Genomic DNA, 57,671 nt, shown 5'->3' on the forward strand with positions numbered 1-57,671 from the left:
GATTACGTCATCGTCATGAGAAACGGAAAGATTGTCGAGGAGGGAGAGACAAACGCCATCTTCAACCGGCCTTCGGCTGAGTACACCAGAACACTGATCAAATCCGCTTTTTCGCCCGCCGTCGTGCCGTAGATAAAAAATGGAGCGCACGCAGATCGCAGCGCCGTAGTACCGCCCGTGCGAAACCAGTTGCTTTTGGGCAGGTGCTCATCAGGCTGTGACGTCCGGGACGCGGGCGGCTGGTGCAACATATCGGGGTTAACACCTCCTTCGTGGCTCGATAGTGAGGCACAAGGCTCGCGACTTGTCGGAGCCTGCCGACCGTTGAGAGGTCAATTCGCTCGTTGCGCGCGTAATTGCAACCCCGGTATTGAACGCCGGGCACTATCGAAGGTGCTGATTTCGCAAAAACGTCAGGGCGCCTCGCCATTGCGGACGTGCGAGCTGACGACCACGCGTCATTCCTTAGGAGCACAGGAGCCCGTTATTACCCGCCTGTCGCTGGTCGTCATTTGTTTACTCGCTCTTCGAATGTTCGATGACGTGGAAACGCCAGGAAAGACCGGCAATCGGACCAAGCAAACTTCCGCCCTCATCAGCCGTTGAGCGCCACTCGACCGATCAGAGGCGATCGTCCTCCTCACTCGAGTGATCGATCGCAAGTACGTTGCCTGACATAAACCGGCTTCACCCAAGCGCCGGATTGATCTATCCTGTTAGCAGACATGACAGTCGATGTGCATCCGAACGGCGAGGGTCGCCAAGGCAATGTCCGGCCGCGACGATCTCGCCAAGCGGGCGCGAAAGGTCGATGATCCGCTGAAACTGGTCATCGTGTGCGACACGTGGCTTACGGGGTTCGATGCGCCCTGCATGCACATGATGTATATCGACAAGCCGATGCGGGTCATGGGTTGATGCAGGCAATTGCCCGCGTCAACCGTGTCTTCAAGGAGAAGCCAGGCGGCCTCCTGGTCGATTACATCGGCATCGCCACCAACCTGAAGAAGGCGCTCGCGCAGTATTCCCAGTCCGATCGAGACAAGACGGGGATTGATGAAGAGGAAGCCGTCGCCGTCCTCCTGGAGAAATACGAGATCGTCCGGGGCATGTTCACCGGGCATGACTACAGCCTGGGTGTCACGGGCAAGCCTATCGAGCGGCTGAAGGCGCTGGCGGACGGCATCGACTGGATCTTGAAGTGGCAGCAGGCGGAAGCAGCAAAAGTCGAAAGCCCAGAGATCAAGAATCAGGCGCATCGCCGATATCAGGATGCGGTTTTGGAGCTGAGCAAGGCCTATGCCCTTGCCTCCGCCAGCGATGCGGCAACGGAAATTCGTGATGAGGTGTGCTTCTTCCAGGCCTTTCGCGCCGCTCTGGTGAAAACCACGGCTACCGGCAAGATGTCCGACAAGGCCAAATCAATGGCGGTGGAGCAGCTTCTCAACCAGGCCGTAGCCAATGCCGAGATCGTAGACATCCTGAAGGCTGCGGGGCTGCAGTCGCCCGACATCTCTGTTCTCTCTGACCAGTTCCTGATGGACGTCCAGAAGATGGAAAAGAAGAACCTCGCGCTGGAAGCTCTGAAGAAGCTTCTGAACGGGGAGATCAAGAGCCGGTCCAAAACCAACGTCGTTCAGTCCAAGACCTTCTCTCGACGCCTTGAGGAGGCGGTGGCCCGGTATCATGCCAATGCGATTTCGACGGTCGAAATGATTCAGGAACTGATCGCGCTGGCGAAGGAAATCCAAACGGCGACCGCACGTGGTGATGAGCTTGGTCTCTCTCCGGAGGAGATCGCCTTTTATGACGCGCTTGCTGGCAATGAGACGGCCGTCGAGGTCATGGGTAGCGAACAGTTGCGTGTGATCGCCCACGAACTGGTCGAGAACATGCGGGGCTCAGTCACCGTTGATTGGCAACACAAGGCAAGTGCCCGCGCCAGGATGCGCATCCTAGTGAAACGCATCCTCAAGAAGTTTGGATATCCGCCAGACCTGGAGCAGGAGGCCATACAAATGGTGCGAGCTACTTTTGCATGAGATAAGTCGAGGCTGAAGAAAACGCCACTGCACTCTTTGGTCAACCAAGAGCGCAAAGCGAACTTTTTCGGGGCCTAGGCACGAAGACTTTACCCACGGTGCGACGTTCGCGACACTTATCTAACAGCCAAGCCAACGATGATGATCCTCACACAACAATTATGTGGGTCATTTTGTGGGGCGAAGGCGCAAATTAATTACAACACATTGATAAAATTACGCTTTTTTGCATCAATGGCGGAGAGGGTGGGATTCGAACCCACGATACCCTTGCAGGTATGCCGCATTTCGAGTGCGGTGCATTCGACCACTCTGCCACCTCTCCGCATGCGCGAACGCTTGCGTTGCGCGCTCCTCTTAAACATCAATGGCCGGGCTGACAAGCGGAATTTCGCGTTTGTGTCACAAATTATTCGTCTTGAACGAGCTCACGGAATGGGGTTGGAGTTTGATTGTTTTTGCCGATATTTACTGATGACACGCCTCGGATTTTGCCAGGCGGGTGTGATTGATCGATCAGGTCTACAGTCGCTGATAGCGCCGGAGGATGTCAATGATCCGGTCATCCTGATCAGGATCCGGCAGGAGCGCCGGCTGGCGGCTGGCGCCGACGGAAGGGTCCTGGAGATAAAGCGAACGTTTCACCATGGCCGGCGCGAAACCGAGGGCATAAAGATCTGTGCGGAAAGCCGCATAAATGGCCTGCTGGCGTTCGGCTTCGGCGATGTCGCCGGCGTTGAAAGCATCGAGAATGCCGGCGAGCACATCCGGAAGCGCGTTGCCGAGACCGGAAATGCAGCCTGCCGCACCGTTCTGCAGCGACCACAGAACGAGATGGTCCGGGCCGGAATAGACCTCGAAGCCGGGCACATCCTTCGCCACCCGAAGATAGGCTTCGAGCGTCTGCTGTGCACCGCCGGAATCCTTGATGCCGGCGATATTGCCGTGAGTGGCGAGCTTGCGGGCGGTTTCCGGTTCTATGTGGTTCTGGGTGCGGGCGGGAATGTCATAGAGATAGACCGGCGTGTCGACAGCGTCGGCCACCGTCGAGAAATGGCGGATCAGGCCATCCTGCGTACAGGCGATGAAGAAGGGCGTGATGACGGCGATGCCGTCGACACCAATACGGTCGAAGGATCTCGCGAGCTGCAGGGTTTCGAAGGTGGCCGGCATGCCAGCATTCACGATGACCCTGGCGCGGCCGGCCACCTCATCCACCACCTCCTCCGTCAGCCGGATCTTTTCATCATGCGTCAGCGCGGTAAAATCGCCGTTGGTACCGGCGCACATGATGTTGTTGCCGGCGGCTACCTGGCGGCGCACCTGCGCACGCGTCGCCTCATAATTGATGGTTTCGTCTTCATTAAAACAGGTGACGAGCGCAACGAAGGCTTGTTTGCTCATGAAAGAACTCCGCTTGAATTTCCGGTGGCCTGGACAGGCGATGCAGCGTTATGTCCGGCCTCCCTATCGGGGTCGGGGTCGAGACTGGCTGAAAGGAGCGCGCGCGTGTAAGCCTCGCCCGGCGCTTCGAAAATCTGGCGGACGGTGCCGAATTCCACCACCTCCCCGCGCTGCATGACCATGACGTGATCGGCAAAATCCCGCACCACCGGCAGGTCGTGAGCGATGAAGATAAAAGAGAGGCCCATTTCGCGGCGCAGCTTGTCCAGCAGCGCAATAACCTGCGCCTGAACCGAAACGTCGAGTGCAGAAACCGCTTCGTCGCAGATGATCAGCTTCGGCTCCAGCGCCAGCGCCCGGGCAATGGCGATGCGCTGCCGCTGGCCGCCGGAAAACTGATGCGGATACCGGCGCATATGATCCGGTGAAAGACCGACCTGCTGCAGCAATTCGGCAACCCGTTCGCGCCATTTCGCCCTCGGCACTATGTCCGGATGGATGACCCAGGCTTCGGAAATCAGCTGGAACACCGTCATGCGGGGATTGAGCGACTGGGTAGGGTCCTGAAACACCATCTGCAGATCGCGCCGAAGCGCATAAAGCTCCGCTGGCGACAGCCTGAACAAGTCACGCCCCTTCCAGACGGCGCTGCCGGCATCCGGCTCATCGAGCCGCAGCAGGATGCGGGCGAGCGTCGACTTGCCGGAACCGCTTTCGCCGACGACGGCGATGGTTTCTCCGGCCATCAGGTCGAAAGAGACACCTTTCAACGCCTCGAAGGCGCCGTAACGCTTGCGCACATTCCGCACGCTGAGCAATGGCTCACCCGTTGCTTTCGGCTCATGCATCTCGCCCCGGCCGGGGGCGGCGTTGATCAGCTTGCGGGTGTAGGGGTGCTGCGGATTGCTGTAAACCTCGCGAACGGTGCCGGCCTCTACCAGAACGCCCTTCTCCATCACCACGACCCGGTCGGCAATTTCGGCGACTACGCCGAGATCATGGGTAATGATGAGCACTGCCATGCCCGTTTCCCGCTGCAGTTCCCTGAGCAGCGAAAGCACTTCCGCCTGCACCGTCACGTCGAGCGCGGTGGTGGGTTCGTCGGCGATCAGAAGATCGGGGCGCAACGCCAGCGCCATGGCGATCATCACGCGCTGGCGCTGGCCGCCGGAAAATTCATGCGGGTATTTCGTCAGCGCCCTGTCAGGATCGGGAATGCCCACACGCGCTATAAGCCGCCTCGCTTCCGCTTCTGCCTCGGCCTTGCCCATGCCATGCGTGGTCATTGCCTCGCGGATCTGCCAGCCAACAGTATAAACCGGGTTGAGATGGCTGAGCGGATCCTGAAAGATCATGGCGATGCGCCGGCCGTTGATCTCGCGGCGCGCCTCGGTCGGCATGGTCAGCAGGTCCTTGCCGTCGAGCAATATTTCTCCACCGCCGATGCGGCCGGGCGGCATGTCGATGAGGTTCATGATGGCCGACGAGGATACCGACTTGCCGGAACCGCTTTCGCCAAGGATCGCCAGCGTCTCACCTCGGTCGATATGGTAGGAGACATCCTTCACCGCATGCACGACACCGCTTACGGTGTGGAATTCCACGGAAAGATTGCGCACCTCGAGAAGATGATCAGCCATTTTTACGGCCCTTCATTTCCAGCCGCCAGCGCTGCACCGGGTCGAGCGCGATGCGCAGCCAGTTGGACAGCAGGTTGAGCGACAGGGTGGTGAGAATGATGGCGAGCCCCGGCCAGAAGGACAGCCACCAGGCATTGGTGAGATATTGCCGCCCCTGCGAAATCATCAGGCCCCAGGTGATTTCCGGAGGCTGAATGCCGATGCCGAGGAAGGACAGCGCGCTTTCCGCGAGCATGACATAAGCGAAATCAAGCGTTGCCAAGGTCGTCAGTGTCGGCAGCACCACGGGCAGGATGTGGCGGAAGAGGATGCGTTTTCCCGAAGCGCCCATGACCCTCGCCGCCTGCACGAACATCCGTTCGCGCACCTCCAGCACCTCCGCCCGGGTGGTGCGAATATAAACGGGAATCCGTGTGATGGCGAGTACCAGCATCAGGTTGAGGATGGAGGAGCCCAGCAGATAAAGCACGATGACCGCAATCAGCAGCGATGGAAAGGACATGATCACATCCGCAAGCCGCATGATGATCTGACCGGTGCGGCTGGAGGAAAAACCGGCGATGAGGCCGAGTACAGTTCCGGTGACGGCGGAGAGAAAAACCGCGCCGGCGGCGATCATCATCGTGTTTTGTGTGGCGGCGACGATGCGCGCGAGAAGCGGGCGGCCGAGTGCATCCGCCCCCAGCCAGAAATACCACTCGCGCTGCCAGTCGAACGGTGCAAGGTTGCGCCCGCGCAGGTTCTGTTTTGTCGCGAGATCGCCGAGCCAGGCCGGGCCGACAAAGGCGAGAATGACGACAATGACGAGAAAGATGGCCGCGCAGAGCGCAAACTTGTCCGCCCACAACATGCGCAGCATGCGGGTTGCGAAAGACGGTTCATCGATGATCTCAGTATCGGCGTTCATAAGGCTCATGGCTGGACGACCTCCTCAGTGCCGGATGCGCGGATCGAGCAGCGCATAGGCGATATCGATCAGAAGGCTCATCAGGAAGATGGCCAACGCCGTGACGAGGATGGCGGCCAGAACGACATTGAAATCCCGCTGAAGGATGGAATCGATCATCAGCTTGCCGACACCAGGGAAACCAAAGATGGTTTCAACCACGACGGCGCCGTTGAGAAGGCTCGCCGCCTGATCGCCGATAACGGTGATCACGGGCAACATGGCATTGCGCAAGGCGTGGATGAAGATGATCGGACCCGATTTCACACCCTTGGCGCGCGCCGTTTTGACATAGGCCGAGGACAGCGCGCCGATCATCGAGCCGCGCACCACCTGCACGATAATGCCGAAGGGGCGTACAAACAGAACCGCGATAGGCAATATCCAGTGCAGCACGGACCCTGTGCCCGACGTGGGAAGCCAGGCCAGGTTGACGGAAAAAACCACGATCGCAACGATCGCCAGCCAGAAATCCGGCACGGATGCCCCGATGAGTGAGATACTCGAAGCGACGCGGTCAAAAAAGCCGCCGGAACGGAACGCCGCGAGCGAGCCGATGATGATGGCCGCCGTGGTGACCAGCGACATGGTGATAACGGCAAGCCAAAGCGTCCAGACGAAAGCCTCCAGCACCACATCCAGCGCCGGGCGCGCCTTTCGGAGAGATTCACCCAGATCACCCGTCATCACATCGCCGGCATAGCGCAGAAACTGCACCATCAGCGGGTCGTTCAAACCGTGCAAGGCGCGAAACTGCTGCTTCAATTCCTCGGACGCTTCCACCGGCAGAAACAGCGCCGCAGGGTCGCCCGTCAGGCGGGACAGGAAGAAAACCATCACGATGAGGCCGATCAGGGAGATCAGGCTCGCAAATGAACGTTTTCGGATGAAGTTCAGCATTGTTGCCTCCGGTTTTTCAATGCGGCGGCGAAGCTTCCGCCGCGCCGCCGCTTCTTCATTGACAGGACGCGGGACCTTATTTGATGCCGATTTCCGAAAGCTGCAGCATCGAGTTGGTGGCAATGGTCGGCTTGAAGTCCAGCCGCTCGGAGACACGGGAGAAACCGACCATGTGGAACAGCAACACATCCGCTACCACGTCATCATGCAGATAGGCGATGAGTTCGGACCAGAGCTTGGCGCGCTCGTCACCCACGGCTGCGGAGGCGCGTTCGATCAGATCGTCCACCTTCTTGTCAGAAAAGCCGGACTGGGTACCCTTGGTGGCATATTTGAAGAACATCGTGAAGGACGGGTCGCCCTTGGAATTGTCATGCATGGCGGCGACGATCTGCGGTCCACGGCCTTCCTTGAATGGCTTCGAATAATAGCTTTCGTGCTCGGCCACTTCCACGAATTTCAGGTCGATCTTGAAGCCGACTTCCTGCAATTGCTGCTGGATCGCTTCCATGATCTCGGTAACGTTCGGGAAATTCGCCGTGCGCGCGATGACGGTGATCGGTGTATCCACCTTTACGCCGGCGGCCTTTGCCTCTTCGAGCAGCTTTTTTGCACCCTCAGGGTCATAGGGGAAGACCTTGACGTCGGGATTCCAGCCGAGCGTGGTCGGCGGAACCAGCGCCGTCGCCAGGACCGCTCCTTCGGGAACCAGCGTGCCGAGAAATGCCTGCCTGTCGATGGCAAGGTTGAGCGCGCGGCGCACCCTGACATCGTTCAAAGGCGCAATATTATGATCGAGGCGCATATAGACCGTTTCACTGTCGAGATAGGAAAAATCGGTCTTAGGATTTGTCGCGTCTAGCTGTGAAATGGAGGGGGAGAGATCGGCCTCGCCAGTCTGCACCATGGCGGCCCGCACCGAGGGATCGGCGCGAAAGAGATAGGTCGCTTCCGTGACCTGCGGCTTCTTGCCCCAATAATCATCACGCGACGTCAGTACGATCTGCTGGCCGGGAGTCCAGTTGGTCAGCTTGTAGGGCCCGGTGCCGACAGGCTCGCGGATGAATTCCATCTTGGTTTCTTCGGGAACGATGGTCACGAGCGACATCAGCAGCGGCAGGATCGGCTGGGCCGGATCCGTCTTGAAATCGATCGTATGGTCGTCGACAACCGTCGGCGTCACCGTCATGCCGCCGAAATAGCGACGGGACTCGCAGGCGTTCTTGTCGCTCATGATGCGCTCGAAGCTGTGCTTCACATCCTTGGCGTCAAAATCCGTACCGTCGGAAAATTTCACGCCCTGACGCAGGTGGAAGCGCCAGCTGCCATCCGAGTTCTGCTCCCATTTTTCAGCAAGGCGCGGCTGAACGCCGTTCTTGCCGCGCACATCAAGCTCGGTCAGGGTCTCACTGACATTTTCCATAATGATACGGCCAATGTTGGAGCGCGTGGCCATGCAGGGCTCAAGCAGGTCCGCTTCTTCCGCCAGCACGATCTTGATCGGCCCCGAAGCTGCAAACGCCGGCGAGCCGGCGGCGCTGAGGGAACCCAAAACAAGGGTGCCCGCAATCAATGACTTCTTCATTCCGTTCTCCTCCCAGATCAGAAATTCAGCAACATGGCGGTGGACCGCAAGAGGCAGTTGAAGGCCCCGTCTCCCGCATCGGGGAGCATGGCGTGCGGATGATCGTCTCCTCCACCCGTCATCAAAGCATCGACGCTATCGCATTTTTTGTCAATTTATTTTTCCTTACCGATTTCAGATCAGTCTCGGTTTATAATTTTTATTGTTGTAAATCAACATATTAGATATAAAACTCCGAATGAATATCACGATATTTTCTACATAATAAACTTGACAACTTTTCGAATATGCCATTTTCATCTGCCCAAGAGGAGATCAAGATGACCCCTGATGACATCGCTCAGGCCATGACCGGAGATATCCACGTCACGTCAGAAAAACGGCGTGAAGCCTTTCTGCCATCGCCCATGATCCAGAACCATGCGAGCTTCCTGCATCTTCTGGACGATGGCGTGCTGCTCTGCGCATGGTTCGGGGGAACGCTCGAGGGAAAGTCGGATATTTCCATCTTCGCATCCGTGCTGACGCCCGGAGCCGGACGCTGGGGAGCGCCGCAGCGCCTCAGTCATGATACGGCCCGCTCCGAACAGAATCCTGTTCTTTTCACCGCGCCGGATGGCGCTCTCTGGCTGTTTCACACCGCCCAGCCCTCCGGCAATCAAGATGAGTGCCGCATCCGCATGGCGAAAATCCATCGTAATCGGTCGGAACCGGAGAAGCTCATTTCAGAGGATGGACGATTTCTCGATCTTCCCAAGGGCTGTTTCATCCGCGCGCCGCTGCGCATCCGCGATGATGGAGCGTGGCTGTTGCCGATCTTCCGTTGCGTTCAGCGACCCGGACAGAAATGGAACGGCAGCCACGATACGGCAGCGCTCGGCATTTCCACGGACGATGGCGAGACATGGACATTGCAGGAATTGCCGGACTCGATCGGCTGCGTGCATATGAGCCCGGTGGCGGGAACGGACGGACAACACTCCGCTTTTTTTCGCCGTCGCCAGGCCGATTTTGTCTACCGCACCGAAAGCAAGGATGGCGGTCGCTCATGGTCAAGGCCGCATCCGACCGATGTGCCGAACAACAATTCTTCCATCGCCGTGACAAGGCTCGGTAGCGGCCGGCTGGCAATGATTTGCAATCCCGTCAACGCCGCCCAGTCGAGCGACCGCCGCGCCTCGCTTTATGACGAACTCGGAGAGGACGATGGCAGGCCGGATGCTGATCCAAGCGGCGGATGCGTGCCCGTCTGGGGGGTGCCGCGCGCACCCATCACAATCTGCCTTTCCGATGACGACGGGCGCAGCTTTCCGACCCGTATCCTGATCGAGAACGGGCCGGGCACATGTCTGTCGAACGATTCGACGGATGGCCGAAACCTGGAAATGTCCTATCCATGGCTTCTGGAGACACCTGACGGTGCGCTGCACGCAAGCTACACCTATCATCGTCGCGCCATCAAATATGTGCGGCTGGAGCCCGGCTGGGCCGAAACTGCGGACGGGAGAAAAAGATGAGCAATATTATCGGCATCACGATGGGCGATCCTTGCGGGGTTGGTCCCGAGATCACTGTCCGGGCATTTGCTGAAATGTCCGCTTCCGACCAGGCCGCAACGCGGATTTACGGAAACCTCGCCACGCTGGAGGCAGCAAGGCAGGCGCTCGGTCTCGATATCGATCTTGCCCCCCACGTGGCAGACTTGCCCGTTGAGGGTGCGCCTTTGCCCTGGGGCACGCTTTCACCGGTGGCCGGCGACGCCGCATTCCGCTTCATCGAAACGGCTGTGCGGGACGCCGAGGCAGGGCGGATCGGCTGCATCGTCACCGCGCCGATCAATAAGGAAGCGTTGAACCTTGCGGGCCATCATTATGACGGCCACACCGGCATGCTGCGCAGCCTGACAGGTGCCTTGGCCGCTTATATGCTGCTCGCGTCCGAGCGGCTGAAGGTCATTCATGTTTCGACCCACGTCTCGCTGCAGGAGGCCATACGCCGGGCGACGACGGAGCGGGTGCTGGCCACCATTCGCGCCGGCAACGCCCACTTGAAGCGCATCGGCTACGAACGACCCCGCATCGCGGTGGCGGGCATCAATCCGCATTGCGGCGAAAACGGTCTTTTCGGCACCGAGGACGACGATCAGATCGCGCCGGCGGTTGCGGCCGCACGCGCCGAAGGCATCGAGGTACAGGGGCCTGTTTCCGCCGATACCGTATTTCATCGCGCCTATTCAGGCGCTTTCGATCTCGTCGTCGCGCAATATCATGACCAGGGGCATATCCCCATCAAACTCGTCGCCTTTGACACCGCCGTCAATGTCTCCGTCGACCTGCCGATAGACCGTACCTCCGTCGATCACGGCACCGCCTTCGACATAGCCGGCAAGGGCATCGCCAATCACGGCAACATGAATGCGGCCATCGCCTATGCGCGCAAGCTCGTGGCAGGCAAGGGTGGAAAGGGATGAGCACCATGCCTACGGCTCCCATTCTTATCCACCAGCCGCGCAGGCTCGCGGTTGGCGCAGGCACCGTCGCGCAGGTTGGTGACTGGGCCGGCAAAACGGCCTCAACACTGGTAATCGCAACGCCGCTGACGGCAAAATTCGCCGAACGTCTGCAACTGCAGGGGCCCTTTGCCGTCTTCGACGCCATTCCGGGTGAGCCGGATACGATGACACTGGACGCCGCTCTCAATGCGGCGCGCACTGCCAGGCCCGATCTCATCATCGGCCTCGGCGGCGGTTCGGTGATGGATGTGGCAAAGCTTGTCGCCGCATTGTGGAATTCAGATCAGACGCTCGAGGACGTCGCCGGACCTAACAAGGTCGCCCGTCGCGATACACGCCTCGTGCAGATAGCCACCACGGCCGGTACCGGCTCGGAAGCAGGCATCCGCTCGCTGATCACCGATCCCCTCAAGGGCACCAAGATCGCCGTCGAAAGCCCGTATCTGATCGCGGATTTCGCTATTCTCGATCCGGAACTCACCTACTCCGTACCATCGGCCGTAACTGCGGCAACAGGCATCGACGCCATGGCCCATTGCGTCGAAGCCTTTACCAACCGCAAGGCACATCCGATGATTGATGGCTTTGCCCGCATGGGCTTCACGCTGGTCGGGAAATATCTCGCCCGCGCCGTACGTGACGGTTCGGATACGGAAGCGCGGGAAGGCATGATGCTCGCCTCCTATTATGGCGGCATTTGCCTCGGGCCGGTCAACACGGCGGCCGGCCACGCCATCGCCTATCCGCTCGGCACGCGTCTCAGCCTGCCGCACGGGCTGGCCAACGCCATCGTCTTTCCACATGTGCTGGCCTTCAATCAGCCTGCGGTTTCCGCGAAGACGGCGGAAGTGGCCGGAGCGCTGGGGCTTCGTGACCATCTCTCGCCCGGTGATCTGCGCAAGGCAGCAACCGATTTCTGCGCGGCGCTCGGCATCGAAATGTCGCTTGCCAAACACGGAGCAGCCGAGGCCGATCTGACCCGCTATGCCGAGGATGCCCATGCCATCCGCAGGTTGATGGATAACAACCCCGTCGACATGACCCTGCAGGACGTGCTGGGAATTTACCGTCACGCCTACTGAAGCAGAACCGATGCGCGTGACCGCGCATCGGTTCTCGGGCCGTTTACTTGAGCCGCCTAATCTCCGTGCGATGACTCGAAAAGCCGGTCGCGCGATCCTGTCAGGTGCTGCAGCATCAATTGGCGGGCTGAATCGGCATCTCCATCCGCGATCGCCTTTGCGATGGCCTCGTGCTCGGCAAAAACGCGGGTCAGGCCCGAGGCCTCGCGCTTTACGGACATGCCGTGGAATTTCATCCCGACCGCGATATGATCCTTGAGAGCCTCCATCGCGGTGGAGAAATAGCTGTTCCGCGCCGCCCGCGCGATGGCAAGGTGGAACTGATAGTCGGCATCCTCGCGGTGGGACTGGCGGTTGGTCGCATCCCGCATCAGCTCAAGCGCCTTCCTGATGGCCGCAAGTCTTTCGGCGTCATGCCGCAATGCCGCGGCAGCGGCCGCCGCGGGCTCGAGCGTCAGCCTGAATTCGTAGCAATTCAGAAGGTCCGCAACGTTTTCCAGCTGTCCGAAGCCAAGCGGTTCCCGCAAACCGAAGGCCCGGACATAGCTGCCGGAACCTCTGCGGGAGTAAATGAAACCCTGCTCGCGTAATCGCCGTAGTGCCTCGCGAACGACCGGCCGGGACACTTCGAATTCCATGGCGAGTTCATGTTCGGTCGGCAATCTTTCATCCGGCTTGTAGGCGCCGGATTTTATCGCCCGGTGCATCCTTTCGAAAATAATGTCCGGAAGTGCCTTGCGCGCCGTTTCTTTCATCAGCCCCATCTGGTCAGCTCTCTCCAGCATCTGTCGCGCCAAGCATCATTTTCGCGATACGTTTCAATGTGTCAGCTTGCCCAAAACCGCCCGATTTCGCAATGATGCATTGGTTTCCCGCCCAGCCGACACCGAGGCCCGGCAGGCACTCGCCGGCAAGACGCAGCCGCAAAATGCCCATCGCCCGCAGCACCGCCTCGGCCGTTGCCCCACCCGACAGAAGCAGCCTGCCCGCGCCGGCCGTGAAGTGCGGAACGACCCCTTCCGCCAACCGGTCTGAAACTTCAAGCGAAGAAAGATACTCATTCCCCTGGGTTGCCTGAATGAGGGAAAGGTCGACGTCTTCCTCCGCGTCCAGAGGAACGGCACCGTTGGGCGCTTCAATGATCGACACCAGATCCGCGCTCTTGAGGACGTCAATCTGCTCCAACGTAATCGGATCGCGGGAACCGATGACAAAGATCCCCTTTCCAGGTGGAACGGTTGCAACATCGGGCAGGACGCGCGCCGACATCACCGCCGCCAGCGTCTCTGCAAGACCACGCGCGCCAATGAAAAGATCAATCCCTTCAGCCTGCGCGGCAGAAAGGGCCTGCCTGATATCCTCAGTCGTTCGCGTATCGGGTATCGAACAACGCAGGGCATGTCTTCCCAGTTTTTCATCAATCGCGATGGCGGTTTCAACCCCAAAGCCCGAGACGGCGCCGCCGCTGACGATACGTCCGAAATCCGGAATTGCCGGCACGACAAGAGCGCGCCGGAAAGAAATTGCATCCATTTCAGCCGCAATATGTCCCTTCAGGCGGGAATCGATCTTTTTGAACAGGATCGTGTCGGCTGGAACCAGTGCCAGTAGTTCCTGTGTGCGACGTCGGGCCTCGTCCGCCTTCCCATCGCGGCATCCAAGATTGACGCTGAGAACGGCAGGGGCAGCGGCCAGCGCCGCATGCACGCCTTCCAGCCCCGTTGCCACCTCTGTCACCATTCCGCGCCCGGCAAAGGGGGCGGCCGCGTCGAGCGCGCCAGTCAGATCATCGGCAAAAATCAACAGCACGGCATCGCCTTCGAAAAGTTGTAAGGTTTTACGTCGATAAATTTATTTATATTCAATAGATAAATAGATGTGAATAACAAAATTGATCGCACGGACCTTTCAAGTCGCCGGAGAGAAATGGAAAGCAAGATCAGCCATGCCCACCGGTAGCGGGGTGCCAGCAAGGATGACGAACCCTCGCGTCGCTAAACGAAGCGGAAAGGCAGACCGGAGATAAGGGCTTTGACGAAGCGCTTTTTCTGAAAGCGGCCGTTCAGTGAAACACGCGGCAAGAGTGTGGGCTTTTCGAGACTGCCGAGGCCGAGAACCCCCGCCTGTGTGGTGACTGCCGCGGAAAACCCTGCGTCCGATACCGCCTTCGCCTCGCGCTCGCCCACCGCCTTCGTCCAACCATAGGGATAAGAAAAGGAGCGCGGTGTATGGCCCGCATATTCCTCTACCCGGCGCTTCGATTCCGCAATCTCGTAAGCCAGGCGCTCAGCGTCGATCTTGCGCATATTCACATGGGTCATGGTATGGGCGCCGAGATGCACCAGAGGATCCTCCGACAGCGCCCTGAGTTCTGCGGCATCCATGATGAGTTCGTCCACGATGGCAACCGGATCGATTCCACACTGTCGAGCGGCGCGATCGATCCTCTCCACCGCTTCATCTTCGGCGGCACTTTGGACAAAATTTTCCAGCCGCGCGAATGCATCCGCTTTTTGCAGGGGCGTTCCGCATGTGACGTGCTCCGGCCCTGCCCCGAAATCGAAATCGAACGACGCCGCCTTCTGCGTCAACGCGGCGGCGGTCTCCCACCACAGGCCGCGTGTACGCTCGACAAAACCGGGCGTGATGAAGATCGTGTAGGGAATGTTATATTTGCGAAAGATCGGCGCGGCGTAGTCTGCGTTGTTGCGATAGCCATCATCAAGCGTGAAGGCACAAAACGACCGGTCTTCTCCGCTGCCGGCAAGCAGTGCCGGAAGATCATGCAGGTGAACGGGAACGAGACCCGATTCAAGCGCCGCCTGTACGGCCTCTTCGAGGAACTCCGGCGTGACGGACAATTGTACATTGGGCGCAAAAGCCGAAACAGCGCCGCCCGGACGCACGTGGTGAAGCGTGAAGATGACACCTCGCCCGGCAAGCGAAGGGAATGCCGAGCGGACAGCCGGAAGGGAACTCACCTCCAGCCCGGCCCTTATGACGGTGTATTTCACAAGGCGTTTTACCGGCTGCAGAAAAAGTCCCGCCGGTTGTCGCGACGACAGGCCGGGTAATATCCGCTTTTTCAACACCCTGAAGGCTGTCAGCGGCAGGTCGATCAGGCCCGGCAGCGGGTCATTCAGCGCAAATGCAGCCCAACTGCGGACCTTGGCGAGGGACGCAAGATAGTCGGCAGCCCGCACCTCCCCTCTCCGCCCCAGGGTAAATGCAGCAACAAGATCACGGACAAGATAGGACCACGACGTGCCGTTGCGGGCCTTGACCGGCTCGCCGGTCGGCTCTTCGTTGGCGGCACGCCACAACAATGCGCCAAGATCAATGCCGGCAGCAGAACAGAGGCCGAACCACGACCACGGACGCGGATTCACATCGAGAAGTTTCAGCGTCCCGTCCCGGTCATCGAACTTGAATTCCACCTCGACCAGTCCGCTATGACCGGCGGACCTCAATATTGTCCGGGCGGCATCGATCGCCGACGGGTTGTCGACAATCTCGACCCGAGTGCTGGTGTAACCGAAATCGACGGGATACTGACGGATGCGCCGGGCGGTGAATTCCGCCACTGGTTCTCCGTTCAGCCACAGGGCAGCATAGGAGAACTGGTTTCGTCCGCCACCTGGAATGAGTTCCTGCACCACCACATTGCCGGCGCCGATCTCTTCGCTGGCCTCGGCAAAGGCGGCTTTCAGGGCCTCCCGATCTTCGGCGCGGACGACCTTGGCGCGGGCGATCGCAGTATCGCCGCCGCCCATATTTGGCTTGAGAATGACGGGAAACAGCACGTCAAGCGCATCGATATCAGCGGCTGATGCCAGCGCATAGGTCCTGGGAATTCTGACGCCGAGTTCCGCCGCACGCCTGTATAGCAGCGGTTTTTCGCACAGCCATTGCAGCGCTGCCCAGTCCGGCAGAACGATCTTGTAGAGAGCCGAAAGTTCATCGTGATGCTGCGAAACGAGCTGAACCTCACCATCGCCGGATGGGACCAGCAGCCAACCCTTGAGATGATGCCTGTCGGCCATCTGCCGCAGGAAAGACATTGCCCCTGCGTCGTGCGGACCGGCCCAGCGTATTGTCTCCCGCACGAAACGCGACCAGCTGGGCAAGGGTGAGTCATGGGTGAGGTAATAAACAGGCACATTCAGGGCCCCGAGGCTGCGCGCGAGGGCGAGCGTGCCATGAGCGCCGCCGACAATAACAACACCTGGAATGGTCAAAGCCTGATCCCCGTCCTACTCCATATCTTGATCGCAAAAATTGATAAATAAATTCGGTATTTCCGAAATATGGGGGTCGCGGAAAGGCCAAGGCGCTTGCGCTGCCGGTCTCTCCACGATGCGTTCCGGACAGCATCCGGAAGGAAAATCAACGCCTCATACGTCTTTCCGAACCGGGCGCGGCTCACCGTTCTCATCGACGGCGACCATGATGAAGACGGCCTCCGTCACCTTTTCACGCGAATCCCGATAGTGCCGGCGCGTCCAGGCTTCGATCTTGAGCGTGACGGAGGTGCGGCCAATCTTTTCGATGCGGGTATAGACGCACAATGTATCACCGATCTTGACCGGCTTCTTGAAGACGATCTCGTTGACTGCGACGGTGACGGTTCGGCCCCCGGCCACATCATTGGCGCGGACGAAAGCGGCAAGGTCCATCTGCGACATGACCCAGCCGCCGAAAATATCGCCGGCCGGATTGGCATCGGCAGGCATGGCAAGCGTTCTGAGCGTCAGTTCCATATCGGCGGGCGGCTGCTGATCCATCTGTCAAATTCCTTTCACAAACCTCCCGCTGCCGGACTTAAACAACCGCACCCCTTCCGCCAATAGCCGATTTGTCGCGGCAGCCCTTCCAAAACCGCAAGGAATCACAGGGTCATCGTAAGCTTCGGTTAACCATGATGGGGCACGATTCCAAAAAAGCGCGGGGGCGTACAAATGGCCTATGACTGGAGTGGAAACAACACGATACAGCAGCGTTACGATCGTATAGTTCTGGCGGTCGCTAGCGTTGTCGCCATCAGCCTGGCAACAGGTACACTGGCTTTCCGCTCACAGGTGGAGCCGAACCACACCATAAGTATCGCCAAACAACAGCGGCTCAACTCTGAAAAATGGCATTTGCGGCTGTGATACGCCTCGATCGGCACACCCGGCAGCACGACCATTGAGCTATTGCGGGGCGCCGCCATCGCGCCTGTCCGTCCCGTCCTTCTGGGAGACGTGGTCTAGATGGGCGACCGCCGGAGAAAGAATCGACAGAAAAGTCTCGGACCGGCCGATATAAACAATCGCCGCGCCCTCGATCCCGCTCAAAACCCCGGCCAGCGTGTCCTGCGTCTGTTTTTCCAAGCCTTCCAGCAGATCGTCAATGACGATGAATTTCGGTTTCAGCAACAGCGCATTGGCAACCCGGATGCTGGCCTGTTCGTCCGAATCCAGTTTTTTGTCCCAACGGATGTTTTCATCAAGACGAGAGGCCATCTCGCCGAGACCCGATGCGGCGAGCGCCGAAACATAGTCCTCATCCGCAAAGCGCTGGGGTGCACGCGGATAAGCCATGATTTCGCGCAGCGTTCCTGCCGGTAGATAACCGTGCTGAGCAATGAAAAGCGTGTCGGTTTGATCCGGCATCTCTATCCTGCCCTGGCCCCAGGGCCACAGCCCCGCCATAGCTGCGAACAAAAGCCGCCGGTTCACACCCTGCTCGCCATTGATCATCAGCCGTTCGCCCGGCCCGACCTCGACATCCGCCTCATGCAGCATGAACCCGCGTTCAATATCCTGCCCGCCCGCATCGCGGCAGATCGTAACCGACTGAAGACGGATTCTGTCATTTTCCGCACTGCGTTGCAGATCGATCGTCAGGCCGTGCTGTTCCACGCTGTCCATCTGGATCAAAGCGTTCCGGAACACGGAGACACGCTGCAACGTCGCCTTCCAGCTGGCGATCGGCCCGAAATTGTCGATATACCAGCGTAGCGCCGTATTCACCTGATTGAAGGCGCCGACCGCCATCATCAGCCCGCCGAAAGTGAGATTGCCGGAAAAATAGACCGGAGCCGCGATCAGGATCGGCGCCACCACCGCGAGCCAGCCATATCCCGCCGAGACCCAGGTCAGATGTGTCAGCGCCATGGCGAGTCCCCGGATGACACCGAGGACGGCATCGATATCGACGCCAATCCGCCGCCTCTCATTTTTTTCGCCGCGCGCAAGGGCAATGGCGGCAAGATTTTCGCTCGCCCGCATTAACGAAAAGCGAAGCTCAGCCTCTTTGGAATAACGCTCCGCGTTCAGCCCCACCAGCCGATAACCGACGAGGTTGCTGAGCAGGGAAGCGGAACCGGCATAAAGGATTGCCGCCCAGACCATATAGCCGGGGATAGCATAGGTATCGCCGCTGATGGTAATGGCAAAGCCCGCCGAGAGCGACCAGAGGACACCGATGAAGCTGACAAGCAGGATCGTCGCGTTCACAAGACCGATCGAAAGCGCCGTACTGCTTTCGGCGAGGTTGCGGACATCGTCATGGAGCCGCTGGTCCGGATTGATGGCTATCGTGCCGAAACTGGCGAGGCGGGCGGCGCGACCCGGCTTCAGCCACTGGTCCACCATATCCTTGGCAAGACCCTCGCGCATGTTAAGCGCCGTCATCTGGTTGAGCCAGGTCTGAATGACGTTGAGGAGCAGCAACAGCCCGGCGATGACCGCGAAAACCTCGAGCTGATGAAGGAAGGCGTCGAGATCGCGCCGTTCCAGCGCGTTATAAAACGGCGCATTCCATTCATTGAGCCTGATCTGCCCGTAGGCCGTCAGCAATATCACCGTGAGAAGGGCCATCGACAGCAAGATCAGACGGTTGCGCACCGGCGATGTCCAGAAGGCGCGCCCCATCACGCGCAGTTGAGCCGGAAAATCGAGATCGAAGCCCGAAAGGTTAGCCGCGCCCTTGCGCTGATCGTCGCTTACCGATGTTGCCATTCATCCATTCCGAAACGTCAGTGGGCAAAGAAAGCCGGTCGCGATTCTGCGCCTTTCGATGCCAAGCAATAACACGCCGTTCGACCATGTCCACAATGCCGGCGAAATCTCCGCGGCGACAACCTGAAAGCCCGCGCAATTCTTCGTGCAGGCAAATGAAGCGGCTTCGACCAACAATGCGATTGCCCCAGGAAATGATCCTTGCTTTCTTTTCCTGCATTGCACAAAATCCGAGTAATTTCAGAGGGGCGGACAAACCGCATAAGCCGGAAAACCGGGCAAGGCAGATTAATGGCGATCAAAGCGAGCATCTATCATCTGACGCATTATAAATACGACAATCCGGTTCGCCTTGGACCACAGATCATCAGACTGAAGCCCGCCTCACATTCCAGAACCAGCGTCATCAGCCATTCTCTCAAGGTTTCACCCTCCAATCACTTCGTGAACCTTCAGCAGGATCCCTACGGTAATTACCTTGCCCGCTTCGTTTTTCCGGAACCGGTGAGCGAATTCAAGATCGAGGTCGATCTTGTCGCCGATATGACGGTTTATAATCCGTTCGATTTCTTTGTGGAGGAAGAGGCGACAAAGTGGCCCTTCGACTATCCGCAGGAACTGCGCGACGATCTCTCCATCTACATGAAGCCGGAACCGACCGGTCCTCTGCTCGCCGCCTTCATGGCCACTGTCGACCGCACTCCAGGTCAACAGACGGTGGACATGGTCGTCGGCCTCAACGCCCGCCTGCAGCAGGAGATCGGTTACGTCATCCGCATGGAACCCGGCGTCCAGACACCTGAGGAGACGCTTACTTCCGGCAAGGGGTCCTGCCGCGATACCAGCTGGCTGCTCGTGCAGGTCCTGAGGCATCTTGGCCTCGCTGCCCGTTTCGTGTCGGGATATCTCATCCAGTTGACACCGGACCTCAAGGCGCTGGACGGCCCATCCGGCACCGAGGTGGACTTCACCGATCTGCACGCATGGGCCGAGGTTTATATGCCGGGTGCGGGCTGGATCGGCCTCGACCCCACGTCCGGTCTATTGACCGGCGAGAGCCATATTCCTTTGGCGGCAACACCGCATTACCGCAACGCCGCGCCTATTTCTGGCGGCTATTACGGCCATGCCAACACGGAATTCGCCTTCGACATGCAGGTCCGGCGGGTTGCCGAGACGCCGCGCATCACCAAGCCTTTTTCGGACGAAAGCTGGGACGAACTCAATGCGCTCGGCCAGGAGGTCGATGAGGTTCTGAATACCCATGATGTCCGGTTGACCATGGGCGGCGAACCGACCTTCGTTTCCATCGACGATTTCGAATCCGATGAGTGGAACACCGGTGCGGTGGGGCCAACAAAGCGCGAAAAGGCCGACCTTCTGATCCGCCGCCTGCGCGAGCGTTTCGCACCGGGTGGGTTTTTGCATTACGGCCAGGGAAAATGGTATCCGGGCGAAAGCCTGCCGCGCTGGACGTTCTCGCTCTATTGGCGCAAGGATGGCCTGCCGATCTGGCAGAACCCGGCGCTTATCGCCGAGGAGGGCGCGAATACCGGCGCAAAGGCGGAAGACGCGCAGAAACTGCTGGGCGGCATCGCCTCCCATCTCGGCATCGAACGGGAGCTGGTGCTGCCGGCCTATGAGGATCCGGCGGAATGGATCATCAAGGAAGGAAGCCTTCCCGACAATGTTGACCCGTCAAATTCCAAGCTGAAGGACCCGGAGGAGCGAAACCGCATAGCCCGCGTCTTCGAGCGGGGACTGACGACACCGACCGGCTATATTCTTCCCGTTCAGGCGTGGAATGCGCGCGCCGCCGGCAAGCGCTGGATCAGCGAAAAATGGAAGACGCGGCGCGGTAAAATATTCCTCGTTCCGGGTGACAGCCCGGTGGGTTACCGCCTGCCACTGGGCACCCTGCCCTATGTGCCGCCATCCGCCTATCCCTATATTCACGAGGCAGACCCCTCGATCCCTCGCGGTCCGCTTCCCGACGTCTTCACGCCATCGGGCCGCGCCTTGCCCGAAGCTTCTTTCCATGCCAGCGAAGCCGCGGGGCAGGAACGCGTAGAGCAGACGATCGGCGAAATCGGCGGCGCGGTGCGCACCGCCATGTCGGTGGAACCGCGTGATGGCAGGCTCTGCGTCTTCATGCCGCCAGTGGAACGCATCGAGGACTATCTCGAGCTGATTGCAGCAGCGGAGGCGGCAGCGGCCGATCTTGGACTGCCAGTCCACATAGAGGGTTATGCGCCGCCGCATGATGAGCGTATCAATGTAATCCGCGTCGCGCCCGATCCTGGTGTCATAGAAGTCAACATCCACCCCGCTTCAAGCTGGAAGGACTGTGTCGACATTACCACCGCAGTCTACGAAGAGGCGCGCCAGTCACGTCTCGGTGCCGACAAATTCATGATCGATGGCCGTCATACCGGCACCGGCGGCGGCAACCATGTGGTGGTGGGCGGCGCCAATCCCAATGACAGCCCATTCCTGCGCCGACCCGATCTTCTGAAAAGTCTCGTGCTGCACTGGCAGCGGCACCCCTCGCTTTCCTATCTCTTCTCAGGGCTCTTCATCGGCCCGACGAGCCAGGCGCCACGTATCGACGAAGCCCGCCACGACAGTCTCTACGAACTGGAGATCGCGCTTGCGCAGGTGCCGCTGCCCGGTGAAGGCGTTCCGCCCTTGCCATGGCTGGTTGACCGCCTGTTCCGCAATCTTCTGACGGATGTAACGGGCAATACCCACCGCGCCGAAATATGCATCGACAAGCTGTTTTCGCCTGATGGACCGACCGGCCGCCTCGGGCTGGTGGAATTTCGCGGTTTCGAAATGCCGCCGAATGCGCGCATGTCGCTTGCCCAGCAGTTGCTGGTGCGTGCTCTCATTGCGCGTTTCTGGAAAAACCCGGCCGTCGGCAAATTCGTGCGCTGGGGCACGGCACTCGCCGATCGTTTCATGCTACCGCATTATATCTGGGCGGATTTCCTGGATGTGCTTGCAGACCTCAGGGAAAACGGTTTCGACCTGAAGCCCGAATGGTTCACCGCCCAGCAGGAATTCCGTTTCCCCTTTTTCGGGGAGGTGGAATATGAAGGATCAAAGCTGGAATTGCGCCAGGCGCTGGAACCCTGGCATGTGATGGGCGAACAGGGCGCCATCGGCGGCACCGTGCGTTATGTCGACAGCTCCGTCGAGCGCCTGCAGGTGCGGCTCGAAACGTCCAATCCCGCCCGCTACGCGGTGGCCTGCAACGGCCGCGCCGTTCCGCTGACTCCGACGGAAAACCGCAGCGTCGCGGTTGCCGGCGTCCGCTTCAAGGCATGGCAGCCCGCTTCCGGCCTGCATCCCGTGCTGCCCGTCAATTCACCCTTGACCTTTGACATTTATGATACATGGTCGAGGCGATCGATCGGCGGATGCATCTATCATGTTGCTCATCCAGGCGGGCGCAATTACGAGACATTTCCCGTCAACGGCAATGAGGCGGAGGCACGCCGCCTCGCCCGTTTCGAACCATGGGGGCATACGGCAGGGCAATATCCGCTTCGGGCGGAAACCGTGTCGCCAGAATTTCCGCTGACGCTCGATCTGCGCCGGCCTTACGGAGTATAAATTGTCTAAAGCCCCGGCAACGGAACGCAAGACGGAAACGAGCGCGCGACCAAGCGGGCTTGAATATTCGCCCTTGCCTGGCGTTGCCGACGAAATGCTCGATAACAACGGCGCGGTGAGACCGGTCTGGAAGACCCTGCTCGAGGCCCTCTCGCGCATGTCTGAGCGGGAGCTGCATGAGCGTTTTGCCCGCACTGACCGCTATCTGCGCGATGCCGGCGTGTTCTACCGCGATTACGGCAAGGGCAGCAGCGAAAGAAACTGGCCGATCTCCCATATTCCGGTGCTGATCGACGACCGGGAATGGACGGTTCTTGCCGAGGGGTTGAAGCAGCGCGCCAATCTTCTGGAAGCCATGGTCGCCGATTTTTACGGCGAAAACCGACTGGTGAAGGAAGGTTATGTGCCGCCGGCGCTGATTGCCTCGAATCCCGAATATCTGCGCCCCATGGTCGGCGTAAAGCCGGCAAGCGGTCATTACCTGCACTTCTGTTCCTTCGAGATCGGGCGTGGGCCAGATGGCAACTGGTGGGTGCTGGCCGACAGGACGCAGGCGCCCTCCGGTGCGGGTTTCGCGCTCGAAAACCGGGTAGCGACCACGCGTGCGCTCTCCGACATCTATGCCGAAACCCATGTTCACCGTCTGGCCTCGTTTTTTGGTGCTTTCCGCGACACGCTGCAGGCGCAAAGAAAACACCCTGACGACCGGATCGCCGTGTTAACACCCGGCCCGGCCAACGAGACCTATTTCGAACACGCCTATATCGCCCGTTATCTTGGCTTCATGCTGCTGGAGGGCGAAGACCTGACCGTTGTCAATGGCCGCGTCATGGTCAGAACGGTTGCCGGGTTGAAGCCGATCGGCGTCCTCTGGCGGCGTCTCGACGCATCCTATTCCGATCCGCTGGAGCTCAACCAGCAATCCCATATCGGCACGCCGGGCATGGTACAGGCATTGCGCAATGAAGCGCTCACCATCGTCAACGCGCTCGGCAGCGGAATTCTGGAAACGCGGGCGCTGCTTGCCTTCATGCCGCGCATCTGCCGCCACATTCTCGGCGAAGAACTGAAATTGCCGTCCATCGCCACCTGGTGGTGCGGACAGGAGGCTGAACGCCGTCACGTCGCCGGCAATATCGAAGGCATGGTCATTGGCCCGGCCTATTCCCGGCTTCCATTCTTCGACGATAACGGCCAGTCCGTGCTCGGCTCTTCCCTGAGAGAAACTGCAAAGGAATCGATCAGCGACTGGCTTGCCTCCGATGGCCACAGGCTGGTGGGCCAGGAAGTGGTGAAGCTTTCAACCACCCCGGCCTACGTCGACAACAAGCTCGTGCCGCGCCCGATGAGCCTTCGTGTATTTGCCGCCCGTACCCAGGATGGCTGGCAGATCATGCCGGGTGGCTTTGCCCGGATAGGCAGCGGTGACGACGTGTCCGCCATCGCCATGCAATCGGGCGGAAGCGCGGCTGATGTCTGGATCGTCAGCGACAGACCGGTGGAGCGCACCACGCTTCTGCCGGCGGAAGAGAGCTTCACCCGCAACATGCCGGGCAGCCTGCCAAGCCGTGCGGCCGACAATCTCTTCTGGCTGGGTCGTTATATCGAGCGCTCTGAAGGCGCCTTGCGCATCCTTCGCGCCTGGCATGGGCGTTATGCCGAATCCGCTGATCCGCGCCAGCCGCTGCTCGCGCATGTCACGCGGTATCTCGAAGCGCTTGATGTGGAGATGAACGATGCCGTGCCGGAAAGCCTGCTTACCAACATCAACAGCGCGCTTTATTCCGCCAGCAACATTCGTGACCGCTTTTCACCGGACGGATGGCTGGCGCTGAACGACCTTGCCAAGACGGCCCGCCGTTTCCACGCGAAAGTGGCTCCCGGCGACGACGCGACCCATGCCATGACGGTCCTCTTGCGCAAGCTTGCGGGCTTTGCCGGCCTGGTGCACGAAAACATGTATCGCTTTACCGGCTGGCGTTTCCTGTCGATCGGCCGTTATCTCGAACGCGGACTGCATATGACGCGTCTTCTCGGCCATATGACCGGCCCGGACGCGCCAGATGGATCCTATGACATGCTGCTTGAAATCGGCGACAGCGTCATGACCCATCGCCGGCGGTATAACGTCAATACGGCAGGTCTGACCGTGACCGATCTTCTGGCACTCGACCCGCTCAATCCCCGCTCGATCCTGTTTCAGCTGAACGAGATCCGCACCGAGGTGGAGCAGCTTCCAAACGCCTTCGTCAACGGCCAGATGTCGCCCTTCTACCGCGAGACGATGCGTCTGCATTCCGGGTTGGCGGTCATGACGCCGGAAAACATGAATGGCGCGATCTACCGCCAGCTCGAAACCGACATGGAGCATCTTTCCGATGTTCTGGCCCGGACCTATCTCGGATAATCCTATGCTCTATGATCTTTCCCTGCATATGGGTTACACCTACGACACGCCGGCACATGGCGCACGCCACATCATCCGCGTCCTGCCGCTCTCCATCCCGGGTCGACAGCGGCTCGTCGCCGGCTCCATCGACGTTTCGCCGACGCCGGAAGAACGGGCCGTCTTCGAGGATTTCTTTCATCTCTCGGCAACATCGGTGCATCTGCGCGCACCGCATGAAAAGCTCGATATTCGCATGCAGGCGCGGGTGATGGTGGAAGCCCCGGCATTGACGGCGGATTTTTCGCCCGAGCTTTCCCGCCTGCCGCAGGACCTCGCCGGTGTGTGGTCGCTCGATTTCCAGTCACCGCACCACTTTATCGGCGCTAGTCCAAGGATCGGAATGGACACGGCGATATCCGCCTATGCCCGGGAAGTGCTGAAGCCCGGAATGACCATTCGCGAAATTGCGCTCTCTCTGTGCAAACGGATCCATAAGGACTTCACCTATGACGGCGAGGCGACGACCGTTGATACGACACCTGCGGAAGCCTTCAAACTAAAGCGCGGCGTGTGCCAGGATTTTTCGCATATCATGATCATGGCCTTGCGCAGCCTCGGCATTCCCGCCGGTTATGTCAGCGGTTTCCTGCGTACCATTCCTCCGCCCGGCAAGGAACGGCTTGAAGGCGCCGACGCAATGCACGCCTGGGTGCGCATCTGGTGCGGCGAGGCTGCCGGTTATCTGGAGCTCGATCCCACCAACGACATCGTGGCGGGGAGCGACCATATCGTCGTCGGTTATGGCAGGGATTATTCCGATGTCGCCCCCGTTATCGGGGTATTGAAGAGCTACGGCAATCAGCAGATAAAACAGGCGGTCGACGTGATCCCCATCCAGCAATGACACAACTTGTATTATTCCAGACCTTCGCGACGACAATTCTTGAAAATACTTTGAAAGCTGCGTCAATTTGACCACTGCGTAAAATTGAACCGATCACCTTAGCGGATTTTACATCGTTTGCGGGTTTCCTGCGCTCAGTCGAATATTCTAATCGGTGAGCCCCCCTATGACCGCCTCCGCACCTGACAAATTGAAGCGCCGTTTCCTGACCGATAAGAGCGGCAATTTCGGCATCATGACGGCAATCCTGCTGCCTGTCTTGCTCGGTTTTGCCGGTGCCGGCATGGAGTTGGCGAATGTGATGCAGGTGAAAGCGGACATGCAGAACACTGCGGATTCAGCCGCCCTTGCGGCGGCAACCGAGGCGCGGCTGAAAAAGGGCGATCTGACGGATGAGCAGATCAAGGAAATCGCCAAGGGCTTCATTGCCGCGCAGATGGAAAAAAGCCTGACCGAAGAAGAAAAGAAGAAACTGGAGGAGAATTCTCCAACCAGCATCACGACGACGGAAAATGCCCGCGGCAAGACCTACACGATCGAAACCACGATCAACCACCAGGTTCAGCTCAATCCGCTGCTCGGGTTCATTGGCGCAAAAACACTCGATCTTTCGGTAACCGGCACCGCAAAGAGCACCGTCAACAAGGGTGCTCCGATCTCCATGTATCTGGCGCTTGATCGTTCCGGCTCGATGTCGTTCAAGACGGATACCGTCAATGCCGCAAAAAAGTCGTGCCCGAACTATACCGCCAGCAACTGGGGCAAGAGCGAAGCGCAGGTTACGTCCAGCCCCTGCTATGTCAACAAGGCCACGTCGCTCAAAACCGCGGTCGGATTTCTCGTCGCCACATTGAACAAGGCCGACCCGACCTACACTGCCAACGGCAGTTCGCAACTGGTGCGGACAGGTGCCTCGGTCTATACGCACGAGACCTATGCCGCCCAGCCCCTTAGCTGGGGCACGAGCAGTGTTGTCAGCTATGTGGACAAACAGATTCCGGAATTTCCCACCGGCGGCACGGACGCCCGCAGCAGCCTGAACGCCGCCTATAACGCACTCAAGAAAGCCAATCCCGACGAAGCGAAGGCACATAAAACGCAGGGGAACGAATCCTTCGAGCGCTATATTGTTCTGATGACCGATGGCGAAATGACGGGAAACAGCGCCTCGTGGAATTCCAGCATCGACCAGTCGGTGCGCACCACCTGCGAGACTGCCAAGAAAGATGGAATCAAGATTTTCAGCGTCGCCTTCATGGCGCCGGACAAGGGCAAGGCGCTGCTGCAATATTGCGCATCGAGCGCTGACAATTATTACGCCCCTGAAAACATGGAGCAGATCGTAACAGCCTTTGGCGAAATCGCCCGCAAGGCTGCAGGCAGCATAGCCACGCTCACCAACTGATCCGCTTCCGGCGCCGCCGCGCCGGAGCGCCTTCTCCGCTGCATGGCTGACAGAACATGTGCGGCAGGTGACAGCGGCGGCGGCCCGTGGCATAGGAGGGCCGCTCCCATTCACAGGCCCTGTCATGATCCGCATCGAAAACATCAGCAAGTCGAACAGTCACCGCATTCTCTATATCGAGGCCTCCGCCGCGCTCAATCGCGGTGAGAAGATCGGCCTTGTCGGTCCGAACGGTGCCGGCAAGACCACGCTTTTCCGGATGATCACCGGCGAGGAGCAGCCGGACGAGGGTCAGGTCGTCGTCGAGAAGGGCATGACGGTCGGCTATTTCGATCAGGATGTCGGTGAAATGTCCGGCCGCTCGGCCGTGGCCGAGGTTATGGAGGGTGCAGGCCCGGTCAGCGAGGTCGCGGCGGAGCTTCGGGAACTGGAAGCCGCCATGTCCGATCCCGACCGGATGGACGAGATGGACGCCATCATCGAACGTTACGGCGAAGTGCAGGCGCGGTACGAAGAGCTTGATGGTTACGCGCTGGAAGGCCGTGCGCGTGAGGTGCTGGACGGGTTGAGCTTCAGCCAGGAGATGATGGACGGCGATGTTTCCAAGCTTTCCGGCGGCTGGAAGATGCGCGTCGCGCTTGCCCGCATCCTTTTGATGCGGCCGGACGTGATGCTGCTCGACGAACCCTCCAACCATCTCGATCTTGAAAGCCTGATCTGGCTTGAGGATTTCCTGAAGAATTATGACGGCGCGCTGCTGATGACCTCGCACGACCGGGAATTCATGAACCGCATCGTGACCAAGATCATCGAAATCGACGGCGGCAGTCTCACCACCTATTCCGGCGACTACGGCTTTTACGAACAGCAGCGCGCGCAGAATGAAAAGCAGCAGCAGGCACAGTTTGAACGCCAGCAGGCCATGCTCGCCAAGGAAATCAAGTTCATCGAACGTTTCAAGGCGCGCGCCTCGCATGCCGCGCAGGTGCAGAGCCGCGTGAAAAAACTCGACAAGATTGATCGCGTCGAGCCGCCACGCCGGCGCCAGACTGTTGCTTTCGAATTCGCGCCGGCGCCCCGCTCGGGTGAGGATGTCGTGGCGCTGAAGAAGGTGAACAAGGCCTATGGCAGCCGCACCATTTATGGCGATCTCGACTTCATGGTGCGGCGCAAGGAACGCTGGTGCATCATGGGCGTCAATGGTGCAGGAAAATCAACGCTGTTGAAGCTCGTGACCGGCACGGCGGAACCGGATTCCGGCAAGGTTACCCTCGGCGCCAGCGTCAAGCTCGGTTACTTCGCCCAGCACGCCATGGATGTTCTTGACGGTGACAGCACCATCCTGGAATGGCTGGAAGAGCGCTTTCCAAAGGCGGGGCAGGCACCGTTGCGCGCCCTTGCCGGCTGTTTCGGTTTTTCCGGCGACGACGTGGAAAAACGTTGCCGCGTTCTTTCCGGCGGTGAAAAGGCCCGTCTCGTCATGGCTGCCATGCTGTTCGATCCGCCGAATTTCCTCGTGCTGGATGAGCCAACCAACCATCTCGATCTCGACACCAAGGAAATGCTGATCAAGGCCCTCTCGGATTATGAAGGCACGATGCTGTTCGTTTCGCATGACCGTCATTTCCTGGCCGCCCTTTCGAACCGGGTTCTGGAACTGACGCCCGATGGTATCCATCAATATGGTGGCGGGTACACCGAATATGTCGAAAGCACCGGACAGGAAGCCCCGGGCCTTCACAGCTGAGCCATCTGCCGAACGCACCGCCCTGTGACGGCAGCTTTCTTTTGGAGACTGGAGAAGCAGATGCGGATCGTGGTTTACAGCGCCAAGCCCTACGACCGGCAGTTCCTTGACGCTGCCGCCCACCCTGGCATGAAGATGCAATATTGCGAAGCGCGCCTGTCTGCCGAAACGGTGGCGTTGGCGGAGGGAGCGATGGCGATCTGTGCCTTCGTCAATGACGACCTGTCCGGACCGGTGCTCGAGAAACTTGCGGCAATGGGTGTGCGACTTGTCGCCCTGCGATGCGCCGGGTTCAATCAGGTGGACCTTCAGGCCGCCGAAAAGCTCGGCCTCACCATTGCGCGCGTGCCGGCCTATTCGCCTTATGCGGTGGCGGAACACACCATGGCGCTCATCCTGTCGCTCAACCGCAAGATTCACCGCGCCTATAATCGCGTTCGCGAGGGAAATTTCGCACTTGACGGGCTGCTTGGCTTCGATCTTCACGGGAAGACGGTTGGTGTTGTGGGGACGGGAAAGATCGGAGCGATCTTCACGCGTATCGCGGCCGGCTTCGGCTGCCGTCTGCTCGGCCACGATATCCGCCAGAATCCGGATTGCGTGGCGCTGGGCATGACCTATGTCACGCGAGAGGAGCTGTTCCGCGCGTCGGACGTACTCACACTGATGTGCCCGCTGACACCGGAGACCCGCCATCTCATTCGTAGCGAAACGCTGCCGCTGCTGAAAAAGGGCGTAATGCTCATCAATACCAGCCGCGGCGCCATCATCGACACGCAGGCCGCGATTGCCGGATTGAAAGACGGCACAATCGGTTCCCTCGGCATTGACGTCTACGAGGAGGAAGCCGATCTCTTTTTCGAGGATCTGTCCAATGACGTGTTGCGCGATGACGTTTTCGCGCGGTTGTTGACCTTTCCCAATGTTCTGGTAACCGGTCATCAGGGTTTCTTCACACAGGAAGCACTCACAAACATTGCGGTCACGACAATCGCCAACATTGCGAGCTTTCTTGATACCGGCAAGGCGCTGCATGCCGTCTCGAGGACCTAGGTCGCCGGGATCGCTAACCGCCTGAGAACTGCAAAATTCGCCCCGGACGCAATTGCCCGCCCCTGAGACCCGGTATAGGTTCACTCGATCTTTTTCGAGCTTTCAAAGCTGACCGGTCGGGCAACAGATGCAACTCAAAGACTGCTATAATTTCCACGATTTTCGCCGCATGGCCAAACAGCGTCTTCCCGGACCGATCTTCAACTACATCGACGGCGCTGCCGATGACGAGGTGACGTATCGACGAAACACGGCCGCCTTCGAAAAATGCGATCTGGTTCCGGACGTGCTGCGCGGCGTTGCCGATGTGGATATGTCTGTCACCGTCATGGGGCAGAAGCTGTCAATGCCGGTCTATTGTTCCCCGACGGCACTTCAGCGCCTCTTTCACCATCAGGGAGAACGGGCGGTTGCTGCGGCGGCCGGCAAATTCGGCACGATGTTCGGCGTGTCCTCTCTAGGCACCACAAGTCTGGAGGAAGCGCGCCGGATCAGCGGCGGGCCGCAGGTCTATCAGTTTTATTTCCACAAGGACCGTGGCCTCAACCGCGATATGATGGCGCGCGCAAAAAGCGCCGGTGTGGAAACCATGATGCTGACGGTGGACAGCATCACCGGCGGAAACCGCGAGCGCGACAAGCGCACCGGCTTTGCCATTCCCTTCAAGCTCAATCTTTCCGGCATTGCGCAATTTGCCATGAAGCCGGCATGGGGCATCAATTATCTGACCCATGAGCGCTTCAGCCTGCCGCAACTCGACGATCACATCAAGATGGACGGTGGAGCGCTCTCCATCAGCCGCTATTTCACCGAAATGCTCGATCCTTCCATGAATTGGGAGGACGTGGAGCAGATGGTGCGCGAATGGGGCGGACCTTTTTGCCTGAAAGGCATCATGTCGGTGGACGACGCCCGGCGTGCCGTCGAGATCGGCTGCAGCGGCATCGTGCTCTCCAATCATGGCGGCCGCCAGCTTGATGGTTCCCGCAGCGCTTTCGACCAGCTGGCCGAGATCGTCGATGCGGTCGGTGACCGGATTGACGTGATGATGGATGGCGGCATTCAGCGTGGCACCCATGTACTAAAAGCCCTGTCTCTGGGGGCAAAAGCCGTGGGGCTTGGCCGCTATTATCTTTTCCCGCTTGCCGCTGCAGGCCAGGCGGGGGTCGAGAGGGCCTTGGAAACAATGCGTATCGAAATCGAGCGCGGCATGAAGCTGATGGGCTGCACAACTGTCGAGCAGTTGACCCGCCGCAACCTTCGGTTCCGGGACTAGGGAAGCGTTCCACGATCTCAGGGCAGGTCAAAGCCTGCCACTGCCACCGCAGACCATTTCAGCCGCGTTTCGTTGATGTTCTTGAAGCGCAAGACCGATGTTCCAGGTGAGCGCCAGGGATACCAGCACGCAAATGCCACCGGAAATCAGCGAACGATGGCGCCTGGCGCCAGACAGAAACAGCCAGCCGATGACGGCATAGGCCAAAAACGCCGGCATAGCAGCGACAAGAACCGATAGGGGGCCGTCGCAATCGATAGCCTCGATACCGACGGCGCGATATTCATTTGGCGTTCCCACAAGCCCGAGGGCGGCGACGGGGAACATCGCAACCAAAACGGCATAACGGAAAAAGCGGGGCGTATCGGGCATATCTGCTCCCTGACCGGATTATTGACCTCCCTGGTGCGGCCAAGAGACGCTTTATCGGTGCATGGAAGGAGGATCGCCAATATTTGCCAAGAAAGCCAGTCCTTATGCCGAGATGGCCTTGGCAGACCGTTCCGCATGTGCATATGGTTGCATGATGCAACCATATTGGATTAACCATGCCTGAACAGCCCCTTCCCATACACGATATCCGCTCCATCTCGCGGCGGCTTGTTCGCGAACTCGGCTTTATGGGAGGAGATTTTGCCGGCACTGATCTGCCGCCCTCCGCCGTGCACGCGCTGATCGAGATCGAGGCGTGCCCGGGCATCACAGCTCGGGATCTGGCGAAGTTGCTCAGGCTGGAGAAATCGAGCGTCAGCCGAATGCTTCGCAAACTCGTCCTTTCAGGAGACCTCCTGGAGGAGACGGATATCGACGATAGCCGAATCAAACGGCTCCGCCTGACCAAACCCGGGCACAATAGGGTGGGAACCATTCACGCCTTCGCAAATTGGCAGGTATCGAGCGCCTTAACACGGATCGGCCCGGCGCAAGCTCTCACGGTTCTGGAAGGGCTACGCCTTTATGCCGATGCGCTGGGAGACAGGGGCGATGTCGCGGCTCCCGCCGTCGAGGTCATCGAAGGCTACAGGCCAGGGCTCATCGCTCGCATCACACAGATGCATGCGCTTTATTACGCCCGGACATCCGGCTTCGGCCAGCGTTTCGAATCCGTTGTAGCAGAGGGCCTCGCGGCTTTTTGCAACCGGCTGGACAGTCCGAAGAACGCGATCTGGCTTGCAATGCGCAGCCAGCAAATCATCGGCTCCATCGCGATCGACGGCGAAGATCTCGGAGCGGATATTGCGCATCTGCGCTGGTTTATTGTCGACGACGGTGTGCGCGGCAGCGGTGTCGGACGCAGACTGCTCGAAACAGCACTGGCCTTTGTCGACAAAAATGGCTTCGCCGCAACCCATCTCTGGACATTCAACGGTCTCTCGACCGCACGCCACCTTTACGAGACCCATGGTTTTACATGCGTCGAGGAATATCCGGGCAGCCAATGGGGAAGCGAGGTCTTGGAGCAACGCTTTGTCCGGCGGCGGCCCGGTTGATCGTCTGCACGTGGTGCACTTTCAGGTTCGCGCCAGCCGCAAGGCGCTCCAGAAGCCACGCAACTGCGCGGTCAACTCCGCATAAAGACCATAACGCCGCGCATAATGCGAGACTTGCGCAGCATCCGGCTGGTAGGCATTCGCAACCCGTGTCATCGCCGAAACCGCCTCCTCATAATCGGGATAAAGTCCAATCGCCACGGCCGCACCAATGGCAGCACCGAGCGCACCTGTCTCGCGGGCCTCCGCGACACGCAGCGGAATTTCCAGGACATCAGCCATGATCTGCGGCCAATGCTGGCTGCGGGAACCGCCGCCGGACATCACGGCGCTTTCCACCGGCAAGCCCGCTTCGCGCAAGACGCCGATGTGGCGGCGATGCTCAAAACACACACCCTCGAACAGGGCGCGTAACATGTGCCCTTCACCATGCCATCCCGCGAGGCCGTAAAAGCCGCCGCGAAATTCCGCACCCAGCCGCGAGCCGAAAATGAACGGATGGAAGAACGGATCGTCGGCGCGCGGGGTAACGGAGCCGACCAATTCGTTGCAGCGCTCGAAGGCGTGGTCGCCGTGGTCACCGCGAACACGATGCACGTACCATTCGAGATTGGCGGCGGAGGTGGCGCTGGATTCGATATTGACATAGCGGTTGCGGCCAAAGGTCGTAACCATGAAGACATCGGGACTGATGACCGGCCTGTCTGCGAAAACCTGGTTGATGCTCCAGGTGCCGGCGATGATCGAAGCTTCCCCGGCATTGATGACGCCCGACCCCATGGCGCTGGAGACCACATCGAAGAAACCGCCGATGACGGGTGTGCCTTCGGATAGCCCCGTCATACCCGCAGCCTCGCCCGTCACCTGGCCGACGATGTCGGCCGATTCCACGCGATGGGGGAAAAACGCGAACGCGTCCTCGATATCGTAAAGAGACAGAAGCTCGCGGTCGAGTCGCGCTTCCGGCAAAGCCAAAAGTCCCGCGCCGCTGAGATCGGAAATATCATTGGCAAGGAGGCCCGTCAGGCGGAAATTGACGAAATCCTTGCAGAACAACACCGTGCCGGTCCGGGCGTAAAGATCGGGTGCATGTCGCTTCACCCAAGCCAAAAGGCTCGGGGTTTGCGCAGGCCATGGCCGCTGCAGGCAGCGGGCCTGCAATTGCGCTCCGCTTTTCCCGTCAAGCTCGGCCGCCACATCGGCGGCGCGGCTGTCGAGCGACTGGATGCCGATCAGGGGCTGTTGTTTCTTGTCTAGAAGATAAAGACCATTGCCATGGCCGGCGCAGCCTACCGCGAGGATGCTGCGAGGATCGACAGCCGCTTTTACCAGAAGCTGCCGGATCGCCTCGCAACCGTTGCGCCACAATTCCTCGAGATCGCGCTCGACATAGCCGGGCTGCGGGAATGTCGACTGTCCGTCGATCGCGTGTTGCGCAACCTGTCGGCCCGCCGTGTCGAACAGCACGGCCTTGATGACCGTGTTGCCGACATCCAGACCCAATATGTGATTTTTGTCAGCCACGATTATAGATATCCCATGCTTCCTCACCACCCGCACCCTGATGGATGATGGCCATCAACGCCGCAACAACGGCCTTGGGATTGTCGTGCTGGTAAATATTGCGCCCGTAAACCATGCCGTTTGCACCTTCGGCCACCAGAGCCGCCGATTTCGCCAATACATTGCGCAAGTCCTCACGCCCCCCGCCCCGCACCAGCACCGGGCACCGCGCCGCCTCGATCACCCTGTGAAAGTCCTGCGGGTTACTGGTCGGATCGGCCTTGATGATATCGGCTCCCATTTCCGAGGCAAGACGAACCAGCGTAACGATTTTTTCGGCATCGCCATCCACCTGATAACCGCCGCGCACATCATTCGGCAGCATGACCAAAGGTTCGATCATCAGCGGCATCCCGAAACGATGGCAATCGGCGCGCACGCGGCTGATGTTTTCAACACATTGACGAAAGAGCTCAGGTTCGTCGGGCAGCATGAACAGGTTCACGACGACGCAGGCGGCATCCATTTCCAGCGCGCCGATGATCGGGTCATGAGAATTCTGAAGCTGCGACCACATGGTCCTGTGGCGTGTTGAGTTATAGGGGTTGCCCATGTCGATGCGCATGACGAGCGCCGGCTTGTCGCGCTCCGGCCGCTGCTGCAGCAGGTCTGCCTGGCCGTAGGCCATCTGGATGGCGTCGGGGCGAGCCTCTACCAGCCGGTCCACGGTCTGCGACATATCCTCCAGCCCGACGAGGAAGCTCGGCTCGTTACAAACCCCGTGATCGATGGCCACATCCAGACAGCCGCCATTGCGGAACAGCCTGTTCATGCGCGCCTTCTTCGAAATCCGCATCATCATGCATTCTCCTTGCATCTGTGTTGAAGCATTGCCGGCGTGACCCCGTAAAAGGTCTCCAGCTCGTGAATGAGCCGCTGACGTTCCGCTGACGCCTGATTTGGCAGCCAGCCCAACTCGCGCGCTGCGACGGCGAGCATCGCGTCGATCAGATCGGCATCGATGACGCCGGTGATGGCGAGCGTCGTGCGACGCAGGACGAGATCGGTCAGGTGCCGCACCTGTTCGCAACGGATGAGCCAGACCACTTCCGCTGCCGTGATCGGCGATTTTTCTGAAAGCCGCACGTCATCCGAACGATCCCGGCAAAAACCCATCAGCTCAAACGCGCGGGAGCCGTAAGCCAGGGCCAGATGCTCCGCCCGGTCTTCGGCAATCGAAAACTCCTCCGACAACAAGGCAGGCAGGCCGCCTGCACCGGCCGGAAAATTCCTGCCGCCGCCGATTGCGCGGTCCATGGTGCCGGTCAGTCGCTTTCGTCCAAGAAAGGCCAGAACCTCGTCGGTCACCTGTTCGCCAAAAGCTCTGAAAGTGGTCCACTTGCCGCCGATCATGCAGAGCTGCGGCGGATCACCCGCAACGCGGTGGATGAAATGGCTGCGGGATATTTTCCCGGTGAAGGCGGCATCGCTTCGCGGCAATGGGCGTATACCGCTGAAACTGAAGACGATGTCGGAGCGATCGATGGCAATCTGCGGAAAGACCTGCCGGATCGCGTCCAGAATGTAGCCCCGTTCCTCGGGCTCGCAGCGCACCCGCTCGGGCCGATCCACCTTGATATCGGTCGATCCCGCAAGAACCCGGTCGAGATAAGGGAAGAGGATGCAGACCCGGTTGTCCGTGTTTTCAAAGAAAATCATGTGGCCGTTCAGCGCCTTGAGAAGTTCCTCATTGGCAAGGATCAGATGCGATCCCTTGGTGCCTGAAACGGTGGGTTTTGCCCTGTCCGACGCCGGGCCATCGGCCAATACGTCGATCGTCTCGTCGATCCAGGCTCCCGTTGCATTGATGATGATCCGGGGCCGTATCGGCAGGATTTCGTCCGCTTCCTCCGTCCGCAGACCATATTCATCGCCCACACGGACGAGTTCGGCATAGTTCAGTGCAACGCTTTGCGGCGCATCCGACTGGCTGTCGATCAGAAGCTCCAGAGCAAGCCGTTCGGGCTGGCTTATCCAAGCATCGTAATAGGTGGCGGAATATCTGATCTCCGGTGTCAGATCCGGCCAATGCTGCAAAGTATCGGCCGCGCCGCGAAAGACGTGACGGGGCAGGATGCGGTTTTTGCGAGTGACGAAATCATAGAGCATCAGACCCGCCTTGATGGCGAGCGCGCCCCGGCTTGCGGGTTTCCCACCGGAGCCGGCAAAGGTTGCTGCCGCATTGAACAGGCCGCTGAAAGTCGAAAAAATCGGGATCGTGGTCGGCAGCGGCCGAACCATATGCGGTGCGAGCCTCAGAAGTGCATCGCGCTCCCGCAGGGATTCGGCCACCAGGCCGAATTCGCCGTTTTCTAGATAACGCAGGCCGCCATGGATCATCCGCGAGGGAGCAGCGCTGCAGCCCGAGGAAAAATCGCTGCGCTCGACCAGAAGAACTCTCAGCCCCTGCAGGGCAAGATCACGATAGGCGGCGATGCCATTGATACCGCCGCCGATGACCACGGCGTCGAAATCACCGTCTTGCCGGATGCGATGGAGAGCGTCCTCGCGAAAACTGGGCATAGGAATACCGTTCGCTGGCGATGACCAGCGTCCCAATGTTGTTGAACGTTAAGCGACGTGAGAAAGGGAACGAAATTATGCGATGTGCGCCTGAAACCCCGTTCCAGCTACATAATCAGGTATCGAGACCCACGAGATGCTCCGCGATACCAGTGCTGATGAGCGCCAACTCACTCTCTGTGAGGCGAAGACGCGCGGCGGCGGCGTTTTCAACCGCCTGAGCCGGATCGCGTGCGCCACACAGCGAGAATGTTATACCCGGCTGGGCAATCGTCCAGGCAATCACCACCTGTGCCACTGAGGCGGAATGGGCGGCCGCCACCGGTTTCAGCACGCCCATCAAACGCGCGATCTTTTCACGGTTGGCCTGGCTGAACCGCGGATTGCCATGGCGCTGGTCATCTTCCGCAAAAACCCGCTCCGGCCCGACCTTGCCCGAGAGGAGACCGAGCGCCAGCGACGAATAGCTGAGAACCGAGACGGCATTCCCCCGGCAAACGGGTAGGAGCGTCGTCTCGATATCGCGCTTTACCATGGAATATTCTTCCTGAATGGCATCCAGCGCCCCGGTGGCGATATAGGCTTCCAGATCGGCCTGCGAGACGTTGCTTGCCCCGATCGAACGGATCTTCCCCTCTTCCTTCAGCCGCACCAAAGCCCCGACTGTCTCGGCAATCGGCGTCGTGGCATCCTGCCAATGGGTGACGTAGTGGTCGATATAATCTGTCCCAAGCCGTTTCAGGCTCTCTTCGACCTCGTACCGGATGGATGCGGCGCCGAGATAACGATGAACCGGCTTGCCATCCTGATGGAAGAAATAAGCGCCCTCATTCACATGCCACACAAGCCCGCATTTGGTGACCAGCACCACCTTGTCGCGTCTGCCGGCAATTGCCTTGCCAACGATTGTTTCGGCAAGCCCCATGCCATAGGCTGGCGCAGTATCGATGAGGGAAATCCCCGCATCGATGGAGGCCTGGATGGCTGCTATGGACTGCCGCTCGTCGGTGCCGCCCCACATCCAGCCACCGATGGCCCAGGTTCCAAGCCCCACGGCAGATGAGTTGATACCGCTTTTGCCTATCGTCCGGGTCAATATTGCGTTGTCCGTCACGAGGTTTCCCCTCCTTCATGATCCAATAAGTAGCCGGCTATCGCTTCATCCACGACCAGCGAGGTCAGATAGTGGCCGGCAAGCGTGGCCGCCACCGGGCCGGCCTTGATGGCGCCTGCTGCGACACCGATGATGTTTGGGCACCGGGCAAGCTGCCCGGGGTCCAGCGCCACCACGCGCGAGTTGAGATCGATCCGGGCAAGCTGCCCGTCCGCCATGGTGAGGTGGGCGAGAAACTCGCCGGCAATGCCGGCATCCACCAGCGCCTGTCCGCCACGGGCGGCATCCGGCAGAAGATCGTAATAGCCAGAGCCTGGCGCCTCCACCGAACCAATGCCGACCAGCGCCACCTGCGCCTGACGCGCCAGGTCGAAAACCTCACGGATCGATGCAACATTCATGAGGAGATCGCGCTGTTCCTCGTCTTCGGCGAATAACGGTGCGTGCAGCAGCGAGGCGCTGCCGCCAAGTTTTTCCGCCAGTTGCGTGGCGAGATGATTGACATCGGTGTAATGCTTGCCCTGCACCCCGCCGGTGAGCGGCACTACCCGCACATCGAAACGGCGCTCCGCCTGCAGATTGTCGACAACCGCACTCACCGCCTTGCCGCCCGTAATCGCGATCACATCGCCGTCGCGGATCGTTTCCAGCAAATGGTTTGCGGCCACCCGCCCGACCATTTGCAAGGCTGTTTCCGGATTGTCCGATACCGTTGGCGTAACGACGGATTGTTTAAGGCCAAACCGGCGGGTGACCTCGTTTTCAAGGTCCACAAGCCGCTGATAAGGACTGGAGATGCTGATCTTCACCATGCCCGCCTTGCGGCCGGCCGCGATCATGCGGTTCACCTTGGTGTGGGAAAGGTTGAGCCGCTCGGCGATTTCGGACTGTTTCACCCCTTCGATGAAATGCAGCACCAGGACGGAATACATCTGCCTCTGTTGATCGAAATCGTCCTTGATATCCAGCATGATCGTCTTTCTCCAGTTACCTTCGGGCGAGCGGACGGCGCTCAACGGCGGCGCCTGACCAGATAGTGGTCGAACAGTACCGCAGCCAGCAAGATGCTGCCCCTGATGATGTCCTGCCAGTAGACAGACACATTGAGCAAGGCAAGCGAACTGGAAACCACCGAGAGAAGGATGGCTCCCAGGATCGCGCCAAGAATCGTACCCGAACCGCCCGAAAGGCTGGCGCCGCCGATGACCGCGGCCGCAATGACGTTGAGTTCCATGCCGATGCCGAAGCTTGGCTGGGCAGAACCGAAGCGCGCCATGTAGATAACACCTGCAACACCGCAAAGCATCGAACAAAGCGTTGTGGTGGCGAAGACCACGCGGCCGACACGGATGCCGGAATAGGCCGCGGCCTTGGGATTGCTGCCGGTGTAAAAAACCTTGCGGAAAGCAGTCGTGCGCCGCAGCAGCAGATCGAAAGAAACGACCACCACCATAAATATGATCAGCACCAGCGGAATGCCGCCAATCACACCCTGACCGATGAACTTGAATTCCGGCGGCAGGGAGTAGAGCCCGAGCGGCCGCCCGCCGGTCGCCAGCAGGCAAACACCGCGCGCAATGACCATGACGCCCAGCGACACGATGAAATGATGCAGACCGATGACCGTGGTCAGAAATCCCATGACCATACCGACCAATGTCGTCAGGCAGATTGCCAACCCCGCCGCCACCCAGGGGTCGACGCCGTTGAGGAAAAGCCAGCCGGCTGCCACCATCGCGAGCGCCGTAACGGATCCCACCGAAAGATCGATGCCACCAGAGATCAGAAGAATCGTCATGCCCACCACGACGATGCTTTCGATAGCGAAGACCATGGCCATGGCCCGCAGATTGTCCACGGTCAGGAAGTACGGCGAGATGAAGGACATCACGGCAAAAAGCGCGAGAATGATTACGATCAGCCCGGTTTCCCGCGCCTTGAGCGCCGGCTCCCACCACGCTGTCCGGCGAACCGCCGTCCCGGCAAGGCTTGAAGGTGTTTCCGATGTTGCCATTTTCCCGCTCCCTCAGGCTTCCGCCGCATTCTGCACAATATTGATCGACGCGAGCTGCATGATCTTCTCCTCCGTCATGTCGTCCCCCTCGACCTCGCCGGTGATGCGCCCCTCGCGCACGACAAGCACACGATCGCTGACGCCGATGAGTTCCGGCAGTTCGGAGGAGATGACGACCACGCCAACCCCCTCACGCGCCAGTTCCCGGATCTGGCGGTGGATTTCCGCCTTGGCACCCACATCCACCCCCCGTGTCGGCTCATCCAGAAAGATGACCTTCGGTTCCACCGACAGCATCTTCGCCAGCGCCACCTTCTGCTGGTTGCCGCCGCTCAGGGTCGAGACGGAATCACCGACGCTGTTCGCCCGCAGTTTCAGCCGGCGCCCCAGCTCATCTGCGCGCTTCATCTCTTTGCGCCGTTCGATGAAACCCATGCCATTCGATATCCTGCCAATGTCGAGCGCGGAGACATTGGCGGCGATCGACATGTTCAGGAACAGCCCATCCCCCTTGCGGTCCTCGGAAAGATAAACGATCCCTTCCCGGATGCTGTCACGATAGTCTTTCAGGCCAAGCCGGCGGCCACGTAACATAACCTCGCCTGTCGGCTTGCCCTCCAGCCGGCAGACCGCCCGCGCGATCTCGCTTCTTCCCGCACCGATCAGTCCAGCCAACCCCAGGATTTCACCCCGATGCAGATCGAAACCGACATCGAAAACGCGCTTTCCTTCATTCAGACCCCGAACAGAGAGAATGACGTCGTCAGACTTCTCATCATCCGAGAGCTTCGGCGGGTAGAGCTTGTCGAGTACCCGTCCCACCATGCTGTTAACGACTTCCTCAGGGGAGATATCAGCAATATTCTCCGTCCTGATATGGCAACCGTCGCGCATGACGGTGATGCGGTCGCAATGTTCGAAAATCTCCGCCATGCGATGCGAAATATAGATGATGGCAATGCCGCGCTCGGCCAGCCGGTGCATGATCCGGAAAAGTGTCTGGGCTTCGGTCTCTGTCAGCGCTGCCGTTGGCTCATCGAGGATCAGGATGCGGCAATCCAGCGTCAACGCCTTGGCAATCTCAACGATCTGCTGCTGCGAAATCGAAAGGCCGCCCGCGCGGCTGGCGGGATCGATGTCGCCGATCTCCCGCAGTACTGCTGCCGCCCGCTTTTCCAGGTCGCGGTAATTCATGAACCAGGAACGGCTTCGACCGGTCTCTGACATAAACATGTTTTCGGCAACCGAAATATCAGGGCAAAGAGCGATCTCCTGATGCACGAAACCGATGCCGAGCCGGTTCGCCACATTAGGCGAGGATATCTTGACCGGCTTGCCATCCAGCAGGATCTCCCCTCCATCGGGCTGCAGAATGCCGTCAATGATATGCATCAGCGTCGACTTTCCGGCACCGTTTTCCCCGGCCAGCGCGTGGATTTCGCCGCGCCGCAGGTCAAGTGCAGCACTCCGCAGCGCCTTTACGGGCCCGAATGCCTTATGAATATTCGTCATGCTGAGGATGACCTCACCCATAACGCCCTCCCGAACCGGCTTTCCACATGGCCGGCGAGGCGTAAACCTCGCCGGGTCCAGATCGACGCCTCAGCGCCCCTTCATATATTCGTTGAGATCGAAGGAGGCGGCGTTCGCCTTGGTGATGACGGCAAAACCATTGTCCATCGAAGGCACCTGCATCGGGTTGAAGCCGGAGACCTTGTAGTCGTTGAACGGGTCGATCAGGTCCGAATGAGCACCGAGAAACGTGTTCATGAAACCCATGAAGCCCTGAACCCCCTGATTGGGATTGATGGCCATATAGATATTACCCTGCTTGATGTGTTCCAGCGTTGCCGGCGTGATATCCGCATGCAGGATCAGGACCTTCTTTTTTGCCTCGAGAACGGCGGTCGTCGCACCTTCAGCCGAACCGGCCTCAGGGATCCACAATGCACCGAGATTGGGATTGGCCTGCAGTAGTGCGGCGGTTGCCTGATAAGCGACGTTTGCATCCTGGTTGGTCGCTTGCCGGCCAACGAGCTTCATCTGCGGATAAGTCCGCCCCATATAGTCTATGAGGGCGGTAACGCGCAGATCATGGTTGCTTTGGCCCGGATTTTCCAGAACGGCATATTCGCCTTTTTCACCAAGCTTCTTGACGATTTCGTCAGCCGCAAACTTCGCCTCTGCGACATTGTCCGAGGTAATATAGGCGGTGCGCTTCGACTTCGGAGAATCGGCGGCGAAGGTGGTCACGGATACACCTGAGGCGATCGCCTTGTTGATCGGCTCGATGAAAGGATCGGCCTGCATCGGGTGCAGGAGAACGCCTTTCGGCTTCTTCACCAGCTCCTGCTCGAAGGACGCGATCTGCTTTGTGATGTCATATTCCGGCGTGCCGGTGAAAACAGCTTCGCAGCCGAGCGCCTTGGCGGCCTGCTTGAACCCTTCAAATACCGGAACCCAATAGGGATGGCTGGAAACCATGACATTCATCACATAGGTTTCGCCGGGTTCACAGGCAAACTTGCCTGCGGCGGCGGCCGGCGAACCGGCGCCAGCCGCAAGCGCCACGGCCAATACACCCGCAGCGACGGTCGATTTCAGAAAAGCCAACATATTCCCCTCCCAAGGATAATGACTTGTCGCGCAATAAATTTTAGTCTCTGTAATTTATTGCATACTGATGGCATAGCTGGAAAAACTGGAGACGTCAACGGCATTGAATTTTATTTTTCAATTCGAAATTTATTGCAAACATACCCCGCCACCGCAGTGACTTGAAGCTCATGCGCAGGAGAAAGCCAGCAGCGACAGAAATCGCTTCCGAGGAAAAAGGGCTTGGCTGAAGGAGAAACGAAAAATGGGTTTCTGACTGCTCAGAAACCCTTTTATGAATTCGGATGGTGGGCGTGACAGGGATTGAACCTGTGACCCCTACGATGTCAACGTAGTGCTCTCCCGCTGAGCTACACGCCCTCCGTGGCGGCGGATAGACCACAAAACCGGTTCATGCGTCAACTGCTTTTTTTCGGTTTTGTGAAGGTTTTTTGAGAGGCCTTACGCCACAAGGAGTTTGTTGACCTCATCCACCAGATCGCGCAGATGGAACGGCTTGGAAAGCACCTTGGCGTCCTTCGGAGCCTTCGAATCGGCATTCAGCGCAACCGCTGCAAAGCCGGTGATGAACATGACTTTCAGGTCCGGGTCGAGTTCGGTCGCGCGTCGTGCAAGCTCGATACCGTCCATTTCGGGCATGACGATATCGGTGAGCAGAAGGGAAAAGGGCTCCTCGCGCAGCCGGTCGTAAGCGCTTGCGCCATTGTCGAAGGAAGAAACCTTGTAACCGGCTTTTTCCAGCGCCTTGACGAGGAAGCGGCGCATATCGTTATCGTCTTCAGCGAGAAGAATTTTCTGATTCATGGTTAAGTGACCGTAACTGCTCAATGTTTGGAATACCCTAGCGCGATTATAGGATTTTCACGGTAAATATCCTGTGAACACGTGAATCGGTATAGCGCTACTTGGGCGACAGTATGGACTTGCCGCACCGTAACTGGCAACATGAACCTCCTGATAGTTTGCGACATGGTAAATGGCCTGAATGGACTGGGTAACAGGTGAATATGAGCTGTTCGAAGTAACGGAACCTGCCGTTCAAACCCTGCCATTCGTCTATAATTCCCCCCATAGCGGCCGCTGCTATCCCATCTCCTTCCTAGAATCGGCGCGGCTCGATTCGCATGACATCCGTCGCTCCGAGGACCACTTCGTCGACGAGCTTTTCGGCGCCGCCCCAGAGATTGGCGCGCCGCTGTTGAAAGCGAATTTTCCGCGCGCCTATCTCGACGTCAATCGAGAGCCCTATGAGCTCGATCCCCGCATGTTCGAGGGCACCTTGCCGCCCTACGCCAATATCGGCTCCATGCGGGTTGCAGGCGGCCTTGGAACCGTGCCGCGTATCGTTGCGGAAAACATGGATATTTATGCCCATCGCCTGCCGGTGGATGAAGCCCTCTCCCGTATCGAGACCATCTACAAACCCTACCACGCATGTCTGCGTCGCCTGCTGTCCCGCACGCACGCACATTTTGGCATGGCGGTGCTGATCGATTGTCATTCGATGCCCGGTAATATCCGGGTCACCGGGTCAAACCTCAGACCTGATATTATTATCGGCGACCGCTACGGCACCAGCGCCTCCCAGGAAGTCTCGCGTGCGGCCCTACATTTCCTCGAAGAACTTGGCTTCGTCGCCGTCTGCAACAAGCCCTATGCCGGCGGCTTCATTACCGAACATTACGGCCGTCCCATACGCTCGCTTCACGCGCTGCAGATAGAGGTCAACCGGTCGCTTTATGTCGATGAAAAAACGCTTTTGAAGAAAGGCGATTTCCCCGCCATTCAGGCTTCGCTGGAAATATTCATGCGCCAGCTCGGGGCTTTCGTGTCGGAATATGCGATCGAAACTTCGCTTGCCGCCGAATAGCACAGCCAAGCTTCTCAATTAAATCGTTCGCCCCTTGCCTGGCTGTGCGCCGGGCAAAAAAAACCGCGCCTTGGCGCGGTCAAGTCTAGGGAGGAAACACCCAAGGAGGGTATTTACAGTCAAAGACTGTAGGATCACGCTACGCAGTAATTGCACAATTGTCAATCATTTTATTTTTTGCATGTTTTTTGTGCTTTTGCCGAAAATATGGAAACCGCGGCTTCGTCACCATACGAGTGGACGGCGGAGGTGATTCCGGTCTATGCATTTCGCCACACAATTGAGGCCATCAATTCACGCAATGAGGTTTCGCATGCTGCCCGACCGGAATTTCTTCTTCGAACTCGCTGATGCGGCCAGCGCCGAAACGCTTCCCCGCTTTCGCACGGGCGTTGCCGTTACCAACAAGCAGGATGGCGGCTATGATCCGGTGACGGAAGGCGATCAAGCGGCCGAAAGCGCCATTCGTGCGCTCATCGAGGCTCGTTTTCCCCAGCACGGCATCCTCGGGGAAGAACATGGCAATGTCGGTCTCGACCGCGAGCATGTCTGGGTCATCGACCCCATTGACGGCACACGCGCCTTCATTTCCGGCGTGCCCGTATGGGGAACTCTGATCGGCTTCCAGTCTGCCGGCCGCGCCACGATGGGCATGATGGACCAGCCCTTCACCAGGGAGCGTTACTTTGCCGACGGCACCTCCGCCTGGTATTTCGGACCCGAGGGCGAACGAACCATCCGCACGCGTGACTGCGCTTCGTTATCGGACGCAATACTTTTTACCACAACACCTCATATTTTCACCGCCGAGGAAAAGCCCTTCTACGAAAAGGTGCAGGATCAGGTCCGCCTTTTCCGCTACGGCGTGGATTGTTACGCCTATTGCCTGCTGGCCGCGGGTCATGTCGATCTCGTCATTGAATCCGGCCTGAAGCCCTACGATGTGGGCGCACTTATTCCGGTCATCAAGCAGGCCGGCGGCATCATCACCACATGGGATGGCGGACGTCCTGAAAATGGCGGCCGCATTCTGGCCGCCGGCTCCAGATCCGTACACGAACAGGCGCTTGCCATTCTCTCCAGACTATAGACCTGCCCTGCAAGGCGGCCATCACTCCGGCGCGAAAAACGCGTCGATGGCGGCCAGTGCCTGCTTGCGGAAAACATCCCGCTCATGCAGCAGTTCATGACGCGCGCCGGTGATGGGAAGAAGCTGCGCTGCCCGGAAATTGCGCGACAGCTCTTCCTGCGCCTTATAGGGCGTTATCGTGTCCAGCATGGGCGCCAGAATAAGGGTAGGAATGGTTATATTCGTCAGATGATCCTGACGGGTCACTCGGCCCATGGTCTTCAATGCCTCATAGACCCAGCGGGCCGTTGGCGCGCCAATGAACAGTTCCGGAAACTGCCTGTGCAGCGAGAGATTCCTTGCGAAACGTTTTGCGTCCGAGGTTAGCGGATTGCCGTCAAAATCCCGTTCGCGCTGGTCCCTGCCAAGCTGAACTTTTCCCAGGCCGGCAAGGCTCAAAGCCGTGGCGACCAGCCGGATAACGGATGACGGGACGGATTGCTGACTGTCGAGTTCTATGAAGGGCGAACAAAGCGCCAGCCGATCAATCCTGTTCGCGAGCCCGGGCGCTGCGGCAAGCGCGGCAAGCGCGCCGGTAGAATGTGCAATCATGAAGAACGGCAGCCTCGTATCCGGAAGCACCACCTGTTCCAGAAAAAGGCTGATGTCGTGCTGATAATCGGAAAAGCGCCGCACGTGCCCGGCACCCGGCCTTTTGAGCAGCCGTTCGGAACCGCCCTGCCCGCGCGTATCGAACGTCGCGACCCAGAAGCCCATGGCCGTCAGACCGGCCACTGTTTCAAAATATTTTTCGATACATTCGTTTCTGCCATGCAGCAGAACCACCGTTCCGCGGGCAACATGACGATGGGTCCGAAAGATCGCATAGCGGAGCTGTTTGCCGCCATGGCCAGAAAAATATCCAACCACATGGCTGTCGGGAACCGGATTGTCTTCACTGGCGCGCAATGTGGCTTCGATCATCGGTCTTTTTCCGGCTTTTCAACTCTTTTCGGATAGGTCGGCGGCGCGGGAAGGTCAAAGAAAAAATTGCCGGAACCGTCGGTTAAAGCAGTCGCGGTTCCGGCGAGTAAGACAGAAGAAGAAGGGACGTTATTGCTTCTGTCCACGGAGAATGTCTCCGATGACTGGAGTTTTATGGCTCTCAAACTGAACGATGCCGGAACCGGATGTTCAGACATGGTTCATGTTGCATCCACCCCTTGACGCCGCGCGACGCCATTCCCATCTCCTTCATGCGGTCGCCAAAGCGGGGCCGCGCCAAATGTCCGACCGTCGCCAGAATGGGATGGCGGACTTAACCGCAAACAGTCGCTTCTTAAGGAGGACACCATGCGTCACGTTGATTTTTCCCCTCTCTATCGTTCCACCGTGGGCTTCGACCGTCTTTTTTCGATGCTTGACGGCCTCGGCCAGCCTGAGCAGGCCCAGTCCTATCCGCCCTACAATATCGAGCGGACCGGTGAGAATACCTATCGCATCACCATGGCGGTTGCCGGTTTCGATGAAAATGAACTCAGCATCGAATCCCGCGCCAATGCGCTGACCGTGAAAGCCGAGAAAGCCACGGATGAGAAGACGACGGAAGGCGAATTTCTGTATCGCGGCATCGCCACGCGCGCCTTCGAACGCCGCTTCCAGCTTGCCGACCACGTAGAAGTGCAGACCGCTTCCCTGAAGAATGGCCTGCTTCACATCGATCTCGTTCGCAATATTCCGGAAGCCATGAAGCCGCGCCGCATTGCGATCTCGTCCGACAGCGCCGATGCGCCGAAGACCATCGAAGCCCAGGTTACCCCGGCTCAGGTTAACTAAGTATTCCACATGCAAGACAGACGGCCCCCTTGAGGGGCCGTTTTTGTTGGCGGGAGCGCGTTTTATCGAGCGGAGGCTGCGGCGCCTTCTGCCGCAGCCGCTTCGGCTATCGCTGCCTTTTCATGGGCCTTGCGGGCATAACGCTGGGCAAGGACAGCGCAGACCATCAACTGGATCTGATGAAAGAGCATGATCGGTAAAACGATGGCACCGATGCTCTGGCCGGCGAAGATCGCGCCGGCCATGGGCACGCCGCTGGCGAGGCTCTTTTTCGAGCCGCAGAAGGTGATGGTGATCTCATCGGCCTTGTCAAAACCCAATAGCCGGCTGCCGAACATCGTTACACATAGGACAAGCGCCAGCAGCAGGATATTGATGACGATGACCACACCGATATCCCGGAGCGAAAACGTGTGCCATATGCCCTCGATGACCGCATCGGAAAAGGCGAGATAAACGACCATCAGGATGGAGCCGCGATCGACCGGAGAAAGCAATTTCTTGCGCGCCCTTATCCAGTCACCAATCCAGGGCTGCAGGACCTGACCGACGATGAAAGGCAGAAGCAGCTGCAGGAAGATTTGCAGGAAAGCATCCAGCGAAAATCCGCCGCCATGGCCGCCGACCGTGAACAGCAGGCCAACCAGCAACGGCGTCAGGAACATGCCGAAAATATTCGAAGCCGAGGCTGAACAAATCGCCGCCGGCACGTTTCCGCCCGCCATTGACGTGAAGGCGATGGATGACTGCACGGTGGATGGCAGCACACAGAGAAACAGCACGCCCATATAGAGCGGTGCCGGCAGGATGCTTTCGGGAATGAAGCCTATCGCCACACCGAGAAGCGGGAAAAGGCCGAAGGTCACGAGCAGGATCGCCAGATGCAGACGCCAGTGCAGGATGCCCGCAATCACCACATCCCGCGAAAGCCGCGCGCCGTGCAGGAAGAACAGCAGAGCGATCGCGAGTTTTGTCGCAAGCCCGAAATATTCTGCCGGCTCGCCGCTGATCGGCAGGATGGAAGCCAGAATTACGGTGGCCACCAGCATCATGGTGAAACGGTCGGGCAGGAAGCGGGTCATGGGAGGTCTTTCCGGCAGCGGTTTTGCTTGAAACGCGCGCCACTATCGCTCATCATGATTTCGGATGCAAAGATTAACAGTTATCATGATTTGAGATAATGCTGAACCTTCAACATCTTGCCAGTTTCGTCATGCTCCAGCAAACCGGCAGTTTTACCCTTGCTGCCGAACGGCTCGGCATTGGCCAATCCACTGTCAGCCAGCATATTCAGAGGCTTGAAGCCTCCCTTGGCCGCCGATTGATCGCACGCAACACCCATCAGGTAAAACTGACCGGCGAGGGTGAGGCATTACTCGGTTACGCTCGCAACATGCTTGAAATCGATAGCAAGGTCTCTTCGCTCTTCAGCGAAAGCCGCCTGCGCGGTCGGCTGCGGCTTGGTGTGTCGGAAGATTTTGTCGCCAGTCGCCTTACGACCATTCTGGAGGAATTCATTCGGCTTTATCCGCTGGTTGACCTTGAACTAACGGTCTCGCTGAGCGGTGTGCTTTACCAGATGCAGGACAATGGCGAACTTGACGTGGTGTTGGCCAAGCGTCGTCTTGGCGACAAGCTTGGTCATTTCCTTTATCGCGAACCGCTCGTCTGGCTGGCGCGCGATCCTGAGCGGATGCTGAACCAGCCGGATGCGCTCCCGCTGATTGCCTTTCCGCCGCCGAGCATCACCCGGAGGGCGGCGCAGGAGGCACTGGACCGGGCCGGTCTCGCCTGGCGGATCGTCTGCACCTGCGGCAGTCTCAGTGGACTAACCGCCGCAGCAAGGGCGGGCATGGGCATTCTGGTGCAGCCGCGCAGCATGGCGCCGGCTGGTCTGAAGGAGATTGCCGCAGGCGTGCTGCCGCTGCTGGAAGACGTTGAATTTGTGCTTCAACCGAGCAAGGGCGCGGAGGCGGAGCTGGTGCGCGCCCTTTCCGATCTCGTTTACAGCAAGAGCATCGCACCCGGCAGTTTCGTGTAACCGGCCTTAATTGTCCCGTTTCGAGAGGCAACGGCCGACGCTGTCGCGCCAGCCTGCGATGGCGTTCTTCCGCTCGCTCTCTTCCATCTCGGGGCTGAAGCGGCGGTCGCGCCGCCAATGGTCGGCGAAGGCCTTGCGGTCCGGCCAGATACCGGCACGTGAGGCCGCAAGCCAGGCGGCACCAAGGATTGTCGTCTCGAGAAACACCGGTCTATCGACGGGCGCGGCGAGAATATCCGCCAGCCGCTGCATCGTCCAATCGGAGGCGACCATGCCGCCGTCGACCCTCAGCACCGTCTTGCCATTGTCACCCGCCCAGTCCTTGCGCATCGCATCCAGCAGATCGAACGTCTGATAGGCAACGCTTTCGAGCGCCGCGCGGGCAAATTCCGCCGGGCCCGTCCCGCGTGTGAGGCCGAAGATCGCACCCCGCGCTTCGGCATCCCAATAAGGCGCGCCAAGACCGGTAAAGGCAGGCACGAGATAAACGCGCTGTTTCGGATCGGCCTTTTCGGCAAGCGCGCTGACTTCTGATGCAACCGAGATGAAACCAAGCTCGTCACGCAGCCACTGCACCGCCGCCCCGGCGATGAAGATAGAGCCTTCCAGCGCATAGGTCGTCACGCCGCCGAGGCGATAAGCAATCGTCGTCAGCAGCCGGTTTGTGGAGGCCACCCGGTCTGTGCCCGTATTGAGAAGTGCGAAGCAACCGGTGCCGTAGGTCGATTTCATCATGCCCGGCTCGAAGCAGGCATTGCCGATCACCGCCGCCTGCTGGTCGCCCGCAACGCCGAGGATCGGAATTTCCGCGCCCAGAAGCGACTTGTCAGTTACGCCGAAATCGGCGGCGCAATCCAGAACCTCCGGCAGCATGGCGCGGGGGATGTCGAGGATGGACAGGAGCTCATCATCCCAGACATTGTCTTCGATATTGTAGATCAGCGTTCGCGAGGCGTTGGTGGCGTCGGTCACGTGCCGGCGGCCGCCGGTGAGACGGTAGATCAGGAAACTGTCGACGGTACCGAAGCAGATTTCTCCCTTGCCCGCCCTTTCGCGAAGACCGCCGACGCTGTCCAAGAGCCATTTCAGCTTCGTGCCGGAAAAATATGGATCGAGCAGCAGTCCGGTCTTTTTAGAGAAGAGCGGTTCCAGCCCCCTTCTTTTCAAATCCTCGCAGACCGGGGCGGCACGGCGATCCTGCCAGACCACGGCGCGGTGCACCGCTTCGCCGGTGTTGCGGTCCCACAGCACCGTCGTTTCCCGCTGATTGGTGATGCCTATCGCCTCTATATCGGTTGCGGCGATGCCGGCATCGGCAAGTGCAAGTCGGATGGTTTCAAGCACACTTTTCCAGATGTCTTCGGCATCGTGTTCGACCCAGCCGGAGGCAGGAAAATGCTGCGGAAATTCTCGCTGCCCGACACCGATGACCCGCATGTCGCGATCAAAGACCATCGACCTTGTCGATGTCGTGCCCTGATCGATCGCCAGAATATAACCGCCCATTATGTCACTCCCTTTCAAACGCAATGACGGGGCGGCAGAGCCGCCCCGATTTAAGATTTTATGCAGACATCACTTCTGCCAGCTTTTCACCAGTTCGTCGTAATTGACGGTGACCGGCTTTTCCTTTTCGTTGGCGATCTTCAGCTGCGGCGCGAGATTGCCCTTCGAAACGGCGTCCTTGTTCCAGTATTCGATATCATGCTCTTCCGCCAGCTTCGGGCCGATATCGCCCTGCACGCCAGCACGTTCCAGGCGGCTCATGACCTTTTCCTGTTCAGCGCAGAGCGAGTCCATGGCAGCCTGTGCGGTCTTGGCACCCGACGACGCATCGCCGATTGCCTGCCACCAGAGCTGCGCCAACTTTGGATAATCAGGAACGTTGGTGCCGGTCGGCGACCACTGAACGCGGGCCGGCGAGCGATAGAACTCGACAAGACCACCGAGTTTGGAAGCCCGGTCCGTGAAGCTCTTGTGATGGATGGTGCTGTCACGAATGAAGGTGAGACCGACATGGCTCTTCTTCACATCCACGGTCTTTGAGGTCACGAACTGCGCATAGAGCCATGCGGCCTTGGCGCGGTCGTCTGGCGTGGATTTCATCAACGTCCAGGAACCCACATCCTGATAACCGAGCTTCATGCCGTCCTTCCAGTAGACGCCATGCGGCGAGGGTGCGACGCGCCATTTCGGCGAACCGTCCTCGTTCACCACAGGCAGGCCGGGCTTGGCCATGTCGGCAGTAAAGGCCGTGTACCAGAAGATCTGCTGGGCGATGTTGCCCTGTGCCGGCACCGGTCCTGACTCGGAGAAGGTCATGCCCTGCGCTTCCGGCGGCGCATATTTCTTCAGCCATTCGAGATATTTCTCGATGGAATAGACCGAAGCGGGACCATTGGTATCACCACCGCGCGCCACGCAGGAGCCGACCGGCTGCGACTTGTCATTGACCTTGATGCCCCATTCATCGACCGGCAGGCCGTTTGGCAGGCCCTTGTCGCCATTGCCGGCCATGGAGAGCCAGGCATCGGTGAAGCGCCAGCCGAGCGAGGGGTCCTTCTTGCCGTAGTCCATATGGCCGAAGACCTTCTTGCCGCCGACGTCGCGGCCGGTGAAGAATTCGGCGATGTCCTCATAGGCCGACCAGTTGACGGGAACGCCGAGGTCGTAGCCGTACTTGGCCTTGAAGTCCGCTTTGTTCTTGTCGTCGTTGAACCAGTCGTAACGGAACCAGTAGAGGTTCGCGAACTGCTGGTCGGGAAGCTGGTAGAGCTTCTTGTCCGGTGCCGTCGTGAACGCGCTGCCGATGAAGTCCTTGAGGTCGAGACCGGGATTGGTGACATCCTTGCCTTCATTGGCCATGAAGTCCGTCAGGTTGCGCACCTGCTGGTAACGCCAATGGGTGCCGATGAGGTCGCTGTCGTTGACCCAGCCATCGTAAAGGTTCTGGCCGGTCTGCATCTGTGTCTGGATCTTTTCGACAACGTCACCTTCCTGGATAAGGTCGTGCGTCACCTTGATGCCGGTAATGGCGGTAAATGCAGGCGCCAGAACCTTTGATTCATATTCATGCGTGGTCAGGGATTCGGATACGACCTTGATCTCCATGCCCGCGAAAGGCTTCGCGGCATCAATGAACCATTGCACTTCCTTTTCCTGCTCTGCACGGGAAAGCGCCGACATGTCGCCGATTTCCTTGTCCAGAAACTGCTTTGCTTCCTCCATTCCGGCAAAAGCCGAACCTGTCATTGCCAGCAGCATGGCTGCCGTCGTCGTCATCAGATGCCGTCGCATATCAGTCCTCCCAAGGGTTGCGATTGCATGAAGTCTGCGAGATGCGGTTTCCTCCGCCGCATCTTTTCCTGCTCTAGACAAAACGGAAAACGCCAACGGCGTAGACCACGGATAGAGCGAGAGCCCACCACAGGTTCGGGCCGACCAGCCCGAGCCATGCGAGATGAATGAAGGCGCTGCCAAGCAGCGAGATGAACAGCCTGTCACCACGCGTCGTTTCGAAGCGCAACAGGCCGAAGCGGGGATTGCCGCCGGGCGAGAGACGTTCCCAGAACCACATGCCGACCAGCAAAACCGCGATGGTGCCGAAAAAGGCCGCCGTCTGCCACGTCCACGCCATCCAGGTAAAATCGGGCATCTTCGTCATGGTCAAACCCTTCCCAGCGCAAAGCCTTTGGCGATGTAATTGCGCACGAACCAGATCACCAGAGCGCCGGGTATCAGCGTCAACACGCCGGCAGCGGCAAGCAGGCCCCAGTCCATGCCGGCGGCAGACACGGTGCGCGTCATCGTCGCGGCAATCGGCTTGGCGTCCGTCGTCGTCAGCGTACGGGCGATCAGAAGCTCGACCCACGAGAACATGAAGCTGAAGAAGCAGGCGACGCCGATGCCGGAAGCGATGAGCGGCATGAAGATCTTCACGAAGAATTTCGGGAAGGAGTAGCCGTCAATGTAGGCGGTCTCGTCGATTTCCTTCGGCACGCCGGACATGAAACCTTCGAGAATCCAAACCGCCAGCGGCACGTTGAACAGGCAATGCGCGAGCGCCACCGCAATATGCGTGTCGATCAGCCCGAAAGCGGAATAGAGCTGGAAGAACGGCAGCGCAAAGACCGCCGGTGGCGCCATGCGGTTGGTCAAAAGCCAGAAGAACAGGTGCTTGTCGCCGAGAAAACGGTAACGCGAAAAGGCATAGGCCGCTGGCAGCGCGACAGCCACCGAGATCACCATGTTCATGACGACATAAATGATCGAATTGATATAGCCGGAATACCAGGATGAATCGGTGAAGATCGTCCTGTAGTTCTGCAACGTCGGCTGATGCGGATAGAGCGTCATGGAAGAGACGATTTCCGCATTCGTCTTGAAGCTCATATTGATAAGCCAGTAGATCGGCACGAGCAGAAGCAGGATGTAGATGGTCGGCACCAGCCAGGAAAACCGGGATGGCCCGTGATGGCGGCGTGAGCGCGCCCTTGCGGCAAAGCTGGGTCTTGCCGACGTGGCAACGCCCGACGAGCCGGAGACCAAGCCGTTACGTTCCACGCCGGTCGTGACATTGGAGGCGCTCATGACTCAGGTCTCCGCGTCGTGGCTGGTCATCACGGTATAGAACACCCACGATAACAGCAGGATGATGAGGAAGTAGATCAGCGACATGGCCGCTGCCGGGCCGAGGTCGAACTGGCCAAGTGCCATCTTCACGAGATCTATGGACAGGAAGGTTGTGGAATTGCCCGGGCCGCCGCCGGTGACGACGAAGGGTTCGGTATAGATCATGAAACTGTCCATGAAGCGCAGCAGGAAGGCGATCAGCAGCACCCGTTTCATCTTCGGCAGCTGGATGAACCGGAACACCGCAAAACGCGACGCGCCATCGATCCTTGCCGCCTGATAATAGGCGTCAGGAATGGAAACCAGGCTGGCATAACACAGAAGCACGACAAGGCTCGTCCAATGCCACACATCCATGATGACGACGGTAATCCAGGCATCGACGGGATCGTTGACATAGTTGTAGTCGAGCCCGAGCTGATTGGCGTAATAACCGAGAAGTCCGATATCGCTGCGCCCGAAGACCTGCCAGATCGTGCCCACCACATTCCACGGCACCAGCAACGGCAGTGCCATGGTGACGAGGCAGATCGGCACGCCGATGCCGGATTTCGGCATTTTGAGTGCGATGAAGATGCCGAGCGGAATTTCAATCGCGAGGATGATGCCGGAGAATAGCAGGTTGCGCCCCAGCGCATCCCAGAACCGGTCCGACGCCAGGATTTCCTCGAACCATTGCGTTCCCGCCCAGAAGAACTGGTTGTTGCCGAAGGTGTCCTGCACCGAATAATTCACGACGGTCATCAGCGGAATGACGGCGGAGAAGGCGACCAGCACCAGCACCGGCAGCACCATGAACCATGCCTTGTTGTTCCAGCTTTTTTCCATGGTCAGGCCCCCATCTTTACACGCCAGGAATCGGCGAAAACACCGATGGCGGCCGGGTCGAAGCGCACACCGGCCTCCGCCGGGATTTCCTCGTCTTCCGCAACGACGATCGCGAGTTTCTGGCCGGCGAACCGGGCACGCACGATCTTCTGCCGGCCGATGTCCTCGACCTTATCGACAGTGATGGGCATGCCGCCGCGCTCCAGCCGGACGAATTCCGGGCGGATGCCGATTTCGATGCGCTGCCCCGATGCGATCGTCGGCGCACCTGCCAGCGGCACACCAAGACCGCCGACTACAGCCGTCGTCCCCTCGATATTGGCGGGCAGAACATTCATGCCCGGCGAGCCGATAAAATAACCGACAAATGTATGCCCCGGCCGCTCGAAAAGCTCAGCCGGCGTGCCGATCTGGACAATCTGGCCGTCATACATCACCACCACCTTGTCGGCGAAGGTCAGCGCTTCGGTCTGGTCATGGGTGACGTAGACCATGGTAAAACCGGACTGGCGATGCAGGCGCTTCAGCTGCGAGCGCAGCACCCATTTCATATGCGGATCGATGACCGTCAGCGGCTCATCAAAGAGAATGGCGTTGACGTCGGAGCGTACGAGGCCGCGCGCCAGCGAGATCTTCTGCTTCTGGTCCGCCGTCAACCCGCGGGCCCTGCGTTTGGCCATACCGGAGAGGTCGGTCATCTCAAGGATTTCCCGCACGCGGCGGTCGACCTCGGCCTCCGGCACATGCCGGTTGCGCAGCGGAAAAGCAAGATTGTCGTAAACTGTCATCGTGTCGTAAACGACCGGGAACTGGAACACTTGGGCGATATTGCGATCTTCAGTCGCAAAATCCGTGACGTCTGTTCCGTCGAACGCGATGCGGCCTTCGGAGGGGCGCAGCAGGCCAGAAATGATGTTGAGCAGCGTGGTCTTACCACAACCGGAGGGACCGAGAAGTGCATAGGCCCCGCCATCCTCCCATTCGTGATGAACCTCCTTCAGCGCATAATCGCCGGCAGCCTGCGCCTTGGCGTTATAGGCGTGGCGGATATGATCGAGCGTGATACGTGCCATGACCGATCCCCCTTACGCCGCTTCGCCGATGGCGCGGCCATTTGCGTCGAATGCCATCAGGTGGCTTGTATCGAGAAACAGCTCGATATCCCTGTCCGGTTCGATGTCGTGAATGCCATGCGCCAGCATGACCCAGCGTCGGCCCGAAAATTCCACATGCACGAAGCTTTCCGACCCGGCGATTTCCGAGATCAGCGTCCGCGCCCGTATGGATTGCCGTGCTTCACCCTTCGCCTGCGGGAAAAGATGATGCGGCTGGAAAGCGATGGTCAAAGGTCCATCCGGCACGGTGGCAAGGTACGCCGGCACCGCGACAACGGCGCGATCAGCACGGGTAAAGGCTCCACCCGTCTTGATGACCTCGATGGTGTTGAGCGGCGGGTCGGCGAAAATTTCCGCCGTCACAATATCCACCGGGCGCCGGTAAACCTCGATGGTGCGACTGAACTGGGTTACCCTGCCCTCGTTGAGCGTTGCCGTATTGCCGCCCAACAGCAGCGCCTCTGACGGCTCTGTGGTGGCATAAACAAAGATCGCGCCCGACTCCGCGAAAATGCGCGGCAGCTCCTCGCGCAATTCTTCGCGCAGCTTGTAATCGAGATTGGCCAACGGCTCATCGAGCAGCACCAGAGTGGCGTTCTTGACGATGGCGCGGGCAAGTGCCGTGCGCTGCTGCTGGCCGCCGGAAAGATTGAGCGGCGTACGGTCGAGATAGGGTGTAAGCCTCAGAAGCTCCGCGGCTTTTCTCACTTCCCGGTCGATGGTTGCCTGATCCTTGCCCGCAACCCGCATCGGCGAGGCAATGTTTTCGTAAACGCTGAGCGCCGGATAGTTGATGAACTGTTGGTACACCATGGCGACATTGCGCTTCTGGACCGGCCAGCCGGTCACATCCTCGCCGTTGACCAGGATCGAGCCGCTGCTTGGCTTGTCCAGCCCCGCCATAAGCCGCATGAGCGACGTCTTGCCCGAAAGCGTCGGTCCAAGCAGAACGTTCAGGCTTCCGCGCTGCAACGTCAGATCCGTGGGATGAATATGATAGTCACCGCCCACCATCTTCGAGACATTTCGCAATTCAAGCATGGTGATCCAAAGCCTCCTCCGCTTTTGTCCGGATCGTCAGATTGCCTTCAATCGTCCACCTGCAATGTCATCGATGTAGTCCTCCAACCCACGCACCTCGTCGGGGGTCAAAAACAGCCCCTGCTTGGTACGGCGCCACAGAATATCCTCCGCCGTCAGCGCCCATTCCCGCGCCATCAGCCAGCGAACTTCAGCTTCGTAGAGCGTGCCGCCGAAATACCGCCCAAGCGCCGGCGCGTCTGTCGCATTGCCTATCATCGCCGCCACATCGGTGCCGTAGCAGCGGACAAGCCGCTCCGCATGACGCTTTTCCAGGAAGGGATAACGCGATAGCAGCGCAGAAACCTCCGCAGCATAAGCTTCTACATTGAAATTTCCGCCCGGCAGATGAGAACCCGCTGTCCATGGGGCT

The 57,671-nt window shown here is 59.2% G+C and carries 50 protein-coding genes and 2 tRNA genes (1 of these 52 running past the window's edge); 18 read left to right on the forward strand and 34 right to left on the reverse strand.

Going from position 1 to position 57,671, the window contains the following annotated elements; translation table 11 throughout:
* Nucleotides 1–735 precede the first annotated feature (735 nt).
* Together BLU28_RS26665 and BLU28_RS23870 are read left to right on the forward strand one after the other, a co-directional pair.
* Complete coding sequence (locus BLU28_RS26665; protein ID WP_234794442.1) at nt 736–918, forward strand: type I restriction enzyme subunit R domain-containing protein; 183 nt, start codon at nt 736–738, stop codon at nt 916–918.
* Nucleotides 918–2,042 (forward strand): DUF3387 domain-containing protein, encoded by a 1,125-nt coding sequence (locus BLU28_RS23870; protein WP_234794443.1) that lies wholly within the window; start codon nt 918–920, stop codon nt 2,040–2,042. Before BLU28_RS26665 ends, BLU28_RS23870 begins: the two co-directional genes overlap by 1 nt.
* A 235-nt stretch (nt 2,043–2,277) precedes the next feature.
* On the opposite strand, the gene BLU28_RS23875 is transcribed toward BLU28_RS23870, so the two are convergent.
* From BLU28_RS23875 to BLU28_RS23900, 6 genes are all read right to left on the reverse strand, one after another.
* Nucleotides 2,278–2,367 (reverse strand) — tRNA-Ser (locus tag BLU28_RS23875).
* 197 nt (nt 2,368–2,564) lie between these two features.
* The gene (locus BLU28_RS23880; RefSeq protein ID WP_004437365.1) at nt 2,565–3,446 is read right to left on the reverse strand and encodes a dihydrodipicolinate synthase family protein; all 882 of its coding nucleotides are present in this window, start codon (nt 3,444–3,446) and stop codon (nt 2,565–2,567) included.
* Nucleotides 3,443–5,086, reverse strand: coding sequence for an ABC transporter ATP-binding protein (locus BLU28_RS23885; protein WP_006699958.1), 1,644 nt, complete (start codon nt 5,084–5,086; stop codon nt 3,443–3,445). Before BLU28_RS23885 ends, BLU28_RS23880 begins: the two co-directional genes overlap by 4 nt.
* On the reverse strand, nt 5,079–6,002 hold the full coding sequence (locus tag BLU28_RS23890; RefSeq protein WP_022563330.1) for an ABC transporter permease: 924 nt from the start codon (nt 6,000–6,002) through the stop codon (nt 5,079–5,081). Before BLU28_RS23890 ends, BLU28_RS23885 begins: the two co-directional genes overlap by 8 nt.
* A 15-nt stretch (nt 6,003–6,017) precedes the next feature.
* On the reverse strand, nt 6,018–6,932 hold the full coding sequence (locus BLU28_RS23895; protein WP_022563329.1) for an ABC transporter permease: 915 nt from the start codon (nt 6,930–6,932) through the stop codon (nt 6,018–6,020).
* 76 nt (nt 6,933–7,008) lie between these two features.
* Complete coding sequence (locus tag BLU28_RS23900; protein WP_077987505.1) at nt 7,009–8,517, reverse strand: ABC transporter substrate-binding protein; 1,509 nt, start codon at nt 8,515–8,517, stop codon at nt 7,009–7,011.
* Nucleotides 8,518–8,837: 320 nt separating this feature from the next.
* Between BLU28_RS23900 and BLU28_RS23910 the strand changes: the two genes are divergently transcribed.
* From BLU28_RS23910 to BLU28_RS23920, 3 genes are read left to right on the forward strand one after another with little or no spacing between them, the layout of a single operon-like run.
* Nucleotides 8,838–10,034 (forward strand): sialidase family protein, encoded by a 1,197-nt coding sequence (locus BLU28_RS23910; RefSeq protein ID WP_077987506.1) that lies wholly within the window; start codon nt 8,838–8,840, stop codon nt 10,032–10,034.
* On the forward strand, nt 10,031–10,987 hold the full coding sequence (gene pdxA, locus BLU28_RS23915; protein ID WP_006699954.1) for a 4-hydroxythreonine-4-phosphate dehydrogenase PdxA: 957 nt from the start codon (nt 10,031–10,033) through the stop codon (nt 10,985–10,987). Before BLU28_RS23910 ends, pdxA begins: the two co-directional genes overlap by 4 nt.
* The gene (locus BLU28_RS23920; protein ID WP_022563326.1) at nt 10,984–12,111 is read left to right on the forward strand and encodes an iron-containing alcohol dehydrogenase; all 1,128 of its coding nucleotides are present in this window, start codon (nt 10,984–10,986) and stop codon (nt 12,109–12,111) included. The genes pdxA and BLU28_RS23920 overlap by 4 nt, the downstream gene beginning before the upstream one ends.
* Nucleotides 12,112–12,167: 56 nt before the next feature.
* On the opposite strand, the gene BLU28_RS23925 is transcribed toward BLU28_RS23920, so the two are convergent.
* From BLU28_RS23925 to BLU28_RS23940, 4 genes are all read right to left on the reverse strand, one after another.
* Entirely contained in the window at nt 12,168–12,875 is a 708-nt protein-coding gene (locus tag BLU28_RS23925; protein ID WP_004437348.1) for a FadR/GntR family transcriptional regulator, read from the reverse strand.
* Between the two features lie 4 nt (nt 12,876–12,879).
* The gene (locus BLU28_RS23930) at nt 12,880–13,920 is read right to left on the reverse strand and encodes a four-carbon acid sugar kinase family protein (protein WP_022563324.1); all 1,041 of its coding nucleotides are present in this window, start codon (nt 13,918–13,920) and stop codon (nt 12,880–12,882) included.
* A 185-nt stretch (nt 13,921–14,105) separates the two neighbouring features.
* On the reverse strand, nt 14,106–16,349 hold the full coding sequence (locus BLU28_RS23935) for a polysaccharide deacetylase family protein (protein WP_022563323.1): 2,244 nt from the start codon (nt 16,347–16,349) through the stop codon (nt 14,106–14,108).
* A 156-nt stretch (nt 16,350–16,505) separates the two neighbouring features.
* On the reverse strand, nt 16,506–16,895 hold the full coding sequence (locus BLU28_RS23940; protein WP_004437343.1) for an acyl-CoA thioesterase: 390 nt from the start codon (nt 16,893–16,895) through the stop codon (nt 16,506–16,508).
* 174 nt (nt 16,896–17,069) lie between these two features.
* On the opposite strand from BLU28_RS23940, the gene BLU28_RS23945 reads away from it, so the two are divergent.
* A complete protein-coding gene (locus tag BLU28_RS23945) occupies nt 17,070–17,264 on the forward strand; it encodes a hypothetical protein (RefSeq protein WP_022563322.1) in 195 nt (64 codons plus the stop codon).
* 39 nt (nt 17,265–17,303) lie between these two features.
* Here the strand turns inward: BLU28_RS23945 and BLU28_RS23950 are convergent, their stop codons facing one another.
* Together BLU28_RS23950 and BLU28_RS26445 are read right to left on the reverse strand one after the other, a co-directional pair.
* Nucleotides 17,304–19,115, reverse strand: a complete 1,812-nt coding sequence (locus BLU28_RS23950) for an ABC transporter ATP-binding protein/permease (protein ID WP_022563321.1) — start codon at nt 19,113–19,115, stop codon at nt 17,304–17,306.
* The gene (locus tag BLU28_RS26445; RefSeq protein WP_034500309.1) at nt 19,072–19,335 is read right to left on the reverse strand and encodes a hypothetical protein; all 264 of its coding nucleotides are present in this window, start codon (nt 19,333–19,335) and stop codon (nt 19,072–19,074) included. Before BLU28_RS26445 ends, BLU28_RS23950 begins: the two co-directional genes overlap by 44 nt.
* Before the next feature lie 71 nt (nt 19,336–19,406).
* Between BLU28_RS26445 and BLU28_RS23960 the strand changes: the two genes are divergently transcribed.
* The 7 genes from BLU28_RS23960 (at nt 19,407) to BLU28_RS23990 (ending at nt 31,507) form a co-directional block, all read left to right on the forward strand.
* The gene (locus BLU28_RS23960; protein WP_022563320.1) at nt 19,407–22,733 is read left to right on the forward strand and encodes a transglutaminase family protein; all 3,327 of its coding nucleotides are present in this window, start codon (nt 19,407–19,409) and stop codon (nt 22,731–22,733) included.
* Between the two features lies 1 nt (nt 22,734).
* Nucleotides 22,735–25,140, forward strand: a complete 2,406-nt coding sequence (locus BLU28_RS23965; RefSeq protein WP_022563319.1) for a circularly permuted type 2 ATP-grasp protein — start codon at nt 22,735–22,737, stop codon at nt 25,138–25,140.
* A gap of 4 nt (nt 25,141–25,144) precedes the next feature.
* Nucleotides 25,145–26,026, forward strand: a complete 882-nt coding sequence (locus tag BLU28_RS23970; protein WP_034500307.1) for a transglutaminase family protein — start codon at nt 25,145–25,147, stop codon at nt 26,024–26,026.
* A gap of 166 nt (nt 26,027–26,192) precedes the next feature.
* Nucleotides 26,193–27,431 carry a vWA domain-containing protein gene (locus tag BLU28_RS23975; RefSeq protein WP_022563317.1) on the forward strand — a complete coding sequence of 413 codons (1,239 nt, stop codon included), beginning with the start codon at nt 26,193–26,195 and terminating at the stop codon, nt 27,429–27,431.
* A 124-nt stretch (nt 27,432–27,555) separates the two neighbouring features.
* On the forward strand, nt 27,556–29,178 hold the full coding sequence (locus BLU28_RS23980; RefSeq protein ID WP_022563316.1) for an ABC-F family ATP-binding cassette domain-containing protein: 1,623 nt from the start codon (nt 27,556–27,558) through the stop codon (nt 29,176–29,178).
* 60 nt (nt 29,179–29,238) lie between these two features.
* Nucleotides 29,239–30,231 carry a 2-hydroxyacid dehydrogenase gene (locus BLU28_RS23985; RefSeq protein ID WP_022563315.1) on the forward strand — a complete coding sequence of 331 codons (993 nt, stop codon included), beginning with the start codon at nt 29,239–29,241 and terminating at the stop codon, nt 30,229–30,231.
* Between the two features lie 127 nt (nt 30,232–30,358).
* Nucleotides 30,359–31,507, forward strand: a complete 1,149-nt coding sequence (locus BLU28_RS23990; protein ID WP_022563314.1) for an alpha-hydroxy acid oxidase — start codon at nt 30,359–30,361, stop codon at nt 31,505–31,507.
* A 27-nt stretch (nt 31,508–31,534) separates the two neighbouring features.
* Here the strand turns inward: BLU28_RS23990 and BLU28_RS23995 are convergent, their stop codons facing one another.
* A complete protein-coding gene (locus BLU28_RS23995) occupies nt 31,535–31,879 on the reverse strand; it encodes a hypothetical protein (protein ID WP_022563313.1) in 345 nt (114 codons plus the stop codon).
* 176 nt (nt 31,880–32,055) lie between these two features.
* Here BLU28_RS23995 and BLU28_RS24000 point away from each other — a divergent pair, with 176 nt between their 5' ends.
* Nucleotides 32,056–32,997, forward strand: coding sequence for a bifunctional helix-turn-helix transcriptional regulator/GNAT family N-acetyltransferase (locus BLU28_RS24000; protein ID WP_022563312.1), 942 nt, complete (start codon nt 32,056–32,058; stop codon nt 32,995–32,997).
* A 21-nt stretch (nt 32,998–33,018) separates the two neighbouring features.
* On the opposite strand, the gene BLU28_RS24005 is transcribed toward BLU28_RS24000, so the two are convergent.
* From BLU28_RS24005 to cpdR, 10 genes are all read right to left on the reverse strand, one after another.
* Nucleotides 33,019–34,521 carry an FGGY-family carbohydrate kinase gene (locus BLU28_RS24005; RefSeq protein ID WP_022563311.1) on the reverse strand — a complete coding sequence of 501 codons (1,503 nt, stop codon included), beginning with the start codon at nt 34,519–34,521 and terminating at the stop codon, nt 33,019–33,021.
* Nucleotides 34,514–35,356 carry a class I fructose-bisphosphate aldolase gene (locus tag BLU28_RS24010; RefSeq protein WP_034500331.1) on the reverse strand — a complete coding sequence of 281 codons (843 nt, stop codon included), beginning with the start codon at nt 35,354–35,356 and terminating at the stop codon, nt 34,514–34,516. Before BLU28_RS24010 ends, BLU28_RS24005 begins: the two co-directional genes overlap by 8 nt.
* 2 nt (nt 35,357–35,358) lie before the next feature.
* Complete coding sequence (locus BLU28_RS24015) at nt 35,359–37,083, reverse strand: glycerol-3-phosphate dehydrogenase/oxidase (RefSeq protein WP_022563309.1); 1,725 nt, start codon at nt 37,081–37,083, stop codon at nt 35,359–35,361.
* 115 nt (nt 37,084–37,198) lie between these two features.
* Nucleotides 37,199–38,197 carry an aldo/keto reductase gene (locus BLU28_RS24020; RefSeq protein ID WP_022563308.1) on the reverse strand — a complete coding sequence of 333 codons (999 nt, stop codon included), beginning with the start codon at nt 38,195–38,197 and terminating at the stop codon, nt 37,199–37,201.
* Nucleotides 38,194–39,168 (reverse strand): sugar-binding transcriptional regulator, encoded by a 975-nt coding sequence (locus tag BLU28_RS24025; protein WP_022563307.1) that lies wholly within the window; start codon nt 39,166–39,168, stop codon nt 38,194–38,196. Before BLU28_RS24025 ends, BLU28_RS24020 begins: the two co-directional genes overlap by 4 nt.
* 41 nt (nt 39,169–39,209) lie before the next feature.
* Nucleotides 39,210–40,211, reverse strand: a complete 1,002-nt coding sequence (locus tag BLU28_RS24030) for an ABC transporter permease (protein WP_004437313.1) — start codon at nt 40,209–40,211, stop codon at nt 39,210–39,212.
* 12 nt (nt 40,212–40,223) lie between these two features.
* A complete protein-coding gene (locus BLU28_RS24035) occupies nt 40,224–41,744 on the reverse strand; it encodes a sugar ABC transporter ATP-binding protein (protein ID WP_022563306.1) in 1,521 nt (506 codons plus the stop codon).
* A 69-nt stretch (nt 41,745–41,813) separates the two neighbouring features.
* Complete coding sequence (locus tag BLU28_RS24040; RefSeq protein WP_004437310.1) at nt 41,814–42,827, reverse strand: substrate-binding domain-containing protein; 1,014 nt, start codon at nt 42,825–42,827, stop codon at nt 41,814–41,816.
* A gap of 285 nt (nt 42,828–43,112) precedes the next feature.
* Nucleotides 43,113–43,187 (reverse strand) — tRNA-Val (locus BLU28_RS24045).
* Nucleotides 43,188–43,268: 81 nt separating this feature from the next.
* Complete coding sequence (cpdR, locus tag BLU28_RS24050; RefSeq protein WP_003497910.1) at nt 43,269–43,631, reverse strand: cell cycle two-component system response regulator CpdR; 363 nt, start codon at nt 43,629–43,631, stop codon at nt 43,269–43,271.
* 181 nt (nt 43,632–43,812) lie between these two features.
* Between cpdR and BLU28_RS24055 the strand changes: the two genes are divergently transcribed.
* Nucleotides 43,813–44,697: an N-formylglutamate amidohydrolase gene (locus tag BLU28_RS24055; protein WP_022563305.1), complete on the forward strand. Its 885-nt coding sequence runs from the start codon at nt 43,813–43,815 to the stop codon at nt 44,695–44,697.
* 313 nt (nt 44,698–45,010) lie between these two features.
* The gene (gene hisN / locus BLU28_RS24060) at nt 45,011–45,787 is read left to right on the forward strand and encodes a histidinol-phosphatase (RefSeq protein ID WP_022563303.1); all 777 of its coding nucleotides are present in this window, start codon (nt 45,011–45,013) and stop codon (nt 45,785–45,787) included.
* Between the two features lie 21 nt (nt 45,788–45,808).
* Here hisN and BLU28_RS24065 read toward each other — a convergent pair whose 3' ends face one another.
* Both BLU28_RS24065 and BLU28_RS26450 read right to left on the reverse strand, forming a co-directional pair.
* Nucleotides 45,809–46,750, reverse strand: coding sequence for an alpha/beta fold hydrolase (locus BLU28_RS24065; protein WP_077987507.1), 942 nt, complete (start codon nt 46,748–46,750; stop codon nt 45,809–45,811).
* Nucleotides 46,747–46,896: a hypothetical protein gene (locus BLU28_RS26450; RefSeq protein WP_162471999.1), complete on the reverse strand. Its 150-nt coding sequence runs from the start codon at nt 46,894–46,896 to the stop codon at nt 46,747–46,749. The genes BLU28_RS24065 and BLU28_RS26450 overlap by 4 nt, the downstream gene beginning before the upstream one ends.
* A gap of 223 nt (nt 46,897–47,119) precedes the next feature.
* Here BLU28_RS26450 and hspL point away from each other — a divergent pair, with 223 nt between their 5' ends.
* Nucleotides 47,120–47,602: a heat shock protein HspL gene (gene hspL / locus BLU28_RS24070; protein ID WP_004437287.1), complete on the forward strand. Its 483-nt coding sequence runs from the start codon at nt 47,120–47,122 to the stop codon at nt 47,600–47,602.
* Between the two features lie 62 nt (nt 47,603–47,664).
* Here the strand turns inward: hspL and BLU28_RS24075 are convergent, their stop codons facing one another.
* Nucleotides 47,665–48,684: a bile acid:sodium symporter family protein gene (locus BLU28_RS24075; RefSeq protein ID WP_022563300.1), complete on the reverse strand. Its 1,020-nt coding sequence runs from the start codon at nt 48,682–48,684 to the stop codon at nt 47,665–47,667.
* A 98-nt stretch (nt 48,685–48,782) separates the two neighbouring features.
* Between BLU28_RS24075 and BLU28_RS24080 the strand changes: the two genes are divergently transcribed.
* A complete protein-coding gene (locus tag BLU28_RS24080; RefSeq protein WP_022563298.1) occupies nt 48,783–49,643 on the forward strand; it encodes a LysR family transcriptional regulator in 861 nt (286 codons plus the stop codon).
* Between the two features lie 6 nt (nt 49,644–49,649).
* On the opposite strand, the gene glpK is transcribed toward BLU28_RS24080, so the two are convergent.
* The 8 genes from glpK to BLU28_RS24120 form a co-directional block, all read right to left on the reverse strand.
* On the reverse strand, nt 49,650–51,149 hold the full coding sequence (gene glpK, locus BLU28_RS24085) for a glycerol kinase GlpK (RefSeq protein ID WP_022563297.1): 1,500 nt from the start codon (nt 51,147–51,149) through the stop codon (nt 49,650–49,652).
* Between the two features lie 69 nt (nt 51,150–51,218).
* Nucleotides 51,219–52,940: an ABC transporter substrate-binding protein gene (locus BLU28_RS24090; protein WP_004437278.1), complete on the reverse strand. Its 1,722-nt coding sequence runs from the start codon at nt 52,938–52,940 to the stop codon at nt 51,219–51,221.
* Nucleotides 52,941–53,013: 73 nt separating this feature from the next.
* Nucleotides 53,014–53,307 carry a DUF2160 domain-containing protein gene (locus tag BLU28_RS24095; RefSeq protein ID WP_004437276.1) on the reverse strand — a complete coding sequence of 98 codons (294 nt, stop codon included), beginning with the start codon at nt 53,305–53,307 and terminating at the stop codon, nt 53,014–53,016.
* A 2-nt stretch (nt 53,308–53,309) separates the two neighbouring features.
* A complete protein-coding gene (locus tag BLU28_RS24100) occupies nt 53,310–54,233 on the reverse strand; it encodes a carbohydrate ABC transporter permease (RefSeq protein WP_022563296.1) in 924 nt (307 codons plus the stop codon).
* A gap of 3 nt (nt 54,234–54,236) precedes the next feature.
* Entirely contained in the window at nt 54,237–55,103 is an 867-nt protein-coding gene (locus tag BLU28_RS24105; protein ID WP_004437268.1) for a carbohydrate ABC transporter permease, read from the reverse strand.
* Nucleotides 55,104–55,105: 2 nt separating this feature from the next.
* Nucleotides 55,106–56,176 (reverse strand): ABC transporter ATP-binding protein, encoded by a 1,071-nt coding sequence (locus BLU28_RS24110; protein ID WP_022563294.1) that lies wholly within the window; start codon nt 56,174–56,176, stop codon nt 55,106–55,108.
* Nucleotides 56,177–56,188: 12 nt separating this feature from the next.
* On the reverse strand, nt 56,189–57,259 hold the full coding sequence (locus BLU28_RS24115; RefSeq protein WP_077987508.1) for an ABC transporter ATP-binding protein: 1,071 nt from the start codon (nt 57,257–57,259) through the stop codon (nt 56,189–56,191).
* A gap of 36 nt (nt 57,260–57,295) precedes the next feature.
* On the reverse strand, nt 57,296–57,671 hold the final stretch of the coding sequence (locus BLU28_RS24120) for a glycerol-3-phosphate dehydrogenase (RefSeq protein ID WP_022563293.1). 1,148 nt of this gene lie beyond the right edge of the window; only the last 376 of its 1,524 coding nucleotides appear in the window; the start codon falls outside the window, past its right edge; its stop codon occupies nt 57,296–57,298.

Origin of the sequence: Agrobacterium pusense (assembly GCF_900102105.1) — a bacterium.
Taxonomy (GTDB): Bacteria; Pseudomonadota; Alphaproteobacteria; order Rhizobiales; family Rhizobiaceae; genus Agrobacterium; species Agrobacterium pusense.

Coding starts and splice junctions, on each gene's coding strand:
- BLU28_RS26665 (WP_234794442.1), top strand. CDS start 736: ATGTGCATCCGAACGGCGAGGGTCGCCAAGGCAATGTCCGGCCGCGAC.
- BLU28_RS23870 (WP_234794443.1), top strand. CDS start 918: ATGCAGGCAATTGCCCGCGTCAACCGTGTCTTCAAGGAGAAGCCAGGC.
- BLU28_RS23880 (WP_004437365.1), bottom strand. CDS start 3,446: ATGAGCAAACAAGCCTTCGTTGCGCTCGTCACCTGTTTTAATGAAGAC.
- BLU28_RS23885 (WP_006699958.1), bottom strand. CDS start 5,086: ATGGCTGATCATCTTCTCGAGGTGCGCAATCTTTCCGTGGAATTCCAC.
- BLU28_RS23890 (WP_022563330.1), bottom strand. CDS start 6,002: ATGAGCCTTATGAACGCCGATACTGAGATCATCGATGAACCGTCTTTC.
- BLU28_RS23895 (WP_022563329.1), bottom strand. CDS start 6,932: ATGCTGAACTTCATCCGAAAACGTTCATTTGCGAGCCTGATCTCCCTG.
- BLU28_RS23900 (WP_077987505.1), bottom strand. CDS start 8,517: ATGAAGAAGTCATTGATTGCGGGCACCCTTGTTTTGGGTTCCCTCAGC.
- BLU28_RS23910 (WP_077987506.1), top strand. CDS start 8,838: ATGACCCCTGATGACATCGCTCAGGCCATGACCGGAGATATCCACGTC.
- pdxA (WP_006699954.1), top strand. CDS start 10,031: ATGAGCAATATTATCGGCATCACGATGGGCGATCCTTGCGGGGTTGGT.
- BLU28_RS23920 (WP_022563326.1), top strand. CDS start 10,984: ATGAGCACCATGCCTACGGCTCCCATTCTTATCCACCAGCCGCGCAGG.
- BLU28_RS23925 (WP_004437348.1), bottom strand. CDS start 12,875: ATGGGGCTGATGAAAGAAACGGCGCGCAAGGCACTTCCGGACATTATT.
- BLU28_RS23940 (WP_004437343.1), bottom strand. CDS start 16,895: ATGGATCAGCAGCCGCCCGCCGATATGGAACTGACGCTCAGAACGCTT.
- BLU28_RS23945 (WP_022563322.1), top strand. CDS start 17,070: ATGGCCTATGACTGGAGTGGAAACAACACGATACAGCAGCGTTACGAT.
- BLU28_RS23950 (WP_022563321.1), bottom strand. CDS start 19,115: ATGGCAACATCGGTAAGCGACGATCAGCGCAAGGGCGCGGCTAACCTT.
- BLU28_RS26445 (WP_034500309.1), bottom strand. CDS start 19,335: ATGCAGGAAAAGAAAGCAAGGATCATTTCCTGGGGCAATCGCATTGTT.
- BLU28_RS23960 (WP_022563320.1), top strand. CDS start 19,407: ATGGCGATCAAAGCGAGCATCTATCATCTGACGCATTATAAATACGAC.
- BLU28_RS23970 (WP_034500307.1), top strand. CDS start 25,145: ATGCTCTATGATCTTTCCCTGCATATGGGTTACACCTACGACACGCCG.
- BLU28_RS23975 (WP_022563317.1), top strand. CDS start 26,193: ATGACCGCCTCCGCACCTGACAAATTGAAGCGCCGTTTCCTGACCGAT.
- BLU28_RS23980 (WP_022563316.1), top strand. CDS start 27,556: ATGATCCGCATCGAAAACATCAGCAAGTCGAACAGTCACCGCATTCTC.
- BLU28_RS23985 (WP_022563315.1), top strand. CDS start 29,239: ATGCGGATCGTGGTTTACAGCGCCAAGCCCTACGACCGGCAGTTCCTT.
- BLU28_RS23990 (WP_022563314.1), top strand. CDS start 30,359: ATGCAACTCAAAGACTGCTATAATTTCCACGATTTTCGCCGCATGGCC.
- BLU28_RS23995 (WP_022563313.1), bottom strand. CDS start 31,879: ATGCCCGATACGCCCCGCTTTTTCCGTTATGCCGTTTTGGTTGCGATG.
- BLU28_RS24000 (WP_022563312.1), top strand. CDS start 32,056: ATGCCTGAACAGCCCCTTCCCATACACGATATCCGCTCCATCTCGCGG.
- BLU28_RS24010 (WP_034500331.1), bottom strand. CDS start 35,356: ATGCGGATTTCGAAGAAGGCGCGCATGAACAGGCTGTTCCGCAATGGC.
- BLU28_RS24015 (WP_022563309.1), bottom strand. CDS start 37,083: ATGCCCAGTTTTCGCGAGGACGCTCTCCATCGCATCCGGCAAGACGGT.
- BLU28_RS24025 (WP_022563307.1), bottom strand. CDS start 39,168: ATGCTGGATATCAAGGACGATTTCGATCAACAGAGGCAGATGTATTCC.
- BLU28_RS24030 (WP_004437313.1), bottom strand. CDS start 40,211: ATGGCAACATCGGAAACACCTTCAAGCCTTGCCGGGACGGCGGTTCGC.
- BLU28_RS24035 (WP_022563306.1), bottom strand. CDS start 41,744: ATGGGTGAGGTCATCCTCAGCATGACGAATATTCATAAGGCATTCGGG.
- BLU28_RS24040 (WP_004437310.1), bottom strand. CDS start 42,827: ATGTTGGCTTTTCTGAAATCGACCGTCGCTGCGGGTGTATTGGCCGTG.
- cpdR (WP_003497910.1), bottom strand. CDS start 43,631: ATGAATCAGAAAATTCTTCTCGCTGAAGACGATAACGATATGCGCCGC.
- BLU28_RS24055 (WP_022563305.1), top strand. CDS start 43,813: ATGGACTGGGTAACAGGTGAATATGAGCTGTTCGAAGTAACGGAACCT.
- hisN (WP_022563303.1), top strand. CDS start 45,011: ATGCTGCCCGACCGGAATTTCTTCTTCGAACTCGCTGATGCGGCCAGC.
- BLU28_RS24065 (WP_077987507.1), bottom strand. CDS start 46,750: ATGATCGAAGCCACATTGCGCGCCAGTGAAGACAATCCGGTTCCCGAC.
- hspL (WP_004437287.1), top strand. CDS start 47,120: ATGCGTCACGTTGATTTTTCCCCTCTCTATCGTTCCACCGTGGGCTTC.
- BLU28_RS24075 (WP_022563300.1), bottom strand. CDS start 48,684: ATGACCCGCTTCCTGCCCGACCGTTTCACCATGATGCTGGTGGCCACC.
- BLU28_RS24080 (WP_022563298.1), top strand. CDS start 48,783: ATGCTGAACCTTCAACATCTTGCCAGTTTCGTCATGCTCCAGCAAACC.
- glpK (WP_022563297.1), bottom strand. CDS start 51,149: ATGGGCGGTTATATTCTGGCGATCGATCAGGGCACGACATCGACAAGG.
- BLU28_RS24090 (WP_004437278.1), bottom strand. CDS start 52,940: ATGCGACGGCATCTGATGACGACGACGGCAGCCATGCTGCTGGCAATG.
- BLU28_RS24095 (WP_004437276.1), bottom strand. CDS start 53,307: ATGACGAAGATGCCCGATTTTACCTGGATGGCGTGGACGTGGCAGACG.
- BLU28_RS24100 (WP_022563296.1), bottom strand. CDS start 54,233: ATGAGCGCCTCCAATGTCACGACCGGCGTGGAACGTAACGGCTTGGTC.
- BLU28_RS24105 (WP_004437268.1), bottom strand. CDS start 55,103: ATGGAAAAAAGCTGGAACAACAAGGCATGGTTCATGGTGCTGCCGGTG.
- BLU28_RS24110 (WP_022563294.1), bottom strand. CDS start 56,176: ATGGCACGTATCACGCTCGATCATATCCGCCACGCCTATAACGCCAAG.
- BLU28_RS24115 (WP_077987508.1), bottom strand. CDS start 57,259: ATGCTTGAATTGCGAAATGTCTCGAAGATGGTGGGCGGTGACTATCAT.